Source organism: Halorubellus salinus (assembly GCF_020567525.1).
In the GTDB taxonomy this organism is placed as follows: domain Archaea; phylum Halobacteriota; class Halobacteria; order Halobacteriales; family Natrialbaceae; genus Halorubellus; species Halorubellus salinus.
Genome location: NZ_JAJCVI010000006.1, coordinates 285,097 through 335,483 on the forward strand (window position 1 = coordinate 285,097; position 50,387 = coordinate 335,483).

43 protein-coding genes, 1 tRNA gene and 1 pseudogene (1 of these 45 running past the window's edge) are annotated in these 50,387 nt (G+C 69.1%); 27 read left to right on the forward strand and 18 right to left on the reverse strand.

The features are described from left to right. The 3 genes from LI336_RS17845 to LI336_RS17855 form a co-directional block, all read right to left on the reverse strand. Positions 1-1,057, reverse strand: partial view of an oligosaccharide flippase family protein gene (locus LI336_RS17845; RefSeq protein ID WP_227134516.1) — the 5' portion only. Its footprint begins 404 nt before the window's first position; only the first 1,057 of its 1,461 coding nucleotides appear in the window; the start codon lies at positions 1,055-1,057; the stop codon falls past the left edge of the window. Further along, positions 1,054-2,595: an alkaline phosphatase family protein gene (locus LI336_RS17850; RefSeq protein WP_227134517.1), complete on the reverse strand. Its 1,542-nt coding sequence runs from the start codon at positions 2,593-2,595 to the stop codon at positions 1,054-1,056. Before LI336_RS17850 ends, LI336_RS17845 begins: the two co-directional genes overlap by 4 nt. A 393-nt stretch (positions 2,596-2,988) precedes the next feature. After that, positions 2,989-4,590, reverse strand: coding sequence for an alkaline phosphatase family protein (locus tag LI336_RS17855; protein WP_227134518.1), 1,602 nt, complete (start codon positions 4,588-4,590; stop codon positions 2,989-2,991). A 149-nt stretch (positions 4,591-4,739) separates the two neighbouring features. Here LI336_RS17855 and LI336_RS17860 point away from each other — a divergent pair, with 149 nt between their 5' ends. From LI336_RS17860 to LI336_RS17870, 3 genes are all read left to right on the forward strand, one after another. After that, on the forward strand, positions 4,740-5,774 hold the full coding sequence (locus LI336_RS17860) for a glycosyltransferase family 4 protein (RefSeq protein ID WP_227134519.1): 1,035 nt from the start codon (positions 4,740-4,742) through the stop codon (positions 5,772-5,774). Positions 5,775-5,877: 103 nt separating this feature from the next. Further along, positions 5,878-7,440 carry an alkaline phosphatase family protein gene (locus LI336_RS17865; RefSeq protein ID WP_227134520.1) on the forward strand — a complete coding sequence of 521 codons (1,563 nt, stop codon included), beginning with the start codon at positions 5,878-5,880 and terminating at the stop codon, positions 7,438-7,440. A 98-nt stretch (positions 7,441-7,538) separates the two neighbouring features. Continuing rightward, complete coding sequence (locus tag LI336_RS17870) at positions 7,539-8,789, forward strand: sulfatase (RefSeq protein WP_227134521.1); 1,251 nt, start codon at positions 7,539-7,541, stop codon at positions 8,787-8,789. Positions 8,790-8,833: 44 nt separating this feature from the next. On the opposite strand, the gene LI336_RS17875 is transcribed toward LI336_RS17870, so the two are convergent. The 4 genes from LI336_RS17875 to LI336_RS17890 all read right to left on the reverse strand — a co-directional run bounded on the left by LI336_RS17875 (position 8,834) and on the right by LI336_RS17890 (position 14,025). After that, complete coding sequence (locus LI336_RS17875) at positions 8,834-10,207, reverse strand: sulfatase-like hydrolase/transferase (protein ID WP_227134522.1); 1,374 nt, start codon at positions 10,205-10,207, stop codon at positions 8,834-8,836. Positions 10,208-10,328: 121 nt separating this feature from the next. Next, positions 10,329-11,483 carry a glycosyltransferase gene (locus LI336_RS20255; protein WP_264475529.1) on the reverse strand — a complete coding sequence of 385 codons (1,155 nt, stop codon included), beginning with the start codon at positions 11,481-11,483 and terminating at the stop codon, positions 10,329-10,331. After that, the gene (locus LI336_RS17885) at positions 11,480-12,616 is read right to left on the reverse strand and encodes a sulfatase-like hydrolase/transferase (RefSeq protein WP_227134523.1); all 1,137 of its coding nucleotides are present in this window, start codon (positions 12,614-12,616) and stop codon (positions 11,480-11,482) included. Before LI336_RS17885 ends, LI336_RS20255 begins: the two co-directional genes overlap by 4 nt. A 140-nt stretch (positions 12,617-12,756) precedes the next feature. Further along, positions 12,757-14,025, reverse strand: a complete 1,269-nt coding sequence (locus LI336_RS17890) for an ABC transporter substrate-binding protein (protein ID WP_227134524.1) — start codon at positions 14,023-14,025, stop codon at positions 12,757-12,759. 120 nt (positions 14,026-14,145) lie between these two features. On the opposite strand from LI336_RS17890, the gene LI336_RS17895 reads away from it, so the two are divergent. From LI336_RS17895 to LI336_RS17905, 3 genes are all read left to right on the forward strand, one after another. Then, positions 14,146-14,943, forward strand: coding sequence for an enoyl-CoA hydratase/isomerase family protein (locus LI336_RS17895; RefSeq protein WP_227134525.1), 798 nt, complete (start codon positions 14,146-14,148; stop codon positions 14,941-14,943). A 2-nt stretch (positions 14,944-14,945) separates the two neighbouring features. Further along, positions 14,946-15,923: a D-2-hydroxyacid dehydrogenase gene (locus LI336_RS17900; protein ID WP_227134526.1), complete on the forward strand. Its 978-nt coding sequence runs from the start codon at positions 14,946-14,948 to the stop codon at positions 15,921-15,923. A 66-nt stretch (positions 15,924-15,989) separates the two neighbouring features. Further along, positions 15,990-16,781, forward strand: coding sequence for a DUF502 domain-containing protein (locus LI336_RS17905; RefSeq protein ID WP_227134527.1), 792 nt, complete (start codon positions 15,990-15,992; stop codon positions 16,779-16,781). Here the strand turns inward: LI336_RS17905 and LI336_RS17910 are convergent, their stop codons facing one another. Both LI336_RS17910 and asd read right to left on the reverse strand, forming a co-directional pair. Then, entirely contained in the window at positions 16,782-17,195 is a 414-nt protein-coding gene (locus tag LI336_RS17910; protein WP_227134528.1) for a hypothetical protein, read from the reverse strand. It abuts the gene before it with no gap. 102 nt (positions 17,196-17,297) lie between these two features. Beyond that, complete coding sequence (asd, locus tag LI336_RS17915; protein ID WP_227134529.1) at positions 17,298-18,332, reverse strand: aspartate-semialdehyde dehydrogenase; 1,035 nt, start codon at positions 18,330-18,332, stop codon at positions 17,298-17,300. Between the two features lie 116 nt (positions 18,333-18,448). Here asd and LI336_RS17920 point away from each other — a divergent pair, with 116 nt between their 5' ends. The 4 genes from LI336_RS17920 (at position 18,449) to LI336_RS17935 (ending at position 23,868) form a co-directional block, all read left to right on the forward strand. Next, positions 18,449-19,354, forward strand: a complete 906-nt coding sequence (locus LI336_RS17920) for an HFX_2341 family transcriptional regulator (protein ID WP_227134530.1) — start codon at positions 18,449-18,451, stop codon at positions 19,352-19,354. 66 nt (positions 19,355-19,420) lie between these two features. After that, a complete protein-coding gene (locus tag LI336_RS17925; RefSeq protein ID WP_227134531.1) occupies positions 19,421-19,888 on the forward strand; it encodes a hypothetical protein in 468 nt (155 codons plus the stop codon). Positions 19,889-20,628: 740 nt separating this feature from the next. Further along, on the forward strand, positions 20,629-23,289 hold the full coding sequence (locus LI336_RS17930; protein WP_227134532.1) for a valine--tRNA ligase: 2,661 nt from the start codon (positions 20,629-20,631) through the stop codon (positions 23,287-23,289). Between the two features lie 153 nt (positions 23,290-23,442). After that, positions 23,443-23,868 (forward strand): hypothetical protein, encoded by a 426-nt coding sequence (locus LI336_RS17935; RefSeq protein WP_227134533.1) that lies wholly within the window; start codon positions 23,443-23,445, stop codon positions 23,866-23,868. A gap of 37 nt (positions 23,869-23,905) precedes the next feature. Here LI336_RS17935 and LI336_RS17940 read toward each other — a convergent pair whose 3' ends face one another. Then, positions 23,906-24,652 (reverse strand): DUF1405 domain-containing protein, encoded by a 747-nt coding sequence (locus tag LI336_RS17940; protein ID WP_227134534.1) that lies wholly within the window; start codon positions 24,650-24,652, stop codon positions 23,906-23,908. 154 nt (positions 24,653-24,806) lie between these two features. Between LI336_RS17940 and pdxS the strand changes: the two genes are divergently transcribed. Further along, positions 24,807-25,715 carry a pyridoxal 5'-phosphate synthase lyase subunit PdxS gene (gene pdxS / locus LI336_RS17945; RefSeq protein ID WP_227134535.1) on the forward strand — a complete coding sequence of 303 codons (909 nt, stop codon included), beginning with the start codon at positions 24,807-24,809 and terminating at the stop codon, positions 25,713-25,715. 48 nt (positions 25,716-25,763) lie between these two features. Here pdxS and LI336_RS17950 read toward each other — a convergent pair whose 3' ends face one another. Beyond that, positions 25,764-26,444, reverse strand: coding sequence for a DUF6517 family protein (locus tag LI336_RS17950; protein WP_227134536.1), 681 nt, complete (start codon positions 26,442-26,444; stop codon positions 25,764-25,766). A 286-nt stretch (positions 26,445-26,730) separates the two neighbouring features. Between LI336_RS17950 and LI336_RS17955 the strand changes: the two genes are divergently transcribed. Both LI336_RS17955 and dnaG read left to right on the forward strand, forming a co-directional pair. Further along, entirely contained in the window at positions 26,731-27,609 is an 879-nt protein-coding gene (locus LI336_RS17955; protein ID WP_227134537.1) for an ArsR/SmtB family transcription factor, read from the forward strand. Positions 27,610-27,946: 337 nt separating this feature from the next. Continuing rightward, positions 27,947-29,410 carry a DNA primase DnaG gene (gene dnaG, locus LI336_RS17960; RefSeq protein ID WP_227134538.1) on the forward strand — a complete coding sequence of 488 codons (1,464 nt, stop codon included), beginning with the start codon at positions 27,947-27,949 and terminating at the stop codon, positions 29,408-29,410. 34 nt (positions 29,411-29,444) lie between these two features. On the opposite strand, the gene LI336_RS17965 is transcribed toward dnaG, so the two are convergent. The 3 genes from LI336_RS17965 to LI336_RS17975 form a co-directional block, all read right to left on the reverse strand. Next, entirely contained in the window at positions 29,445-29,729 is a 285-nt protein-coding gene (locus LI336_RS17965) for a HalOD1 output domain-containing protein (RefSeq protein WP_227134539.1), read from the reverse strand. Positions 29,730-29,829: 100 nt separating this feature from the next. Continuing rightward, the gene (locus LI336_RS17970; RefSeq protein ID WP_227134540.1) at positions 29,830-30,276 is read right to left on the reverse strand and encodes a GNAT family N-acetyltransferase; all 447 of its coding nucleotides are present in this window, start codon (positions 30,274-30,276) and stop codon (positions 29,830-29,832) included. A 1-nt stretch (position 30,277) separates the two neighbouring features. After that, positions 30,278-31,615 (reverse strand): DUF92 domain-containing protein, encoded by a 1,338-nt coding sequence (locus tag LI336_RS17975; RefSeq protein WP_227134541.1) that lies wholly within the window; start codon positions 31,613-31,615, stop codon positions 30,278-30,280. A gap of 139 nt (positions 31,616-31,754) precedes the next feature. Between LI336_RS17975 and gcvT the strand changes: the two genes are divergently transcribed. Then, entirely contained in the window at positions 31,755-32,876 is a 1,122-nt protein-coding gene (gcvT, locus tag LI336_RS17980) for a glycine cleavage system aminomethyltransferase GcvT (RefSeq protein ID WP_227134542.1), read from the forward strand. After that, positions 32,873-33,256 carry a glycine cleavage system protein GcvH gene (gene gcvH, locus LI336_RS17985; protein WP_227134543.1) on the forward strand — a complete coding sequence of 128 codons (384 nt, stop codon included), beginning with the start codon at positions 32,873-32,875 and terminating at the stop codon, positions 33,254-33,256. Before gcvT ends, gcvH begins: the two co-directional genes overlap by 4 nt. 37 nt (positions 33,257-33,293) lie before the next feature. Here gcvH and LI336_RS17990 read toward each other — a convergent pair whose 3' ends face one another. Beyond that, complete coding sequence (locus tag LI336_RS17990) at positions 33,294-34,250, reverse strand: nucleoside hydrolase (RefSeq protein WP_227134544.1); 957 nt, start codon at positions 34,248-34,250, stop codon at positions 33,294-33,296. Between the two features lie 123 nt (positions 34,251-34,373). On the opposite strand from LI336_RS17990, the gene LI336_RS17995 reads away from it, so the two are divergent. Beyond that, positions 34,374-35,345 carry a PfkB family carbohydrate kinase gene (locus tag LI336_RS17995; RefSeq protein WP_227134545.1) on the forward strand — a complete coding sequence of 324 codons (972 nt, stop codon included), beginning with the start codon at positions 34,374-34,376 and terminating at the stop codon, positions 35,343-35,345. 72 nt (positions 35,346-35,417) lie between these two features. On the opposite strand, the gene LI336_RS18000 is transcribed toward LI336_RS17995, so the two are convergent. Beyond that, positions 35,418-37,250 carry a hypothetical protein gene (locus tag LI336_RS18000; RefSeq protein ID WP_227134546.1) on the reverse strand — a complete coding sequence of 611 codons (1,833 nt, stop codon included), beginning with the start codon at positions 37,248-37,250 and terminating at the stop codon, positions 35,418-35,420. A 348-nt stretch (positions 37,251-37,598) separates the two neighbouring features. Between LI336_RS18000 and gcvPA the strand changes: the two genes are divergently transcribed. Both gcvPA and gcvPB read left to right on the forward strand, forming a co-directional pair. Beyond that, entirely contained in the window at positions 37,599-38,936 is a 1,338-nt protein-coding gene (gene gcvPA / locus LI336_RS18005) for an aminomethyl-transferring glycine dehydrogenase subunit GcvPA (RefSeq protein ID WP_227134547.1), read from the forward strand. Continuing rightward, complete coding sequence (gcvPB, locus tag LI336_RS18010) at positions 38,933-40,411, forward strand: aminomethyl-transferring glycine dehydrogenase subunit GcvPB (RefSeq protein WP_227134548.1); 1,479 nt, start codon at positions 38,933-38,935, stop codon at positions 40,409-40,411. Before gcvPA ends, gcvPB begins: the two co-directional genes overlap by 4 nt. A gap of 180 nt (positions 40,412-40,591) precedes the next feature. On the opposite strand, the gene LI336_RS18015 is transcribed toward gcvPB, so the two are convergent. Then, complete coding sequence (locus LI336_RS18015) at positions 40,592-40,759, reverse strand: DUF7838 family putative zinc beta-ribbon protein (RefSeq protein ID WP_227134549.1); 168 nt, start codon at positions 40,757-40,759, stop codon at positions 40,592-40,594. 503 nt (positions 40,760-41,262) lie between these two features. Between LI336_RS18015 and LI336_RS18020 the strand changes: the two genes are divergently transcribed. From LI336_RS18020 to LI336_RS18030, 3 genes are all read left to right on the forward strand, one after another. After that, positions 41,263-41,502: a hypothetical protein gene (locus tag LI336_RS18020; RefSeq protein ID WP_227134550.1), complete on the forward strand. Its 240-nt coding sequence runs from the start codon at positions 41,263-41,265 to the stop codon at positions 41,500-41,502. Positions 41,503-41,947: 445 nt separating this feature from the next. Next, positions 41,948-42,226 carry a hypothetical protein gene (locus LI336_RS18025; RefSeq protein WP_227134551.1) on the forward strand — a complete coding sequence of 93 codons (279 nt, stop codon included), beginning with the start codon at positions 41,948-41,950 and terminating at the stop codon, positions 42,224-42,226. Between the two features lie 117 nt (positions 42,227-42,343). Further along, positions 42,344-42,877 (forward strand): cob(I)yrinic acid a,c-diamide adenosyltransferase, encoded by a 534-nt coding sequence (locus LI336_RS18030; protein ID WP_227134552.1) that lies wholly within the window; start codon positions 42,344-42,346, stop codon positions 42,875-42,877. Positions 42,878-42,908: 31 nt separating this feature from the next. On the opposite strand, the gene LI336_RS18035 is transcribed toward LI336_RS18030, so the two are convergent. Continuing rightward, positions 42,909-43,856, reverse strand: a complete 948-nt coding sequence (locus LI336_RS18035) for an MBL fold metallo-hydrolase (RefSeq protein ID WP_227134553.1) — start codon at positions 43,854-43,856, stop codon at positions 42,909-42,911. Between the two features lie 279 nt (positions 43,857-44,135). Here LI336_RS18035 and LI336_RS18040 point away from each other — a divergent pair, with 279 nt between their 5' ends. From LI336_RS18040 to LI336_RS18065, 6 genes and pseudogenes are all read left to right on the forward strand, one after another. Further along, positions 44,136-44,405, forward strand: coding sequence for a DUF7553 family protein (locus LI336_RS18040; RefSeq protein WP_227134554.1), 270 nt, complete (start codon positions 44,136-44,138; stop codon positions 44,403-44,405). A 45-nt stretch (positions 44,406-44,450) separates the two neighbouring features. Next, positions 44,451-44,525 (forward strand) — tRNA-Val (locus LI336_RS18045). A gap of 692 nt (positions 44,526-45,217) precedes the next feature. After that, on the forward strand, positions 45,218-46,354 hold the full coding sequence (locus LI336_RS18050) for a substrate-binding domain-containing protein (protein ID WP_227134555.1): 1,137 nt from the start codon (positions 45,218-45,220) through the stop codon (positions 46,352-46,354). A 78-nt stretch (positions 46,355-46,432) separates the two neighbouring features. Further along, a complete protein-coding gene (gene pstC, locus LI336_RS18055) occupies positions 46,433-47,539 on the forward strand; it encodes a phosphate ABC transporter permease subunit PstC (protein ID WP_227134556.1) in 1,107 nt (368 codons plus the stop codon). Further along, positions 47,536-50,196 (forward strand): phosphate ABC transporter permease PstA, encoded by a 2,661-nt coding sequence (pstA, locus tag LI336_RS18060; RefSeq protein WP_227134557.1) that lies wholly within the window; start codon positions 47,536-47,538, stop codon positions 50,194-50,196. The genes pstC and pstA overlap by 4 nt, the downstream gene beginning before the upstream one ends. After that, a pseudogene (locus LI336_RS18065) lies at positions 50,189-50,387 on the forward strand (phosphate ABC transporter ATP-binding protein); the annotation flags it as partial. The gene pstA and the pseudogene LI336_RS18065, both read left to right, overlap by 8 nt.

Below are 50,387 nucleotides of genomic sequence, written 5' to 3' on the forward strand. Positions count from 1 at the left end.
GGTCCATGCCGTCGACGACGTTGTCGAACGGCATCCGGTACGTGTTGAACAGCTGGAAGACGGCGAGGAGGACGAGCGCGGTCGCGCCCGCGGCGTAGTCCGGGCCGAACACGATACCCATGAGGGCTTCCGGCATCGCGAGCGCCCCGAAGAGGATGGGGATGGCGAACAGCGCGGTGTACGACAGCGAGTTCATGAGGTCGTCGCCGACGTCCTCGTCGATGGACGTCAGCCCACTGGCTTTCACCGTCAGCGAGTCGCTGATGCTGATGGCGATGAACCCCGCGGGGACGGTGAGGCGGAGCGCGGGCTCGTAGAGGCCGACCGCGGACTTCCCGACGACGACGCCGAGGATGAGGACGTCCAGTCGCATGTAGAGGTTCTGCGTGAGCGAGTTCGGGACGCTCCAGCGCGCGAACTCCCAGACGCTCGCCGCGGTCTCTCGCGTGGGAAGCCGGGGGCGGACGTTCGCAGCGACGACCACGCCAGCGGCGGTGACGAGCGTCGCGAGTACCAGCCCGTACATGAGCCCCAGCACCCGCATCCCCATCAGGAGGAACGCGACCTGGAACGCGAGCGTGAACACGCTCCGCACCGAGTCCGCCCAGAACGACGCCCCGGGATTCCCGATACCCGCGTAGAGCCGGTTCGACAGCGAGAACAAACCCAGGGAGCCGACGATACCGACCGCGCCGAGCGCGAACGCGAACGGCCCGATCTGGTCGCGGAGGAACGGATGCCCGACCACCGCCGCGCCGAGGAGGACGACGGTGTAGACCGCGACCGTGAGGACGCCGAACCCGAAGTACTCGCCGGGGTCGACGTCCACCTCGCTCACGCGCTTCTTGATGGCGTTACTGAACCCACCGGGCACCTGCACGGTGAGCTTCGCGATGGCGAGCAGGAAGTAGTACTTCCCGACGCCGTCGACGCCGAGGACGCGCGCGAACAGGACGACGCCCGCGAACCCGACGAGCGCGAGCAGGAACTTCGCGCCCATCGCGAACGCGGTCTCCCGGCCGAGACTCAGGGAGGTGGTGTCCTTCTCGCCTTTCATTCGAGGTACCCGAGGTCCTCGAGGCGGTCTTGGACCGCGTCGTCCCGGGCCGCCTGGTCGTCGTCGCTCGCCCCGCGGACTCGCGGCGTTGGCACGGCGTCCGCGTCCATCGTCGACACCGACGGCGGGTCAGCGAACGCGTCCTCGAGGACGCGCCCGTCGAACTCCGGGGACAGCGGTTCGCCGAGCGCCGCCAGCAGCGTCGGCAGGACGTCCACGATGCTCGCGTCCTCGACGTCCGCTCCGTCCTCGAACAGCGGCCCGGTCGCGGCGAAGATACCGCGATAGCGGTGGTTGTAGTTGTTCGTCGGACTCGCGTACCCGCCGGTCGGGGACTCCAACCGGGTCGGATAGCACCCGGGTGCGGGCCGTGCGATGACGTCCGGTGCGTCCGCCCCCGGGTCCGCGTACGCTTCCTCCGGCAGGAGGACGTCCCGGAACAGGGCGTCCCCGTCCTCGTCCGTGAGCGCCGCGAGCTCGTCCCGGAGCGTCCGACGGAGCGCGTCCGGGTCGTCGACCGTCGGATGGTCGAAGCGCTCGTCGTTCACGAACACGCACCCGTACCGGAGCTGCCACGCCGTCGAGTTCTCGTAGTCGATGTCCAGCCGTGCCGCGTCCTGGAGACTCTGCCCGACGTCCGTCGCGATGATGTAGTTGTACACCTGCCGTATCTTCTCGTAGAGGAAGTCCGAGTGCTTCCCGACGAACTTCGCGACCTCCACCGCCGTCCCGGTCGCGGAGAGGTCCCCGTCGTCGGCGTCCGCGAGGTACCCTTCGTCGTGGAGGTAGTCGTTGATGTGGACGTTCGTGTGCTTGCGCTCGAACCCGTGGTCGCTCATCAGGACGACGTTGTCCGCCAGCTCGGCGAGGTCAGCCGTGCACTCGTCGACGACCGACAGCAACTGGTCGTAGTAGCGGCCGCGGACGTCGTCGTCCGAGAAGTTCGAGAGGAGGTGGCCCGCCCAGTCCGGCGTCGAGAACAACACGAACCCGAACCGCGGGTCGTACGTCTCGAACGCCTCCCGAGCGAACGCTCGCCGAGCGCGCGTTATCTCGCAGACGTGATCGAAGTACGCGTCCGGGTCCTTCTTCAGCGCCTTGTCGTGATCGAGGATGTAATCCTGGAACGCCTCCAACTCCTGGAGTTCGGCGGGCACCGCGTCCGCCTCGTCCTCCGCGAGCATCGCGGACACGAGATGCGTACCCGCCGCAGTCGGCGTCCGCCCCACCGACGCCGGGAGGTTCACGAACATCCCGTCCTCGACGAAGTCGTACGCCGCCGCGTCCGTCTCGTTCGTCGTCAACGGACTCGACTCGTAGTTCGAGTGCTGCTGGATCATGTTCGTCAACCCGTGGGACCCAGGGTCCTTCCCCGTCGCGAACGACGTCCACGCCGGCAGCGTCGTCGGCGTATCCACACTCATCAGATCGCCCGAAGCACCGTCACGAAGCACGCTCTCGATGTATTCCGGCTCGATCCCGAACCGGTCTATCATGTTCGTCGAGAGGCCATCGAGACCGATGACGAGCAACTCCATCTTGCCTAAGCCTCCTCGAAAACGAGTATCAACCTGTCGATATCCACGGTCCCCGAGTCGAAGCACGAACCCGAACCCCAGACCGAACCACCGCGCGACCCGTACGCGGCAGCCTCCCGGACGCCGTACGCTCGTGCGACCAGTTCCACCCCGAAACGGCGCCCTCCCGGACGCCGTACGCTCGTGCGACCAGTTCCACCCCGAAACGGCGCCCTCCCGGACGCCGTACGCTCGTGCGACCAGTTCCACCCCGAAACGGCGCCCTCCCGGACGCCGTACGCTCGTGCGACCAGTTCCACCCCGAAACGGCGCCCTCCCGGACGCCGTACGCTCGTGCGACCAGTTCCACCCCGAAACGGCGCCCTCCCGGACGCCGTACGCTCGTGCGACCAGTTACTCCAGATATCCGAGGTCGCTGAGTCGCTGTGCGACCTCGGCGTCCTCGGTGGTGGCATGCTCGCTGGCGTCGTACTCGGGATAGCTCGTCGGTTCGGGCGCGTCGACGGCGGCGAGCGCGTCGCCGTCCATCACCTCGGCCGGCGCGAGATCGAGCGTCGCGAGGACGGTCGGCGCGACGTCGAAGAGGTGCGCGCCAGTGAGGTCGGCCGCCGCGTCGACGCCGTCGCCCGCGACTGCAATCGTCCCCTGGAGCTTGTGGTTCCACGGTTCCGGGTCGTCGAAACGCTCGCCGAGCAGCGCCGATAGCGAGTGCTCGAAGTCCGCGGGCACGCAGAGGACGTCCACCGCCTCCTCGGCGTACGGCCCGTGGATGTACGCCTCGCGCGGCACGACCTCCTCGAACACCGGGTCGCCGTCCGGCGTCTCCGCGCTCGCAAGGAGCTCGATGACGTCGTCACGGACGCTCTCGTACTCGCTCTCCGGGACGACGCCGTCCGGGTCGCGGCCCGCGACGTTGAGGCGGACGCCGAGCTCGGACGGCGACCGCAGATACGCCGTCGACTCCGCGAAGTCCACGGCCTCCGACGCGGCGAACACCGCACCAATCGGAACGTGCTTCCCCACGAACTCTGCGAGCCCGAAACGATCCAGGATGGCCTTCCCGCGCTGGTGCGTAAGTCCAACCTTCGCTGCACCCGCGGCGAGTTGCTCCAAGAACGGGTGGTCGTCGGGCGCGTCGCCGTCGCCGGTCAGTTCCTCGTCCTTGATCTGGAACCACGACGGCACGCCCGCACCGTCCCGCGTCGCCTCCACCACGTCGTGCTCGCGGAGGAACTGGTTCGCGCGGAACTCGTACCCGTCGTACTCGCCCATCCCGTGGTCGCTCGCCACCACGACAGTGTCGGGGTCGCACGTCTCGAGGATGGCACCGACCTGCTCGTCGACTGCACGGTACACCTCGCGGACCTTCTCGAACTCGCCGGGATAGTCGTGGAAGACCGTGTCCGTCTTCTGGAACTGCACGAACCCGAACTCCGGATCGAAGCGCTCGCTCAGGTACCTGAACGCCTCACCGCGCATCCGGCACAGTTCGAGGTAATCCTGGAAGCGCTCCCCGGTCGTGTCCTCGCCGGTCTCGCGCTCGGCGTACACGCGGTAGTCCCCGAGTTCCTCGCGGACCTCCTCGAGCACGCCCTCCGGGTGACACGGCGGCGATTCCGCCGCGAGGTACCCGGGGATGACCGCACCGTCGACATCGGGCGGTGGACTCGTCACGGGTGCGTTCACGACGACGCTCGTCAACCCGGCGTCGTCCGCGTACTCCCAGAGCGTCCGCTGGCGGACGTCGGTGGCGTTCACGATGTCCCAGTCGTAGCCGTCGAACCGCAGGAAGTCGAACGCGCCGTGCTTCCCGGGGTTCGCGCCCGTGTACAGCGACGGCCACGCACTCGCCGTCCACGGCGGCACCTGGCTCTCGAGGTCGCCGCTCGCGCCCTCCTCGAAGAGCGACTCGAGGTTCGGCACGTCCCCGTTGACGAACAACGGCTCGAGCACGGGCGCGCACGCCGCGTCCAGCCCCACCAGCAGCGTCTGCATGGTTCGCCCCAGTCGGCCGTGGGGTAAAGTCCCTTCTCTCTTCGCGAGTCCATCGTCCGCAGTCACCGCTGTCGGCCGTGAACTGATCAACCGGCGACCGCGAGGCGGAGACGGCGCCATTTAAGCGTCCGTGGCGTCCGCGTGAGGGTATGAATCTGGAGTCCGTCGACGTCGCGATGCTCCACCAGGACCCCCACCCTGCACATCGCGGGTTCGCGGAGGCGGTCGGTGCCGACCTCGTGGACTATCACGCGAGGCCGGTCGGGCCGCTCTCGGAGAGCGTCGTCGCTGACGTCGTGAACGGCCTCACGTACCCGGACTACGACGTCTACATCGTGGAGGGGTCGCGGCCGCTGTACGCCGCGCTCGTGCGCCGGTTCACGCGTGGTGGCACGGTCGTGTACCTGTGCGCGGACCACGGCCTGTACGCGCTCGGCGAGGGGGACTTCGAGGGCGACTCGCTCCTGAAGTCCCTCATCGGTCGGTTCGGGACGCCGGTCGTGCGCGCGATGGGGCGTCGCGGCATCGACGGCGTGATCGCGGTGAGCGAGTTCGCCGCCGAGTTCACGCGCCCCGTCGTCGGCCCGGAGACGCCCATCGAGATAGCGCATCCGTTCGTGCAACCCGACGCGTACGACGCGCTCGGCGACGTCGACCCGGACCTCGCGTCGAACGTCGCGGTGACGGTCGCACGACCGTGGCACTACAAGGGCGTCGATTTGCTCGTCGACGCGTGGCCGCGTGTCCGCGAGGCGATTCCGGACGCCGAACTGCACGTCGTCGGCGGCGGCCACCCCGAGGAGTACGGCGACACTCCGGGGGTGACCGTCCGTGGGTACGTCGAGGACCTCGCGGACGCCTTCCGGCCGGCGTCGTTGTTCGTCCAGCCGTCGCGGATGGACACGTTCCCCGTGAGCACGCTCGAAGCGATGCGAGCGGGCGTGCCACCGCTCGTCACGACGGGTGCCGGGACGCGCTCCGAAGCCCGCGAGATAGACGACTCGCTGGTCGTGGACCCGACGCCGGACGCGCTCGCGGCGGGCGTCGTCGACTACTTCGAGCGCGACGTCGCGGACCGCGAGCGCCTCGCCGCCGTCGCTCGCGACCGCGGCGCGCGCTTCGACGCGGACTCGCGGACGGCGGCGTTCCGCGACGCGTTCGAACGCGTGCTCGCCGACCTGTAGCCCGGCCTGCACCGCCCTCGACCCCCAGGGGTCGTCCGGGGCGTCGGCTCACGCGTCGAATCTCTCGAAGCGTTTTAACCCGTCCCCGGCGAAAGCCGGGGCAATGACCGTCTACGTCGTCGGCCTCGACGGAGCCGACTGGTCGCTGCTGCGTCCGTGGGCGAACGCGGGCGACCTCCCTGCGTTCGCGCGCATCCTCGACGAGGGCGTCGATGGCGACCTCCAGAGCACGCTCCCGCCCGTGACGTTCCCCGCGTGGAAGTGCTACTCGACCGGGAAGACGCCCGGGAAGCTCGGGGTCTACGAGTGGTACGCGTACGACCGCGACGAGGGGTCGCTGTCGGCGAACGACGCGAGCGACTTCACGAGCCGCGAGTACTGGGAGGTGCTCGCGGACCACGGTATCGACGCGGGCGTGGTGAACATGCCGACGACGCATCCGGCGAACGCCCGCGAGATGGACGGCGTCGACGTCGTCGCCGGCAGTCCCGCGAACGAACGCAAGACGCTCACGAACCCCGAGTCGCTCAAGCCCGAGTTACTCGACGCTGTCCCCGACTACCGCGTGAAGCCCGACCTCGTCCTGAACGAGGCGACGCCGGAGGAGCTCGTCGCCGAAGGCAAGACGCTGTTCGACCAGCGGTTCGACGCCGCAGAGTTCCTCGCCGACGAGCGCGACCGCGACCTCGTCCACACGACGTTGTTCTTCACGGACACCCTCCAGCATCGCCTCTGGGACCGCCCCGAGCACCTCAAAGAGGCCTACCAGCGAATCGACGAGCGCCTCGGCGAGCTCCTGGAGCGCGACGACGCCGACGCCGTCTTCCTGATGAGCGACCACGGGTTCACGGCGATCGACGAGATATTCCTCCCGAACCAGTGGCTCGCCGAGCGCGGCGACCTGGCGTTCGCGGACGACGGGACGCGCACGCTCCTGTCGACGATGGGGTTCACCGAGGAGCGCCTGAAGCGCGTCGTCGACCGACTCGGGCTCGTCAGTCTCGCCCAGCGCCTCGTCCCGAAGTCCGTGCAGGGGTTGTTCCCGAGCGAGAGCGGGCGCGTCGCCATCCAGGACGCCGCCATCGACTGGACGGCGACCAAAGCCATCTCGCTCGGCCGCGGGCCAGTGTACGTGAATCACGCGGCGTTCGCGGACGCCGACGACCCCGCGGCGGCCGCCGAGCGCTACCGGGAGGCCCTCGCCGACGACATCCGCGACCTGGAGACGCCCGAGGGAATCCCGGTGGCGAGCGCGGTCCACGACCCCGCGGACGTCTACACGGGCGCTCGCGAACGCGGCCCCGACCTCGTCGTCGAGTACACGGTCGGCGTCGACGCACCCGAATCCATCGGCGGTGCGGTGTTCGGCGAGCAGACCGAGTGGCTCGCCACGCACCGTCGGAGCGGTATCTTCGCGGGCGTCGGCGACGACGTCGCCGCGGGCACCGCCGACCTCGACCTGTACGACCTCGCGCCCACGATCCTGCACTACCTCGACGTTCCCGTCCCCGAGGACGTCGACGGCGACGTCCGCCGGGACGTCCTCGCGGGCGACGCCACCGACCGCGACGTCGAGACGGGGCCGCCGTCGGCCATCGGCGCCAGCGACCGCGGCGCCGGCGAGGAGGTCGAGGAGACGCTCAGGGAACTGGGGTACCTGGAATGAACCCGTTCCGGTGGTTCCCACGACTGAACAGCAAGTGGGTCGACTTCAAGCATCGAGTGAACCACTGGAGGCAACGCCAGACCAGGTCGTTCGATCGCGTGGTGAACGTCGACCGCCCGCGGAACGTGCTCGTCGTCGTCGTGGACTCGCTTCGCGCGGACCACGTCTCCGGGTTCGGGTACGACCGCGAGACGACGCCGACGCTCGACGCGTTCGCCGACGAAGCGCGGGCGTTCTCGAACGCGAAGGCGCCCGCCTCGTGGACGTTCCCGTCGATCGCCTCCTTGCACTCGGGGCGTTATCCGCACGAGCACGGTGGGCGCATGATCGAGGACCCCCGGAACCTCTCCGCCGAGCAGTTCCCCACGAAACCCCTCGTCGACGTCCCGATGCTCCCCGACCTCCTCGAAGCCGCGGGCTACGACACGGCGATGTTCACCGCGATTCCGATGGCGGAGAAGGCGGTCGGCGACCGGTTCCAGACGATCTCTGCGACGTACACGGACGCCCAAGAGCGCGTCGCCGCCACTCGCGACTGGATCTCGGACCGCGATCGCTGGTTCTGTCATCTCCAACTCGGCGACCCGCACGCTCCGCTCGACGTCCCGGACGAGCACCGCGAGACGTTCGACGTCCCGGACCTCGACGACCTCGAGGATTGGCGGTTCCGCGAAACGACCGACGGTGCCGGGTTCGAAGCGTATCGAGACGGTCGCGTTCGTGCATACGACGCCGCCGTCAGGGGCGTCGATGACGCGCTCGCTCCGCTCCTGGAGGGGCTCGACGACGACACCGTCGTCGTGGTCTGCGGGGACCACGGTGAGGCGTTCTGGGAGCACGTCGACCTAGAGCGTACACTGAACGACGACCCGCGGGGGTACTACGGGACCGACCACGGCCACAGCGTCCTCGAGGACGTTGCGCGTGTCCCGCTCTGGGTCCGTGCGCCGGACCTCGACGTGGGACGCGACGACGCGCCACTCTCACTGACCGCCGTCGTTCCGCTCCTCCTCGACGCACTCGACGCATCGGTCGGTGACGGAGCGATCGCACCGGCGTCCCTCGATGCGGTCCGCGCGGACCACGTGCCCCTGTGCGAGGAGACCGCGTACGGCTACAACCAGCGCGCGGTGTGGCTCGACGACCACAAGCTCGTCGCGGTGCCCGCGACCGGGACGCGCCTCGCGTTCGACGTCGCCGACGGCAGCGAGGGCGAGCCGGTCGACGACCTCCCCGACGACCTCGTCGACGCGCTCGAGGGATACGGCGACGGCGTCGAGGGCGAGGCCGCCATCGACGTCGACGACGAGACCCGCGACCGGCTCGAGGAACTCGGGTATCTGGAATAGTCAGGCCTGGGCCCCATGGCGCGCAGGATCGATGGCTCCTGGCGTTACTCCAGATAGCCGAGGTCCTCGAGGTGCTCGGTGACCATCTCGTCGTCCTCGCTCACGCCACTTCGTTCGCCAGCACGCATGCGCTGCATCCGCGCCTGGTGGTCGTCGAGCGCCGCGGCGAGTTCGTCGTACTCGGGGGCGTCCGTCCGGTCGTCCTCGGGGCGTTCGGCGGGCGTCGCGGTGACGTCGAAGCAGAACTCGCCGTCGTCGGCGTGCCGCAACAGCTTCCAGCCGTCGGCGCGGCGCGCACAGCAGCGGCCGTAGTCGACGTCGCGGCCGACGTCGCCGAACGCCCACTCGCGAGCGTCGACGTCGCCCCGGTGGAGGTCGAGCGCGCTCGCGCCCTCCCAGTCGTCGGGGGCGTCGAGGTCGACGGCGTCCGCGATCGTCGGCGCGGTGTCGACGAGGCGGATCTGGCCGTCGACGGTCGCCGCGTCCAGGTCGGGGTGGTGGACGACGAAGGGGACGCGGACGACGCCCTCCCAGAACTCGGGCGGGTGCCCAGCGTGGTCGTGCTCGCCGACGAGTTCGCCGTGGTCCGCGGTGAACACGACGATGGTGTCGCCGAGGACGCCGCGGTCTGCGAGCGCGTCGAGGAACCCGCGGAACTGGTCGTCGACGTACTTGCACTCGGCGTCGTAGAGCCCGCGGATGACGTCCCACTCGTCGTCGGTGACCTCCTCGGGGTGATGCGTGCCCTTCCGAGAGAGGGCACGACACTCGGCGACGCTCCGGGGTTCGTCGAGGAACTCGCGCTGGTAGTCGGCGGGCGCCTCGTAGGGGTGGTGGGCGTCCATGTAGTGCAGCCACGTGAACCAGTCGTCGTCCGCGTCCTGCGCGTCGACGAACTCGAGCGCGCGCTCGTTCAGCGAGTCCGCGCGTTCGTGCTCGAAGTCTCGACCGCCCGTGGTCGCGAACAGCGCGTCGACGCGGTTGTAGACGCGTTCGATGGTCCGGAAGACGACGCCGTCCTTGTCGAGGTTCGACTGCACGAACTGCTTGAACTCGTTGACGTTCGCGCCGTCACTGCTCGCGTCGTGCATCGCGTCGAACCCGCGGTCGTAGTGGTACGCGCCGCTCGCGAACTGGTTGTCGGTGTAGCCCGCGGTCGCGTACCCGGCGTCCGAGAGGACCTCCGCGAGCGTCCGGATGGGACCGCCGGCGTCGGCGGGCGGGATGCCGAGGCCGTCGACGCTCGCGAAGTACCGGCTCGCGTGGATGGCGGGGAACGACGCGGGCGTGGACGGCCCGTTCGCGACGCACTCCGTGAACTCGACGGCGTCGTCCGCGAACGCGCGTGTCTCCGGCATCACCCTCGGCGCGATGCGGTCGACGCGCAGCGAGTCGACGGTGACGAGGGCGACGTTCATACCGGGGAGATGCCGGGCATCGCTTAAAAAATGACGCTTCCCGCGGGGTGCCCTCGGTGCGGGCGAGCGCCGCCGCTTGCGTTCGCTGGCAGGTCAGATCCCGTACGCCCTCGCTGGCAGGTCAGGCTTCGTCCGCGGCGACGATGCGCGCGACGGCCTCGCGGGCGTGCTCGCGGAAGGCGTCGTGAGACCAGTCCGCGGCCGTCTGCTGGATGCGGTCGGGGTCCCACTCGGCGTCGAGGATTCGCTCGACGCCCTGGCGGACGCCGTCCTCGCTGACGGGGACGACGACGCCGTCCTCGCCGTCGGTGACGTGATTGTCGAGGTTCGGTTCGTCGGGGACGACGACGGGTTTGCCGGCGCTCTGGAACTCCTTCGGGGTCATCCCGCAGTGCTCCTCGCGAGCGAACGCGATACCGCCCGTCGATTCGGCGACGAGGTCGGCGAGCGCGTCGTCGGAGAGGCGTTCGTGGACCTCGACGTTCCGCCGGCGCGCGACCTGCTTGCGGAGGGGCCCGTCGCCGACGAGCACGAGTCGCGCGTCGAGGTCGCGGAAGGCGCGAGCGACGACGTCGGTGCGCTTCATGTCGTTCAGTCGGCCGATCATCACGAAGTACGGGTCGTCGGCGTCGGCTGGCGCGTGCTCGAACCGGTCCACGTCGATTGGCGGGTTCACTACGGGGACCTCGCTGCGGTCCCGGAGGTAGTGCTTGTGGACGCGCTCGCGGGTGAACGCGCTGTTCGCGAGCATTCCCGTGCAGTAGTCCGCGAAGTGCCGGTCGAGGACGGTGACGAGCGTCGTCGTCGCCCAGTCGACGACGCCGTCGGTCGGGCGCGCGTAGAACCGCGGTGGCGGGACGTGACAGTAGTGGACGTGATGCTGGTCGTGGGCCGGCACCCACCACTTCGCGGCGGTCCCGCTGGAGATGACGACGTCCTCCTCGAAGTCGAGGCCGCGGAACCCGGCGGCGCGCAGGAGTTCCGACGCCGGTCGCACGGTGTCGTTGAGGAATACCTTCGAGGAGAGGCCGTCGTGGAAGCGTTCCTGGAACGGGAACGCGACGTCGTACTCGCTCCAGAACTCGCGGTCGGGCGTGTGCCCGACGGTGAGCGGGGCGTCGAACGCGTCCGCGAGCGCCTTCGCGACGCGTGCCGCGCCGCCGGGATGGATCCACGAGCCCTCGTGGACGATTCGCACGGAGCGGTCGGCGAGGACCTCGTCGACGTCAACGTCGGCGTCGGGGAGCGCGGGCGCCTCGGTGTCGCGGTCGGTCATTCCAGGTAGCCGAGTTCGGCGAGGGTCTCCTCGTCCGCGTCGTACCGCGTGATGCCGCCGTCGACGTCGAACGCCTCCAGGGCGTCCTTGAGGTCGTCGTCCATCGGGGCGTCGTTCCCCTGGAGGTCCCGCGCCGAGTAGGAGTCGGCGTCGTCGGGGTCGTAGTTCACGATGCCGTCGCGGTTCATCGCCGCGCGCCGGTCGCCGTAGAGCGCGAACGCGACGTCGCGGTCCTCGCGGCCGAGGCCGTGTTCCTCGCCGACGAGCATGCTCGGGACGTCGATGAGGCTCGCGACGTCACCGAACGACCAGTCGACGTTCTTCGTCGCGAGCGGGACGTGATGCAGGAGCGGATGCAGGAGGCCGGGGTGACCCCAGACGCCGTCCTCGCCGAGGAGTTCGCCGTGGTCCGAGAGGAAGACGACCTCCGTGTCCTCCGGAATCCCCTCCCAGAGGCGCCGGAGTTCGACGTCGAGTTCCTCGCACTCGCGCCGGTAGAGTTCGCGGACGAGGTCGGCCTCCTCGTCGTTCACGCGATGCGAGATCGCCTTCCGGCTCACGCGGTTCGCGTAGTCCCGAGAGACGGGCGCGCTGTGGGGGTCGTAGGGGTGGTGTGGCTCCATGAAGTGCAGCCACCCGAACCAGTCGTCGTGACCGTCGGTCTGCTCGAAGAACGTCTCGATGACGTCGTCCGCGCGCCGGAAGGACTTCCCGAGCTTCACGACCTTCGACCGTGCGCGCTCTATCTGGTTCCACGCCGCCGCCGCGACCTTGTACGGCGTCGACCCGAGCTCGAGCTTGTCCGAGACGAACCCCGCGATGCCCTCCTCGCTCGCCGACGGGCTCTCGAAGTGGTCGAACGCGTCGTCGTACCCGTACTTCGGCGAGAGCAGGTGGTTCGTCGTGATACCGACCTTGCGGCCGTCGACGCGGCGCGCGACGCTCGTCCCGTCCTTCAGCCCGCGCTGGAGCGCGTACTCGCCGCCGACGATGGCGGGGAACGACCCGAAGGTCTCCGGGAACGTCGAGAACGCACGGTCGTGCTCGAACTCGAGGTACTCGCGGGTCGCGGGGAAGTGCCTGAAGTGGTCGTAGCGGAGCGAGTCGACCGTGACGAGGAGTTTTCGCGTCATGGATGAGGGGAGCGGTGGGGCGCCCGGGCGGGGGTCGCGGTTCGCGTCCCGGGACGTCGTCGTTACGGCGGCGAACGCGGCGCGCGCGAAAAAACGCTTCGGTCACGCCGCTCGCGGTCGTTCTGCTGTCTGGCGACCGGTCAGCGTTCGCCGGTGATGACGTCCGCGACGCGCTCCCGGTCGAACAACTGCTCGTCGTCAGGTATCTCGGGGTACGGCTGGCCGTCCTCGTAGGTCGGCCACGCGCCGAAGCGCTCGGGGTAGAGCTGTTTCGCGCCCATCTCGAGCTGGAAGAGGTTCATGATGGGGCCCTGGTAGCGCATGCCGGCGGGGTAGACGCGGTCGTTCTGGACGGCGGCGAGTTCGCTCCCGACGGGGTGGTCGCGTAGCGCTCGCTTCGTGTCCGTCATCGAGTAGTTCGGGGTGAGTCCCCAGAGGTGGAGGAAGACGTCGGGGTCGGCTTCGGCCATCGTCTCGTAGTCGACGGTCCCCCAGAGGCTCCCCCAGTCCTCGTCGGCGAACGCGTCGGTCGCGCCGAGCGGGCGGGTGTCGGCGAGCCAGTACCCGGGTTCGTTGAGGTGGTACGTGTAGAACTGCTCGCCGTCGGCGCTCAGCGTGGCGCGGACCGCGGTCGGGCGCTCGGATGCCGGTGGCAGGTCCGCCTGGATGGTGGCGACGAGGTCCTCGTGGACGGCGGCGAGCGCCTCGTAGCGCTCGCGCTCGCGGAACACCGCCGCGACCTTCTCGAAGAGCCCCCAGAGCCCGTAGAACTGGTAGTCCTCGACGCCGTCGGGGACGCCGTTGTTCGTGCCGCTGTAGAAGTTCCCGAACCACGGACCGACCGTGGTCGCGACCTCGTCGACGTCGCCGTCGTCCCAGTTCTGCTGGCTGGCCGCCCAGACTGGGTCCGCGAGGTGGACGTCGCTGTCGAGTTCGTACAGCTTCTCCTTCGGGAGGCCGTCGACGAGCGGGTCGAGGAGCCCCTCGTACTCGAAGGAGACGCCGTCGAGCCGGCTGTAGTAGTGGTTCATCGTCGTGCCGGACATCTCGGGGACGTAGAGGGCGTTGACGGCGTCACCGCGACCGAGCGCGACGGCCATGTCGGCGTACGTCGAGAACACCGTGAAGACGTCCTCGGGCGGCTGTTCGAACGCGACGTCGCCCATCGGCGACATCGACACCGAGTACGGGCCAGGCTCCGACTGGGTCGTCTCGTTCGCGTCGCCGTCGTCGCCGGTCGTGGGGTCGGTGTCGTCGGTGCGGTTCGTCCTCGTGGAGTCGGTGTTGCTCGCACAGCCGGCGAGCAGTCCGGCGGCGACGGTGGCGCTGCCGGTCAGGATGCGTCGGCGCGTCGAGTCTGCCGCGTTGTTCGGGCCGTCGGGTTCGTCGTCGTTCAGGTCGTCGACCATGAATTTAGGCAGGCCTAAAACACTGATAACGGCTTCGGTTCTCGGGCGAACAGCGCGCGGTCCCGGCGACGGCGGCCGCGACCGCCGGGGTTTTTCTCGGCGCCGCTCGCAGGCGAGAGTATGCAACTCGACGAAGGCTTCGAGCACGTGGACGTCGACCTCGCGGACGGGGTCGCGCACGTCACGCTCGCTCGACCGGACGCGCACAACGCGCTGGACGTGGACACCGCGATCGACCTGAAGGACGCGCTGGCCGCGGCGACGGCCGCGAGCGACGTCCGGTGCGTCGTCCTCGAGGGCGACGGCGGGACGTTCTGTTCGGGCGCGGACCTCGCCGCGTTCGAGGGCGACGAGACCGATCAGCGGCGCCTGGACCGCGTCGCGACGCGACTGCACGCCGCCGTCAGGACGCTCGCGACGAGCGACGTCCCCACCATCTCCGCGGTGAACGGCGTCGCGGCCGGTGGCGGGTTCGGGCTCGCGCTCGCGAGCGACCTCGTGCTCGCGCACCAGACCGCGCGCTTCGAGTACTCGTATCCCCGCGTCGGGCTCTCCGGGGACGCCGGCGCGACGTGGTTCCTCCCGCGGCTCGTCGGGATGCGCCGCGCCCGCGAGTTCCTCCTCCTCGACGAACCCGTCTCGGCCACCGAAGCCGTCGAGATGGGGCTCGCGACCGAGGTCGTCGACGCCGACGACTGGGACGACCGCGTCGACGAGGTCGCGACCGACCTCGCGAGCGGCCCGACGAAGGCGTACGCGGCCGCGAAGGCGCTCCTGAACCGCTCGTACGAACGCACGCTCAACACCCAGCTCACCGCGGAGAAGGACGCGATCGCGCGACTCGCCAGGACCGACGACTACGCCGCCGGCTACGAGGCGTTCTTCTCGAAGACCGAGCCGGCGTTCCGAGGTGAGTGACGATGAGTGACGACTCCCTCACGGTCGCGGTGCTGCGCGAGACCGTCCACGGCATCCCCATCGACGACTACGTCGCGGCGCTGCGCGACCGCCTCCCCGAGCACGAGGTCGTGCTCGCGCGCACGCCCAGCGAGGAACGCGAGGTCGTCCAGGACGCCGACGTCGTCGCCGGCATGAACATCAGCGACGCCGTCCTCGAGGCGTTCGGCGACGACGTCGAGTTGTTCGCGTGCGCGTTCGCCGGCACCGGCCACCTCCCGATGGACGCGCTCCGCGACCGCGGCGTCGCGGTGACGAACGCCTCGGGGGTCCACGGGCCGAACATGGGCGAGCACGCGCTGGCGTGCATCCTCTCGTTCGCCCGACGGTTCCACGTCGCGCGCCGACAGGGCGACGACGACGTCTGGCGGTCGTACCCGACCCACGAGCTCGCCGGCTCCACGGTCACGGTCGTCGGGATGGGCGCCATCGGGACCGCGGTCGCCGAACGCCTCGACGCGTTCGACGTCGAGACCGTCGGCGTCCGCCACTCGCCGGAGAAGGGCGGCCCCGTCGACCGCGTCGTCGGGTACGACGACGCGGCGGGCGTCGAGGCCGCGTTCGCGGACTCCTCGTACGTCGTGCTCGCGTGCCCGCTCACCGACACCACGGCGGGGCTCGTCGACCACGAGGCGTTCGTGACGATGCCCAGCGACGCCGTCCTCGTGAACATGGCCCGCGGCCCCGTCGTCGACACCGACGACCTCGTCTCCGCGATCCGCCGCCACGAGATCCGCGGCGCCGCACTCGACGTCACCGACCCCGAACCGCTCCCCTCGGGCCACCCGCTCTGGGACTTCGACAACGTCCTCGTCACGCCGCACAACGCCGGGCACACGCCGAACTACTACGAGCGCCTCGCGGACATCCTCGCCGAGAACGTCGAGCGCCTCGCGGACGGTCGCGTCGACGACGAGGGCTTCGAGAACCAGGTCGCCTGAACGCCCGTTCGTTCGCGGCCGCGGCTACCACCCACGCTTTTGCTGGCGGCGACGCCTCGTGGACGCATGAGCGAGTCGAACGACTGGCCGTCGTTCGCGCGTCGCGCCGCACTCACCGGGATCGCCACCATGCTCCCCGTGTTCGTCACGATCGCCGCGCTCCTGTTCGCGTGGAGCGTCCTCTCGGGTTTCCTGCGCCCCATCGCGGACGTCGTCCTGTTCTTCTTCTTCGGCGAGACCTTCCCCGTGACCGTCCTCGAGGTCGCGGTCGGCGTGACGCTGCTCGCGCTGACCGTGCTCGTCGGCGCGGTCGCGGAAGCCCGCGGCGAGGAGTCGACGCTCGCGGGAAAGCTCGAGAGCGGCGTCGCCGCCGTCCCCGTCGTCGGGACCATCTACGAGACCGCCGGTCGCCTGAGCGAGATGTTCTTCGAGAACGACACCGGGAGCTTCCAGGAGGTCGTGCTCGTCGAACTCCCCGACGAGGGCCTGCACACGCTCGGGTTCGTCACCGCGGCGCCGCCCGAGAGCGTCCAGGACGCCGTCGACGCCGACCTCACCGTGTTCGTCCCGCTCGCCCCGAACCCCGTGATGGCGGGGTTCCTCGCGAACGTCTCGCGCGACCAGGTGACCGACGTCGACATGAGCGTCGAGGAAGGCGTCCAGTCCGTGATGACCACGGGCGTTGCCACCGGCCAGGGGTTCGACGGCGACCCGCTTGGCGGTGACTGCGACGACAGCAGCGACGACGGCGGCGGGGAGCACGCGGGCGACGGCGGTGACGAGGCAGCGAGCATCGCGGGACTCGACGCGGAACCGGTCACCGCCGACGAGATAGACGGCTGGCCCCGGGACGGCTAGTCAGCGCCTGGTCGTCACCGCGTCCCGGTATCCGGCGCGTGCCTCGACGGCGAGGTACGAGAGCGCGGCGACCGCGACGAACGCCACGCCGACCGCGCGGACGCCGACGCCGAGTGCATCGTGGAGCGTGCCACCGAACGCGATGGCTGCGAGCGCGGCGACGGCCGCGACCGCGAGGAACGCGAGGAACCGCCAGCGCGATTCGACGGTGACGGTCCCGTCCTCGCCGCGTGCGGCGAGGTAGAGGTGCGCGCCGCCGAACACGAGGACGTTGAACACGACCGCTCCCGCCGTCGCGACGGCGGTGCTGAGCGAGTACGCGCGGACGAGCCACGACACCGCAGCGAGCGTGGCGAACGCGGCGAGGACCGCAACGGCGTGGACGAGCGTCTCGGTGCGTCGAACGGAGGACATCGCGCACAACGACGGCTCGTCGTCTCGTAAGTTTTCTGTCTATATCCGGTCCAGCGTCACCGGATCGTCGGCTTCGAGACCGCCGGCAGGTTCGGCAGCTATCTACAGCCAGCCGTCGCGCGCGAGCAGTTCGCCGTTGAGGACGCTCGCACCTGCGGCACCGCGGATGGTGTTGTGCGCGAGACAGTTGTACTGGACGCCCGCGGGCGTCTCCTGGACGCCACCGGCCGCGACCATCATCCCGCCGCCGAGCATGCGGTCCATGCGGGGCTGCGGGCGGTCCGGCTCCTCGAACACCTTCACGAGCGGCTCCGGGGACGACGGCAGGTCCGCGCTCGGCGCCGCCGCGAGCGCGTCCTCGACGTCCGCGACCGAGGGGTCGTCCGCGAGCTCGGCCCACACGTTCTCCAGGTGCCCGTCGATCGTCGGCACGCGGTTACACGACGCCGACACCTCGGCGTCGTGCAGCGACAGTTCCGCGCCGTCGAACGCACCGAGGAGCTTCCGGGACTCGGACTCCATCTTCGCCTCCTCGCCGCCGATGTGCGGGACGACGTTGTCGATGATCTCCATCGAACTCACGCCCGAGTAGCCCGCGCCACTCACGGCCTGCAAGGTCGAGACGTGCACGCGTTCGAGCCCGAAGGAATCGAGCGCCGCGAGCGTCGGCACCATCGTGATCGTCGAACAGTTCGGGTTCTTCACGAGCGCGCCGTCCCACCCGCGTTCGTCGCGCTGCACCTCGATGAGCTGCATGTGGTCGGCGTTCACCTCGGGGATGACGAGCGGGACGTCGTCGTCCATCCGCGCGTTCGAGGAATTCGACGAGACGACGTAGCCCGCTTCGGCGAACGCCGGCTCCACCTGCTCGCCGACGCTCGATGGAAGCGACGAGAAGATGAGGTCCACGTCGTCGGGGACCGCACTCGGGTCGGTCTCGACGACGGTCGTCGCCGCGACGTCCTCCGGGATCGGCGCGTCCACGCGCCACTTCGCGACCTCCCGATAGTCGTGGCCCGCGGACTCGTCGCTCGCCGTGAGTGCCGCGATCTCGAAGTCCGGATGTGGGTCGAGAAGCTGGATGAGTCGCTGCCCTACTGCTCCCGTGGCGCCAAGGACGCCGACGCGTACGCTCATGCTTACCACCACCGTCGGCTTCGGGCACGCAAAGACCTTCGGATGCCGTCACCGCTTGACGGGAGTCGCGGCTCGAGGAGCGGAAGTATATAACCGGGCCGCCGCTGGTAGCAGGTATGCAGACGCACATCGTCCCGGTCGGGTTCGATTACGACCGGCTCATCGCGCCCCTCGTCCGCGACCAGTTCGACGTGGAGCGCGTCATCCTCCTCGAGGGCGCGGTCGGGTCGGAGGCGAACGTCGAGTACAGTCAGAACCTCTCGGAGAAGCTCGAGAAGGACTTCCAGAACCTCCTGGGGGCGGACACGGAGCGCGTGATGGTCGTCGACGTCTACGACTACGACGCGGCGTTCGAGCAAGCGTACGACCTCATCACGGCGGAGCTCGACCTCGGGAACGAGGTGTGGGTGAACATCGCGGCGATGCCGCGAACGGTGTCGTTCGCGTTCGCGACCGCCGCGCACTCGTTGATGGTGGAGCGCGAGGACGAGCGCGAGCGAATCCACACGTACTACACGGCGCCCGAGAAGTACCTGGAGACCGAGCTCGCGGAGGAGCTCCGCCGCCAGCAGGACCTGCTCGCGGATCTGGAGGACGCGGGCGTCGAAGACGACCTGCGCGAGCGGGTCGCGGACCGGCTCGCGTCGTCGCGGGATCTCCTGGAGGAGTTCGACGAGCGCGGGACGACCATCGGCGCGAAGACGTTCGACGACGGGCACGTCGTCGAGCTGCCGGTGGCGTCGTTCTCGAACGTGAAGCCGTTCGAGGAGGTCATCCTGTTCAAGCTCGGCGAGCACGGCGAGTTCGAGAGCGTGAGCGAACTCGCCGAATCCCTGGCCGCGGAGTTGAACGAGGAGTACACCGACAGCTTCCGGTCGAAGGTCATCTACAACGTCGACCGGCTCGGACCAGGTGGGAAGGGGTACATCGAGCAGGAGTCGGCGGGGAAGTCGTATCGGACCAGGTTGTCGCGCATCGGCGAGCTCTGGGTGCGCGCGCACTCCGACCAGGGCGAGGAGTGAGGTCCCGGAACCGAGACTCGAGCGAGTCGCGGAAAGCACTTACCGTCGGTCGCCGACGAACCGCCCGTGAAGCGTCGAACCCTCCTCGCTGGCGCGGTCGGGAGCGTCCTCGCTGGCACGGTCGTCTTCTTCGGCGAGATCGTCGACTTCGCTCGCGCCGACGCACGCGACGCGGTGTCGCTCGACGTCGACCCGAGCGTCCTCACGCCGGCGTCGCCCGAGGCGACCGCGACGGTTCGGAACAACGCGCTCGTGCCGGTTCGCACGAACCTCGCCGCGTGGAAGGTGTATCACGACGGCGACGTCGTCGTCCCCGACGGCTGGGTCCAGCCGCTGCACGAACTCGCACCCGGCGAGTCCCACGCGTACACCGTCCGGCTGGGTGGCGAACCGACGGAGATCGCGTCCAGCGACTCGACCGTCTACCTCGGCGACGTCGACCCCGGCGAGTACGCGTTCCGGCTCGACGTCGGCGTCGGCGACGACCGGTCGCGGACGCTCGAAGCGCGGTTCCGCGTCGAACCGGGCGAGTGAACGGACGACCGAGCGAGCGGACGAACGTCCACGTGATAGCTCGGGGTCGCGTCGCCTCCAGGACGGCTTCGACGACCGCGCTGACCGCTCCCGTTCACTCCCAGTCCGAACCGGACCGCACCAGACCGCAACCGCATCACAACGAACCTCGTCCTCCCCAGCCGACTCCGCGCCGCGGCTCCCTGCGGTCGCCGCGGTGCTCGTCCCTCACACGGTATCGACGCAGTCGCGCTCACTGTCGTTCGCGCGACCGCGTCACCGCGCGCCGGGACGTAGTGTCGGGGTTACTGCGCGCCGGGACGTGGTGTCGGGTCGCCGCCAGTCGAGACGTGGTGGCTGGTCGCTGTGCGTGAGTGGATGTCGTGGGACCGCGCGTGAGTGGGTGTCGTGGGACCGCGCGTGAGTGGGTGTCGTGGGACCGCTATCCTTTTGCGTGCGGCGGGTCCAAGCGCTGGTATGGAGTCGTTCGCTGTCGCCGTAGTACGTCCCGTGGCCTGACAGCGGTGCCTTCGTTCTCGCGTCGCCACCAGTGACCGAGCAGTCGCTGGTGTCGGCGTCGCGTCGTGGGAGCGCGTCGCGTTCGCGAGCGAGAGCCACGGCACCGTCGACCGCATCGAGCGACACACCGACCAGCGAGCGAGCGTCCCGTGGTGCGCGCTCGCCGCGACCGCGCCGTCGACGACGGCGGCGCATCGAGAGTCTTAACCGAAGTATGCACGACACACCGAGTAAGAGTACACATGCCAGCAGGTGACTACGAGCCGGAGCGAATCGAGGAGGAGTGGCAGGAGACGTGGGTCGACGAGGACGTCTACGCGTACGACGAGGACGCCGCCGTCGACTCGAACACCGTCTACAGCATCGACACGCCGCCGCCGACCGTGAGCGGGAGCCTCCACATGGGGCACCTCTACGGGCACACGCTCCAGGACTTCGCCGCGCGCTACCATCGGATGGCCGGCGACGAGGTCCTGTTCCCGTTCGGGTACGACGACAACGGCATCGCGAGCGAGCGCCTCACCGAGGAGGAACTCGGTATCCGCCACGGCGACTTCTCGCGCCGCGAGTTCCAGGAGAAGTGCCGGGAGGTCTGCAAGGGCTACGAGGCCGAGTTCACGGAGAAGATGCAGGAACTCGGCACGAGCATCGACTGGAATCGCACGTACAAGACCATCGAGCCGCGCGTCCAGGAGATATCGCAGCTATCCTTCCTCGACCTCTACGAGCAGGGCCGCGAGTACCGGAAGAAGGCGCCCGCGATCTGGTGTCCCGAGTGCGAGACCGCGATCTCGCAGGTCGAGATGGAGGACGCCGACCGGCACACGCACTTCAACGACGTCCGGTTCGACCTCACCGAGCCGACGAGCGAGGGCCGCGACAGCTTCGTCATCGGGACGACCCGGCCCGAGTTGCTCCCGGCCTGTGTCAGCGTCTTCGTGCACCCGGACGACGACGAGAACGCCGACCTCGTCGGTGAGACCGCCGAAGTGCCGATCTTCGGGCACGAGGTCCCCATCATCGAGGACGACCGCGTCGACCTGGAGAAGGGCACGGGCGTCGTGATGTGCTGTACGTTCGGCGACCAGAAGGACATCGAGTGGTATCAGGCGCACGACCTCCCGCTGCGCGTCGCCATCGACGAGAGCGGGACGATGACGGACATAGCGGAGGCCTACGAGGGCCTGTCGACGCACGACGCGCGCGAGGAGATCGTCGAGGACCTCGAGGACGCCGGGCATCTCGTCGACCGCGAGCCCCACGAGCACACGGTGCAGGTCCACGAGCGCTGCGAGGTCGACGTCGAGTTCCGCGTCAGCCGCCAGTGGTACATCGACATCCTCGGCCACAAGGAGGAGTACCTGGAGGCCGGCCGGGAGATGGACTGGTATCCCGAGAAGATGTTCACGCGGTACGAGCACTGGATCGAGGGCCTGGAGTGGGACTGGCTCATCTCGCGTCAGCGCGACTCCGGCATCCCGTTCCCGGTGTGGTACTGCGAGGAGTGCGACCACGAGGTGCTCGCCGACCGCGAGCAGCTCCCCGCGGACCCGCTCGCTGACGACCCGCCCGTCGACGCGTGCCCGGAGTGCGGCCACGAGTCGTTCCGGCCGGAGGAGGACGTCCTCGACACGTGGGCGACGTCGAGCCTGACGCCGCTCATCAACGCGGACTGGGACCCGGAGACGCTCGGCGACGGCGAGCTCGCCGACGGCGACCTCGCGAACCCCGAGCTGTATCCGTTCGACGTCCGCCCGCAGGGCCACGACATCATCAGCTTCTGGCTGTTCCACACGGTCGTCAAGTGCTACGAGCACACCGGCGAGGTCCCCTTCGACTCGGTGCTCATCAACGGGTTCGTCCTCGACGAGAACCGCGAGAAGATGAGCAAGTCCAAGGGGAACGTCGTCGCGCCCAGCGAGGTCATCAGCGAGTACCCGATGGACGCCGTCCGCTACTGGGCCGCGAGCTCGGGCGTCGGCGACGACTTCCCGTACCGCGACACGGACATCGTCGCGGGCGAGAAGCTCATCCGGAAGCTCTGGAACGCCTCGAAGCTCGTCGACACCCTGACTGCCGACGACGCGACGCCGCCGAGCGAGCGCGACGGCCCCGCCGAGCTCGACACGCTCGACGAGTGGCTGCTCGCGGAGCTCGACGACCTCGTCGCTGACCTGACCGCGCACTTCGAGGTCCACGAGTACGCGAAGGCCCGGAACCGCCTGCGGACGTTCTTCTGGAACACGTTCTGCGACGACTACCTCGAGATCGCGAAGGAACGGGACAGCGAGTCGACGCGGTACGCGCTCGCGCTCGCCCACGAGACGTTCCTGAAGCTGTGGGCGCCCGTGATGCCTCACGTCACGGAGGAGCTCTGGCACGAGTTCTACGTCGCGGGCGACGTCGCGGACGTCGACGCGGCGGCGACGAGCATCCACGTCGCGGACTGGCCCGAACCGCGCGGGTTCGACGCGGACCTCGCGGCGGGCGAGACCGCGATGGAGGTCATCTCAGCGCTCCGGAAGTACAAGACCGACGAACAGCTCGCGTTGAACGCGGACCTCGCGCACGTCGAGGTGTTCGGCGACATCACGGGCTTCGAGGACGCCATCACGGGCGTGATGCACGTCGACGAGCTCACCGTCCACGAGTCCTCGCCGGAGATCACGACCGAGGTCGCGGACGTCGACCTGGACTACTCGACGCTCGGCCCGAAGTACGGCGGGCAGGTCAACGAGTTCGATAGCGCCATCGCGGACGGCGACTACGAGATCGCGGACGGCGAACTCCACGTCGCCGGCGAAGTGCTGGCCGCGGACGAGTTCGAGGTGCGCGAGGAGCGCACGTACGCCGGCAGCGGCGAGATGGTCGAGACCGAGAACGCGGTCGTCGTCGTCCACTAGCGACGACGCGTCGAGCCGCGGTCGGGCTCGAAGGCGAGTATTTTTCGCGGGTTATCGAGCTCGATGCGTGGTTACGGGCTCGTGCGCGACCACCTCACAGCCGAGAGCGGTTCAATACGGTTGCACGTCCACTGTGGAGCGAGGTAGTTACGAATGGTAACCTTGCTCGGCGGATTGGTCGGTGGTCTCGTGGCGACGATAGCGATGACGATGGCGATGATGGCCCTCGGCGACGGGTCGCCGCCGCCGACGGCGGCGCTCTGGGCGAAGTTCGTCGGCGACGAACCGCCCGAGGCGTACGTGCCCCAGGGGATGGCGTTGCACGTGCTGTACGGCGTGGGGGCGGGCGGTGCGTTCGCGCTCGCGCTCCCCGCGCTGGGGTTCGGGAGCGCTGGCGTCGTGACCGTGCTCGGACTCGCGATCGCGTACGCGCTCGCCCTGACCCTCGTCGGCGCGGCGTTCTGGATGAATGTCGTCCTCGCGACGGACCCCGAACCGCAGCAGGCGGCGATGTTCGGCGTCTTCCACGTCGTCTACGGCGTCGTCCTCGCCGCGGTCGTCGCGTACGCACCGCTCTGAGTTGCGTAATCGCACCCGCCTGGACAGCGCCGGCAACTCACCGCAGGTCGTCGAGTGCAGCGATGCCGGCTTCGAGCTTCTCGACGCGCGTCGCCAGTGCGAGGAACGTCGCGAGCACGGTGAGTGCGACCGCGCCGGCGGCCGCGATACGGTGCGGGCCGGGCGTGTGCACGACGCCGGAGGCGGTTATCTCCTCGGCGGGAATCAGGGTGTGGTGTGGGGACCCGATTATCGGGACGAAGTAGTCGACGACGTCGTTCAGCAGGTACCAGCCGGCGGCGACGGCGACGGCCTTCACGGGGAAGTCGCCGATGCGGTGGAGGACGAACCCCTGGAGGACCATCGCGAGGTGACTCCAGAACAGGAAGTTGTACATGAGGACGCCCGTGTACGAGAACTCGGTCTGGAACGCGAGGAGGACGAACGGCGTCCACGCGCCGAGTTTCAGGCACCCGAAGAACGCGAGCGCGGTCAGGTACTCGTTGGAGCGACCGAGCGCCCACGCGCCGAACGCGAGCGCGATGAACAGCGTCGCCACCGGCGAATCCGGTACCAGGGGCCACATCGCGAGCGGTTCGAGCGCGAACTGGCTGCCCTCCCAGACGAACCCGTCGGCGAAGGGGCTGAGGCCGTAGTAGTAGAACCCGAACAGCGTCCCGAGGACGTTCGTCGCGACGACGAGCCACACGAGTCGGAGTCCGAGGTCCTCGACGAACTCGGGGACGGGTGCGACGTACCACGGGAGGTCCTCGCGCGCCGGCAGGTCGTCTCGTAGCAACTCCATCACGCCCACCGTGCGCGTGGGTCGCACAAATCACTCCCGGTCCGGCGTGGCCCCGACGACGAGAACCGCCACGAGAGCCACGTTGACGCACCGCATACCGGATGGTGCCGCGCGGTGCGGTCGGTATAAGTGCGACCGGATGCAAGCCGTTGGTATGACCGAGGAGACAGACCTTGAGAGCCTCAAGCGCGGGACGGAACTGGTCAAGCGCGGGTTCGCTCGCATGCAGAAGGGCGGCGTCATCATGGACGTCGTCAACGAGGAGCAGGCGAAGATCGCCGAGGAAGCCGGTGCGGTCGCCGTCATGGCGCTCGAAGCGGTGCCGGCGGACATCCGCAAGCGCGGTGGCGTCGCGCGGATGGCCGACCCCGCGGACGTCGCGGACATCGTCGACAGCGTCTCGATTCCGGTGATGGGCAAGTCCCGCATCGGCCACCGGAAGGAGGCGGAGATCCTGCAGGCGGTCGGCGTGGACATGATCGACGAGAGCGAGGTGCTGACGCCCGCGGACGACGCGTACCACATCGACAAGCGCGAGTTCACCGCGCCGTTCGTGTGTGGCGCGCGGAACCTCGGCGAGGCGCTCCGACGCATCGACGAGGGCGCGGCGATGATCCGGACGAAGGGCGAGGCCGGCACGGGCGACGTGAACCAGGCCGTCCACCACCAGCGCACCATCAAGGGCTCCATCCGGAAGCTCATCGGGATGAACTGGGAGGAGCGAGAGAAGTGGGCGCGCGAGCACGAAGCACCCGCGGACCTCGTGCACGAGACCGCCGAGATGGGGCGGCTCCCGGTCGTGAACTTCGCCGCTGGCGGCATCGCGACGCCCGCGGACGCGGCGCTCATGATGTACCACGAGTGCGACGGCATCTTCGTCGGCTCCGGGATCTTCGGCGCGGAGGACCCCGAAGCGATGGGCGAAGCCATCGTGCAGGCCGTCAACAACCACGACGACCCGGAGACGCTCGCGGAGATCGCGTCGAACCTCGGGAAGTCGATGAAGGGCGACGCGAACGTCGACCTCCCCGAGGAGGAGAAGATGCAGGGCCGCGGCGTCTGAACGACAGGAGGATACCAGGGCTGCAGCGTCTACGCTCGACTCGGGAACTCAGTCCACTGTTTCTGCGCGTTTCAGGGCGTCGAGCAGTCGCTCGCGGTCGCGGTCGACGTCGACGTCGAGGTCGGCGTCCGTGGCGAGCGTCGCCGCGGGTGCCTGTCGCGCGATGGCCACCGCGAGCGTCTCGGTCGGGAACATCCCGCCGGCCATCGCGTACGCGCGGTCGGTCGGCCAGATGCTCGCCCAGAGTTCGCCGCGCACCGTGAACTGGCCGCTCGTGACGTCCTCGGCGATGACGTCGTCGACGAGCGGATACTCGACGTCGTACCCGAACGCGCGCGCCGGTGCGTCGGGGTCGCTGCCGGGGGCTCGCCGCTCGATGTCGCGGTCCGCGAACCGCTTGACGTTCACGAGGCCGTCCTCGCGGACGCTGTCCGCGAACTCCTCTTTGGCGTGGTCGCACGCGATGCCGAAGACGCTCGCGGGCGAGAACCCGAACTCCATCAGTGGCGTGGAGAACTCGAGCGCGCTCGTGAACGCGGACCGGCCGGAGACGTCGACGTCGGGGTCGCCGACGGCGGCGAACGCCGCGCTGGAGGGCGCGTGCTCGTAGATGCTGTTGTACGCGGTTATCGTGAACAAGGGGAGCGAGAGCGCGGTCTCGGTGTGGTCGCGGACGTGCCGCCAGTCGTACTCGGCGAGGACCGCGTCGGGGAAGCGGGGAGCGCTCATCGCTCGCGGCTAGGTGACGGGGGAAGTTGGGCGTGCCGGTCACGGACCCCGAGCGCGGACGTGCGCCGAGGTAACCCCACGTGAACGCGGTCGTCGTCGGTGAAAGAACGCTCGAACCTAGCTCGCGGTCGGTGCGAGACGCGTTTCACTCACGGGTCGTGTCCGAGGGCTGTCACGGGGATGGCGTGACGGATATCGCAAGAGGGAAGCGGTTCGGTCTAGCTCAAAACGGGTTTTCATCTTGCGAAACGTGCTTTAGGGTACGGGACGTCTGTGGGGACGAGCAATGTCGCGGCTCCTCCCGTTCCAGTCAGACACCGAGGTGCCAGAGGACCGTGCGCCACGCGTCGTCGACCTCGAGGGCGAGGACGCAGAGAAGGTGTTCGGTGCGTTGTCCTCGGAGACGGCGCGCGCGATCTTCACCGCGCTCCACGAGGAGCCGATGACCGCGAGCGACGTCGCGGACGCGGTCGATTCGTCCATCCAGAACGTCCGCTATCACCTCGAGAACCTCGGCGACGCCGGCCTCGTCGAGGTCGTGGACACGTGGTACTCCTCGCGCGGGAACGAGATGAAGGTGTACGCGCCGAAGGACGGGCCGCTCATCGTCTCGACCGACGAGTCGCGAGCGAGCCGCATCCGGACGGCGTTGAGTCGCCTCGTCGGCGGTGTCGGCGTGCTCGCGGCGTCGAGCCTCCTCGTCCAGTACGGCTGGGACGAGTTCTTCGGCGCGACGAGCGGGTCCGGGTTCGACGCGCAGGGTGGTGCGCCCGCGCCGACCGAACGCGAGGGAACCGCGGTCAGTAGCGGCGATACCGCAGGTGGTGGTGGCGGGGCGGACGGCGGCGCGAACGCGTCGGCGTCGACCACGAGCGGAGACGGCGGCGACATCGGCATCAACAACGTCGAGTCGACGACGGACGCTGGAACCGAGACCGCTGCCGCGACCGGCCAGCCGACGGCGGAACCGACGGCGGCTGAGACCGCCGCGGAGAGCCTCGACTACGCCGCCCAGACCTCGACCGAGGTCGCGACGACGGCCGCGCAGGGCGGTGGCGGCGACCTGTTCGCGGGTGGCCTGCCGCCGGGCGCGATGTTCTTCCTCGGCGGGTTCGTCGTCCTCGTCGCCCTCCTCGTCTACCAGTACCGCACCACCCCGTACTGACCGAGGACGAGCACCGCGGTGCTCGTCCTGCCCGACGACGAGCCCGTGGACCGCTCGCGAGCAGGGTCGCGGCGTCGAGCGGATTCCTGGCCTGCTGGTCCCTGCAACAGGTATACACCACTCGGGGACGTACTTCGACCGAATTCGTGCGTCACGCACGGGTTCGTTGACACGATTCACAGCGCGCCACCGGTCGCGGTGGCCTCACATCATCACGCAGCGCGGTCCCACGATGGGACGACGCGGAGAGACGGTCGGTCGACAGCCCCCGTCGAGGGGCGAACACCAGCAGGGCCCGGGAGGGCCACCACGACGACCCCGTCGGGGTCGATAGAACATGGAAGACACGGCAAAGTACCTGATCCACGCGACGTTCACGGCGGACGGCGTGGTCGAGCGCAGCGACGTCGTCGGCGCCATCTTCGGGCAGACCGAAGGGTTGCTCGGCGAGGAGCTCGACCTCCGGGAGTTACAGCAATCGTCGAAGGTCGGTCGCATCGACGTCGAGGTCGACGTCACGCGCGGCCAGGCCGAGGGGACGATAACCATCGCGAGCGGCCTGGACAGGGTCGCGACCGCGACGCTCGCGGCGAGCCTGGAGACGCTTTCCCGCATCGGGCCATGCCAGGCGCGCTGCGAGGTGAGCGACATCGAGGACGTGCGCGCGGCCAAACGCCGGCGGGTCGTCGAGCGCGCGAAGGAACTCCTGAACACGGCGTTCGACGATTCGGTGATGTCGAGCGACGAGATCCTCCAGGAGGTCCGCGAGCACGTCCGCGTCGAGGACGTCACCGAATACGAGGGCCTACCGGCGGGCCCCAGGGTCGCGGACAGCGACGCGATCATCGTCGTCGAGGGGCGCTCGGACGTCCTCCAGCTCCTCAAGTACGGCATCAAGAACGCGGTCGCGGTGGAGGGGACGAACGTCCCCGACGTCGTCGCGGAGTTGACCGCGGAGCGGACGGTGACGGCGTTCCTCGACGGCGACCGCGGCGGGGACCTCATCCTCCGCGAGCTCGCGAGCGTCGGCGACGTCGATTACGTCGCGCTCGCGCCCGAGGACAAGTCCGTGGAGGACCTCGCGCACCACGAGGTGTTCGAGGCGCTCCGCGAGAAGGTGCCGTACGCGACGGTCGCGGGCGCGAGCGACCCGCGTGCTGCGGCGGTCGCGGCGACCGACGGGAGTGCGACGCCGGCACCGGAGTCCGCGAACGCTGACGCGACGCCCGGTGATGGGCGAGGTGACGCGAGCACGGAGACGGCGGCCACGCCGGGCGTGGAGTCGACCGTCGAGTCGAACGGCGGCGCGGCCGACGGCGGCGGGTCGGGCGCGAACGCCGCCAGCGGTCGCGTGACGTCGTCAGCAGGCGGCGACGCGGTATCGGAGGACGCCGACGACGAACGGGTGGCCGTGGACGCCGACGCGAGCGATCCCCGGGCTGCCGACGACGCCGACGCGAGCGATCCCCGGGCTGCTGACGACGCCGACGAGGGCGACGAGTCGCCGACGTCCCTCCGCGAGCACGTGAGCGCGGTCGTCGGCGAGAGCACGGGCACCGTTCGGTTGCTCGACGACGAGTACGCGGTGCAGGCGGACGCGAGCGCCGCTGACGCCTTCGAGTTGCTCCGCGATGCGGCGGTGGACCCGCACGCGGTCGTCCTCGACGGTGAACTCGACCAGAAGGTCCTGGACGTCGCCGCACAGCGCGGCGTCGACCACGTCGTCGCTGCCGACCTCGGCGACTTCGTGAAACGACCGACGAGCGTCCGCGTCCGGACCGCGACGGACCTCGCCGTCTGAGGACGACTCCTCTCACGGCCACGGGCCTGCCGCGCTACCTGCTATCCGCGTTCACGGGCACGAACTTCGCGTGGCCGTTCTGTTCGATCGTGATACGGTAGCCTTCGTACGTGACCGTCACCTGCACGTGCGCGTCCGCTGACGGAGGGTCCTCGAAGATCGTGTCGATGACGTGCCCGAACGTATCCCAGGTGCTCTCGAGGGATTCGACCTCGCACTCGGAGAGGGACGCGACGTGCTCGGCGATCTGCGTCGCCGGTTCCCGCCCGTCGACGTCGAGTTCGCGGTGAACGATCCGGTCAGCGGATGACGATGCCATATCCACCACGTCACTTTCAACAGCTATCCAATAAGTTCTTGGCTCGTTCCCGGCAAGCACGGTCGTTGAATCAATCGCATTCCTGTCTGGCTCGTGCCACTCAGTCGGTGAGATCGACCGTCATCCGGAGGCCCTCGCCGCTCGCGTAGCGGTCCGGGCGGCGTTCCGCGACCGCGAACCCGAGGGACTCGTAGAGCGACCGCGCTCGCTCGTTGTCGGCCGCGACCTCGAGTTCCGCGCGCTCGACGCCACGCGCGCGCAGTTCCGCGAGACAGCGCGAGAGGAGGTCGCGACCGTGGCCGCGGCCGCGGTGTTCGGGTGCGACCGCGAGCTCCGAGACGTACCCGGTGTCGTACGCGTGCACGTACCCGACCGGGTGGCCGTCTCCCGGGTCGCCCGGCGGCGTCCACGCGCCCGCGGGAACGGCGACGAACGTGAGACCAGCGGGGAGCCCGTCCGCGAACAGGTCCTCGACTGGTTCGGGAAGCAGCGACTGGAGGGCGCGCACGAGCGGGACGTCCGTCGGCGTCGCCTCGCGAACGGGCATGTCAGGAGAGCGCGAGCGCGACGTCGAGGGCGAGGACGGCGAGTCCGCCGCCGACGAGCGCGCCGACGAGCGTCGCGAGGAAGTTCACGCCCTGGTTCCCGACGAAGTCGTCCTCGACGGTCGCGCCGAGGACGCTGTCCGCGGTCATCCCGGCGACGCCCGCGACGAACACCACACCGGCACCGGCGCCGTCGACCGCCGGGAAGAGCGCGTACGCGACGCCTGCGACGAGCGCCGCGCCGACGAACCCCGCGAGCTCGCCCTGCCACGTGATGGCGCCGTCGGTCCCCGGGTCGACGCGCGCGCCCGTCGTCACCAGTCGCGGGTTGTCGTAGACGGCACCGATCTCGCTGGAGAGCGTGTCGCTCATCGCGGTCGCGAGACTCCCGACGAACGCGAACAGGTACACCTCCGCCGCGAGCGGCACGTACCCGGGTTCGACCGCGGCGTACCCGACGACGGCGGCGAGCGCGACCGCGGAGTTCCCGAGGACGTTCCCGCTCCCGCGCGCGCCCTCGTTGTCCTCGGCGACGCCGCGCTCGGCCTTCTCCTCGTACTTGAACTTCGTCGACAGTCCACCGATGCCGTAGAACGCGATGAGGACCGCGAACCACTCCAGGCCACCGAGCACGATGGTCAACAGTCCGAGGAGGACGCCCGTGAGCATCCCGGGGACGCTCGCGGTCTCCAGGTAGTACGAGACGTACCCGAACGCGACCGTGACGCCGACGGCGAGCGCGACCTCGCCCGGCACGGGCTCGCGGACGAGGTCGCCGAGGAACCAGAGCGTGAGCGCGACCGACCAGAGCACGAGCGGGTCGTCGCGCTCGAACAGCGCGGCGCGAACGAGCGCGCCCATGACGGCGCCGGCGACCGCCAGGAACGCGAGCTCGGGGAGCTGTACGCCGATGGAAAGCGACGCTTCGCGACTGACCGCGAACGCGGCGCCGGCGACGAACGCGACCGACCCGCCCGCGGCGAACCCGGCGCTCGCCGCGAACGGGTCCGGGTACCGCTGCTTGACCGTCTCGCTCGTGAGGTTCCCCCACGCGACCAGGAGGACCGTCCCGACGAACACCGGGAGCGGGAGTGCGGCGATCACCCAGAGGATGCCCAGGCCGGTCGCGGCGAGCGTGAAGCCGATGAGGCCGTAGAGGCGGTCTTCCTCGCGGTCACCGGGGCGTGCGAACAGCTCGAACAGCGGTCCCTCGTCGACGGCGGCAGTGAACGCGAGCACGACCGCCGGGATGGCGACCGCGAGCCGGCCGACGACGGGGACGGCGAGCACGAGCGACCCGACGAGCGCGAACGCGCCCGCTCGCCGAACGGTCCGATTCACGCGCCGTCGTTTTCCCGGACGTTACTTACCTGTTCCGAACGCGCCGGCGCCCGCGAACCCCGGGGACCGGACGACCGGAGCGGGCCAGTGCGACGCCGGGATACGAAAGCATTACTTGCCGGCGGGCGACGAGTCGCGTATGGCCCTGGAGACGCCGCCGTTGCGCGACCGTCACGCCGAGGCCGGCGCGAAGTTCACCGAGTTCGGCGGGTGGGACATGCCCGTCGAGTTCGATGGCATCCGCGTCGAGCACGAGGCCGTCCGGTCGAGCGCGGGCATCTTCGACGTCTCGCACATGAGCGAGATCGAGGTGTCCGGGCCGGACGCCGAACGGCTCATGCAGCGTTTGACCTCGAACGACGTCACCGCGCTCGATGCGGGCGACGCGCAGTACTCGACGATCACGGACGCCGAGGGCGACATCATCGACGACACCGTCGTCTACCGGCTCCCCGAGACCGACGACGGGGCTGGCGATAGCGAGTCGTCGTTCCTGTTCGTCCCGAACGCCGGGCACGCCGAGCAGATGCACGACCGGTGGACCGAGCACCGCGACGACTGGGACCTGGACGCGACCGTGTACGACGCGACGTACGACTACGGGATGTTCGCCGTGCAGGGCCCGGATGCGGTCGGGCACGTCGACGACGCGGCGGACGTGGACGTCGACGGCATCTCGCGGTTCAGTGCGACGTGGGCGTCGGTCGCGGGCGTCGAGTGCCTCGTCGCTCGCACCGGGTACACGGGCGAGGACGGCGTGGAGCTCGTCGTCCCGTGGAATCGCGCGCCCGAGGTGTGGGCGGCGTTCGCGGAGGAGCGCGACGTGCAGCGGTGCGGGCTCGGCGCGCGCGACACGCTCCGGCTCGAAGCCGGGTTGCTGCTCTCCGGGCAGGACTTCGACCACGAATCCAACCCGCGGAACCCCTACGAGGCCGGTATCGGGTTCACCGTGAAGCTCGACACCGAGTTCGTCGGCCGGGACGCCCTCGAAGCCGCGAAGGCGGAGGGCGTCGACGAGAAGCTCGTCGGCTTCAAGCTCGTCGACCGCGGCATCCCCCGGCACGGCTACGACGTCACGGACACCGACGGCCTCGTCGTCGGCGAGGTGACGAGCGGGACGATGAGTCCGACGCTCGACGACCCCATCGGCCTCGCGTACGTCTCGACCGAGTACACGGACCCGGGCACCACGCTACGCGTCGTGGTGCGCGGCGACTCGAAGAAAGCACGCGTCGAATCACTCCCCTTCTACGAACGATGAGCTTCAACATCCCCGACGACCGGCAGTACATGGAATCGCACGAGTACGCGGCCCGCGACGGCGACACGGTCCGCGTCGGCATCAGCGACTTCGCGCAGGACGAACTCGGCGACGTCGTCTTCGTCGAACTCCCCGACGTCGGCGACGAGGTGACTCACGACGAGGCGTTCGGCGTCGTCGAATCCATCAAAGCAGTCAGCGACCTCTACGCGCCCGTCTCGGGCGAGGTCACCGCCGTGAACGAGAACCTGTTCGATGCACCCGAACTCGTGAACGACGACCCCTACGGCGACGGCTGGATGCTCGAGATCAGTCTCAGCGACGAGAGCGAACTCGACGAGTTGCTGTCCGCCGACGAGTACGACGCGCAGGTCGCCTGACGCGACCGAACGTTCTTGCGCTGTTCAGCGTGACCCGTTAGCGCGAGCGCTCGGGGTCGCCGTGCAGGAGCATATCGCCGAACATCGTCTCGAAGGCGTCCGCGTCGATCTCCTCGACGACTGTCGTTCGCGCTTGTCCGTCGGTGATTCCGAGTTCGTCGACCATACTGTAGCCCCGGGTGAGGCCTTCGCGTTCGTCGACGTCGACGTGGTACGTGTTCGATTGCGTGACGAGGTCGGGTTCGAGCATGCACGCGACCGTCACGGAGTCGGGTTGGGTGGTGGCGTCGACGCCGAGGCGTTCCTTCGAGAACTCGCGAGGGTGCTCGGTGATGGTCGTGAAGAACTCGGCGTACTCGCTGTCTGCTTCCTCGAAGACCGTGAGTTCGTCGCCTTCGAGCATCGCCTGCCGGACGGTGAGGCCCCAGTCGACGAGCGTGACGTCCAGTTCCGTGAGGACGACCTTCGCGGCGTCGGGGTCCACCCAGAAGTTGTACTCCGCGCTCGGGGTGTCGTTCCCGAGCGTGTTCACCGCGCCACCCATCACCCAGACGTCGTCCAGGAGGTCGCCGAGTTCGGGCTCGCGGCGGAGCGCGAGCGCGACGTTCGTGAGCGGCCCGATGCAGACGAGCGTCACCTCGCCGGGGTGCTCGCGGGCGGCGTCGACGATGGCGTCCGGGCCGTAGCCGTCGGCGCTCGGGATGCCGGTGTCGGGGTAGATCTCGCCGCCGAGCCCGCCGTCGCCGTGGATGTGGTCGACGTGCTCGTGGTCCTTGACGAGCGGCGTTCGCGCGCCCTCGTAGACCGGGACCTCGTCGCCTTTCCCGGCGAGCTGGAGGGTGTACTTGGCGTTCGCGACCTGGTGGTCGAACTCGACGTTCCCCGCGACGATAGTGAGCGCTTCGACGTCGACGCTGTCCGCGAGCGCGGCCATCAGGATGGCCATCGTGTCGTCGCCCGCGGTGTCCGTGTCGAGGAGTACGCGACGTGTCATGGTCGGGTCGTGGTAGAGGGGGAGCATAACGGCATCGTCACGAGGCGCGCGCGGACCGACGTCGGGGCGGGTTCGCTCGACGGGTCGGGAACGCTCTTTGTCTCGGGGAACGTCGAGGGGGGTATGGGTAGCGTCGCGAGTTTCGGGAGCGTGAACGTCGACCACGTCCGGTACTGCGATAGCGAGTGGCTCGAGGACGCGGCCGCTGCGTACGCGTGGTTCCCGGAACCGGGGGAGACGGTGGCCGTCGAGTCCGTGCCGGCGTCGTTCGCCGAGGCGTTCCACGAGACGTTCCTCGGCGGGAAGGGCGCGAACCAGGCGGTCGCGGCGGCGAGCGCGGGCGCGGACGCGTCGTTCCTCGGTGCGGTCGGCGTGGACGCCGGCGAGCACGCGGTCCGCGAACAGCTCGCGTCCCGCGGCGTCGACGTCTCCGGCGTCGAGGAAGCTCCGGGACCGACGGGCGCGGCGTACGTCGCGGTGGCGGAAGGGACTGGCGAGAACCACATCGCGATCGTCGCGGGCGCGAACGGCTGGATGGACCGTGCTGCGGCGCGCCGGCACGCCGAGAGCCTCCGGTCCGCGGACTGCGTCGTCGTCCAGAACGAACTGCCAGCGGACGCGCTCCTCGGCGCGCTCGACGTCGTCGCGCGACAGCACGAGGAGACCGGGACGCGACCGGTCGTCGTGTACGACCCGTCGCCCGCCGACGAGCACGCGGCGCGCGTGCTCGCTCACGAGTGCGTGGACGTCGTCACGCCCAACGACGGCGAGTACGCTCGCCTCCGGGGCGCTATCGAGGCTTTCGACGGCGTCGTGGTGCGCACGCGAGGTGCGGACGGCGTCACCGTCACCCCGGGAACCCGCGGGCTCTGGACGAGCGAGGCGTTCGAGCGCCGGCCACCGGCGGTCGAGCCCGTGGATACCACGGGCGCGGGCGACGTCTTCGCCGGGTTCCTCGTCGCCGAACTCGCTCGCGGCGGGGCGATGCCTCACGCCGTCGAGCTCGCGACCGTCGCAGGGGCGCTCTCGACGACGACCGAAGGCGTGCAGACCGCGGTCCCGGACCGCGACCGGGTCCGCGACCACCTGGCCTGACGACGCGCTCGCGGTCCGGGGACGGTGGACGCGGCGGCCCGTGACCGGGACGCCGGGCACCGCGAGGGTCGCTCAGTTGACTGCCTTCGACAGTTCCGCGCCCGCCTTGAACTTCACGTCGTTCGACGCGCTGGCAGCGCCGGTGAGGTGGAGGACCGGTGCGTCGAGCGCCACGTAGTTCCCGCCCCACCCGTGGTCGGTGCCCTCGCCGTTGCTAGGACAGACGCCGGTCTCGTGCTTGGCGAGGCCCTCCCGGGACTGGACGGCCCAGTACGAGCGCTCCCCGTCGTCCCTGCACACCGGGTGTGCACCCGCCGGGAGGAACTCGTCGGTCGGGTCGTAGCTCTTCTTGAGCGTGATGTTCCCGTACTTCGCTCGCCCGGGCCGCTTCCGCCGCCCGGAGAGCGACTCGACGTCGACGCCGCCGTCCTCGACCTCCGAGGGCGTCATCGGCCAGATAACCGGTGGTCCCTCGGCGACGAGGAGCGTCGCGGCGTCCTCGTAGAGTGCACCGTCGTCGACGTGCCAGCCGCCGACGAAGAGGAGCTGGTCGTCGTGCCGGATCCGCTGCACGTAGAACAGCGCGGGCATCGGGCACGGGCAGTCTGGCGGCGTCGCCGCGACGGGAACGACGACCGTCCCGCTCACGTCGGCTTCGCCGGAGCCGGTCTCCTCGCCCCAGGACTCGAGGACGTCACAGCAGAGGGTTGGCGACGTGCAGCCGGCGAGCGACGCGAGCGCCATCGGCTCCACGTCCTCGACCGCCGGCGAAGCGCCGGTGACGACGACACCGCCCGAGGTCGAGAAGGCAGCGACCCCGCGGCGGACGTCCTTCTTGTCGATGTCACGGAGGTCGCCGAGACCGACGCCGGTCTCGAGTTCGAGCGTCGACGTGAGGAGGTCTCGGCAGGCGAGGTCCCGGTGGATGGCGACGGTTCGGTCGGACTCGCCACACGTCTCGGTGCCCCGTTCGCCGACGAAGTACTCGAGGACGCGTCTGGGCGTGAGTTCGTCGGCGAGCGCGGGGCCGTCGCCGCGCAGGCGAGCGTCCGGGAGGCTGACGGCGAAGTGCTCGCCGACGGTCGCTTCACCGTCGAGGTAGTCGTAGAGAGCATCGAGCCGACCGGGGATCCCGTCCCCGTCGTCGTCGCTATCGAGGTCGTCCGAGATGGCCTCGATGTCGCCCTGCACGATGCGACGAGCCTCCTGCATGGAGCGGCTTGCGGCCTCCCACTCGCCCGCCGTCACGGCGTCGCGAGCGCGTCGAGCGAGTTGCTCCCGGTTGTCGGCGTGCGCGGCGACGGAGACGCAGGTCTCCGACGAGCACCTGTCCAGTGCGGCCCGGACCGCGGTCGTCCCGTCGACGAACGCGTCCAGTGCGGCGGTCGCGTCCGCGCTCGATCGCCCGTCGACGGCGTCGAGTGCACCGTCGGCGTACACGAGCAACGCTCGCTCCATGTCGAGGACGGTCAGGAGCGTGAGGATGCCGTCGTTGTCGTCGTCCTCGTCGACCGGGTCCGGTACCCAGACGCCCTGGGTGCGGTTCGAGCGCGAGGAGTTGTGGTTCTGGGCGCGCGTCGTCGTGGTCGTACTCCAGCCGTCGAGATCGATGGCCTGTCCCTCGGCCTGCAGCGTCGGGGGGACGAACCGCACGTCGACCGGACCGCTCCTGTAGACCGTCCGGTCGTCGACGTCGCCACCGGTGTAGAAGGCGGCGGGCGACGCCGACCTGTTCGCGACGGCCTCCTGGCTGGCGCGACCCACGACGTCGTCGAGTGCGGTACAGCCGGCCAGGCCGCCCAGCGCGAGCGTTCCGCCCGCCGCGAGGAGTGCCCGTCTGGTCGTTCCGAACTCGCCGGTCCTCGCTCCGGGCTGGCCTCTCGCGTCGCTCGCCTTGCCATTCATGGATAACACGTAAACGCTTTATAAGTACTTAACAACAGTTATAAACAACTGGCGACCAGTTCGGTACCGAGTGAGGCAGCCGGGAAGCGACGTGTTCTCCACGATCGAGTCTGGCAACGTTCGCCAAGAGTGTGCAGGAAAGACCCCATCAGTCACCAGTCACCTCGGAGTTGTATCCAAGACCGTGCATACTCCCGGGGCCGGAACCGTACCGCTCATGTGGCAGCGGTTCGAACCGCCGGCAGAGAACCGAGACCAGCGCACCGGCCGCCGGCCCGGGGCGTCACGCCGACCACAGCCACGACCACGCATGACACGCACCCACCACGGACGACGGAGGACGAACGGATGAACGGACGAGAGACCACCGGGACGCCGTACGCGCCCCACGGGGACGCCGAGACCCGCGAGATGCTCGACGCCGTCGGCGTCGACACCGAGGAGGACCTGTTCGACATCCCCGAGAGCGTCCGGTTCGACGGCGACCTCGGCATCGACGCGCGCACCGAACGCGAGATCCGCGCCGAGATGGCCGACGAACTCGCGAAGAACCGCGACCTCACCGAACTGCTCGGCCGCGGGCACTACGACTACTACGTCCCGAGTGCCGTCGAGCACCTCGCGGACCGCTCGGAGTTCCTGACGAGCTACACGCAGTACCAGCCCGAGGTCACGCAGGGGTTCCTGCAGGCGCTGTTCGAGTACCAGAGCCTCCTCGTCGAACTCACCGGCCTCGGTATCGCGAACTGCTCGATGTACGACGCCGCGACCGCGCTCGGCGAAGCGGCGACGCTCGCCGAACGCCTCCGCGTCACCTCCGGGAGCCGCGTCCTCGTCCCCGAGCACCTCGAGTCCGGACGTCGAGCGGTGCTCGCGAACTACGTCGCCGGCACCGACCTCGTCGTCGAGTCCTACGCCATGGACGACGGGAACGCCGACGTGGACGCGCTCACGGACCGCGTCGACGACGAGACCGTGATGGTGTACGCGGAGACGCCGACGGTCCGCGGTTGCATCGAGGAGCACCTCGACGCGCTCGGTGACCTCGCCGACGACAACGACGCGCTGTTCGTCCTCGGGAGCGACCCCGTCTCGCTCGCGCTCCTCGAGGAGCCCGCGAGCGTCGGCGCGGACGTCGTCGTCGGGTCCGCGAGCGCGCTCGGCCTCCCGCAGAGCTACGGGATGGACCTCGGCCTGTTCGCGTGCCGCGAGGACTTCGTCCGCCAGGTCCCGGGTCGGCTCGTCGGCGCGAGCACCGACGCCGACGGGACGCGCACGTACACGCTCACCTTGCAGACGCGCGAGCAGCACATCCGCCGGGAGCGCGCGACGTCGAACATCTGCACGAACCAGGCGTGGGTCGCGCTCCGCGCGGCGATGCACGCCACCGGTCTCGGCGCGGACGGCCTCGCGGACCTCGCGAAGCGCGACGTCGCGGACGCCCGCGACCTCGCCGCCCGCGTCGACGACGTCAAGGGCGTGCAGGCACCCCACCACGACCGCCATCACCTCCGCGAGTTCGTCGCGCACACCGACCAGCCCGCGCCCGCCATCGGCGACGACCTCGTCGACGAAGGGTACGCCGTACACGTCCTCGACGAACACCACGTCCAGCTGTGCACGGTCGGCACCACCGAAGCCGAACGCGACGACTTCGTCGCCGCGCTCACGGAGGTGGCACGATGAACGGCGACGCGCCCGACGGCGACGACGGCGGGGACGCGAGCGCCGATGGCTTCCACTTCGACCAGGCGCGGTGGAGCGACGGCGACCGGCACGAACCGCTGAGTTCGGAGAAGCGAACGACCGAAGCCGAGTACGACGACAGCCCGCTCCCCGACGACCTGACGCGTGACGAACTCGAGTTGCCGAAACTCGAGGAGCCGGACCTCGTCCGGCACTACACGCGACTCTCCGAGATGAACTACGGCATCGACAGCGGTCCCTACCCGCTCGGGTCGTGTACGATGAAGTACAATCCGGCGTTCACGGAGGACGTCGCCGCGGACCCGAACGGCCTCGTCCACCCGGACCGGCCCGTCGCGGGCGTGCAGGGCACGCTCTCGGTGCTGTACTCGCTCCAGGATTACCTCGCGCGCATCGGTGGCATGGACGCCGTCACGCTCCAACCGCCTGCGGGTGCCGCGGGCGAGTTCACGGGCGTCCTCGTCGCGGACGCGTACCACGAGCACAACGGCGGGGACCGTTCGGAAATCATCGTCCCCGAGAGCGCCCACGGGACGAACTTCGCGAGCGCCGCACTCGCCGGGTTCGACGTCGTCTCGCTGCCCGGTGGCGAGGACGGCCGCGTCGACCTCGAAGCGCTCGAGGAAGCGCTCTCCGAGGACACCGCGCTCCTGATGCTCACGAACCCGAACACGCTCGGACTCTTCGAGCGCGACATCGAGCAGATCGCGGACATGGTGCACGACGCCGGCGGCCTGCTGTACTACGACGGCGCGAACCTGAACGCGCTCCTCGGTCGCGGCCGCCCCGGCGACATGGGGTTCGACGTCATGCACTACAACGTCCACAAGACGTTCGCCACCCCCCACGGCGGCGGCGGCCCCGGAGCCGGCCCCGTCGGCGTCGTCGACGAACTCGCCGAGTTCCTCCCGGACCCGCAGGTCGTCGAAGCACCCGACGCGAGCCCCCTCAAGTACGAGTTCGAGACCCCAGAGCGGTCCATCGGGAAGGTCCACGGGAAGTACGGGAACTGGCTCGTGCTCGCGAAGGCGTACGCGTACATCGCGCGCCTCGGCAACGACGGCCTCAACGACGCGAGCGCGAAGGCCGTCCTGAACGCGAACTACCTCGCGAGCCAGGTCGAGTACGACGTCCCCTACGGCCCGTTCCACCACGAGTTCGTCGCCAGCGCCGGCGACCAGGACGCCGCCGACGTCGCGAAACGCATGCTCGACTACGGCGTGCACCCGCCGACGACGAAGTGGCCCGAGATCGTGAGCGAGGCGCTCATGACCGAACCCACGGAGATAGAGGGCAAGCGCACGCTCGACCAGCTCGCTCGCGCGTTCAACGCGGTCGCGAGCGAGGACGACGAGACGCTCGCCGCCGCGCCCGAGCGCACGACCGCGGCGCGCATCGACCAGACCGAGGCCGCCCGCGACCTCCGGCTCAGCTGGCGCGCACTCGACGACTAGACGGTGCCCAACGCTGCAGACCGGGCAACTCGGCACGTTCACACCGCGGGACGTACGGCACCGAGGTCCGAGTGCTCCCCGACCGCGCCCGAGTGAGATCGCGTTCTCGATCCGCAGGTGCCTGCTCGCGTCGCTCGCGAAGCGGTTTTTGGAGAGAGCGAGACCGCAGAAGGCGTCGGTTCAGGCTTCGGACGTGTCGACTTCGCCGTTGACCTGCACGAAGCCGTAGTCGCAGTCCGGGCAGTGCCACTTGACCTTCTCGCCGAGGTGGAGCGTGGTGCTGGCGGCCCGGTAGAAGACGCGGTCGTCGTCGCAATCGGGACAGTAGTGCTCGAGTTCCAGGGTCATATCCCCGGATTTCAGGTGCGTACTGTTGAACGTACCGATTCCGACGCACCCCGGGCGCTCCGATTCCGCACAGAACGCGTCCGTCCGCCCTCCCCCCAGGTCGGTGGGTGGCGGCGTATTCTCCGTTCTGTAACCCCTGAGCGTGGCACGTGCGGGGCGATTCCGGGGGATGATCGCGGTCCAAACGACGTCGCGTAAACCGCATACCGCGATAGTAAATCAGGGTTGCGTCGCGTGGATCGGGCGAGGACCCCACCGAGGCGGACGCTTTCTTGTGCGCGGGTTCGACACGCGGTCCGGTCGACGGTTCCGTACAACGCCAGCACGCGTCGAGGCGTGGACGCCAGGTCAGTCACGTCGACCGTGCGGTGTGCGACCGCGCTGGCGAGGCGTGTTCACCTGTTGGCGGAGCTTCCTGCCGAGGTGGTAGCTCGCTGAAACTGATTTTTCACCCAGGTGGCGGGAATAAGTACCCGGACCCCGATGGAGGAATCGTGTCCTCCATGCAGTCTGCCACAGCCCCGGTAACCCCTGCACGCATCGCTTGCGTGACAGCAGCGCTCCTCGGCCTCGGCCTCGCCAGCTACGGCGGGTACACCCAGTACACGATCGCCACCCAGCTCGCCGCTGGTGCGTGCGACGGCTGCGCGCCCTGGCATCCGCTGTTCGTGGTCGCCCCGCTCGTCGTCGGCCTCGTCCTCCTCGCCAGCGGGTCGTACGCGCTCGCGAAGACCAACTGCTGAGTCCGAACAAAACCGAGTTTGAGCAGTACCGTCCGTGCCACAGCCACCGATCACTGCGGTTAGCGTTCGGTTACGGCAGTGGCTCGCGTACCCGCGGAGTCACACAGCCTGAGCGTCATCGAGGGACGCGTGCTCGCCGGGCGGACCGACGGACGGTCTCCAGGCCCCCGCGTTCTCGCCGTCCGAGGTGATGTCCATCGGCGATGAGCCACCGGTTCATCGTCATCACGTCGGACGATGCCGTCATGAGCGAACTGACTGCCGTGTTCGACGCGAGTGACCGGCCGACTCGACGACAGGTGGTCGCGGTCGGTGGGAGCGCTGTGATCGCAGCACTCGCAGGTGCCCCTCCTCCTCGGAGACGCCGACAGCGCGCCCGGAAGGGGCGACGGTCACGATTCGCATCCGCAACAGCGACGACCTGGCACGGGCATACGAGGTCACGGTGAACCAGGGCGAGAGCCTGACCGACTCGTTCTCCTGGGGATTACCGGCAGACGAAAGCCAGCCCGTGGAGGTGGTGGCGACCGTCCGAGCGACGGACGAGCAACACGGTTTCACGATCGCGACAGCGACTGGCCAGCAGGGACGGACGTGGGAGCCGACCGGGTTCGGCTCACTCGTGACCGCGAGAGAGGTGCACGTATTCAGGGCAGACCGGTACTGTGCTCGACTCGACGCAGAACGGAGAGCGATTGCTGAGCCGTTCAGGAACGTGGAGTGACCGACTGACCGAGTCGAACCTGCCCAACCCGAACGAACCCGATTCTGTATCGCGTATAGTGGTTTATCGTACTCGTTCCGGGCGATAGTTAAGTGCAAGCGGACCGGACGCTCTCGCATGAAGATATACACCGGTCGTGGCGACGACGGGATGACCGACCTGCGGGACATGAGTCGGGTGTCGAAGACGAGTCCGCGCATCGAGGCGTACGGGACCGTCGACGAACTGAACGCGCTCATCGGCACGGTTCGGCCGACGGGCCACGACGACGTCGACGAGATACTGGAGGGCGTCCAGAATCACCTGCACGTCGTGCAGGCGGACTTCGCGAACCCCGACCCCGACGAGGACGACCCGCGCGTGCGCGAGGCGCACGTGGACGAGGTCGAGGACTGGATCGACGATTTCGAGGACGAGCTCGACCCACTACAGTCGTTCATCCTCCCGACCGGGTCCGAGAAGGGGTCGCGGTTGCATCACGCGCGGACGGTGTGTCGGCGCGCGGAACGCCGCGCCGTGGAGTTCGCCGCGGGCGACCCCGTGAACGCGGAGGCCATCCAGTACCTGAACAGGCTGTCGGACGGCCTGTTCACGTGGGCGCGCGTGGTGAACAAGCGAGACGGCGTCCCCGAGGAGAACCCGACGTACTGACCGCGAGCGGACTCGGCGGCGAGCGGCGTTCTCAGGCGCGTTCGTAGACGACCATGCCGCCGTTCTCGCGGCGGGTTACCTCGCCGCGAGCTTCGAGCACGTCGAGGTGCCCGACAGCTTCGCTCATCCCGCTGAACTGCTCGGTCGCGGGCAGGTCCTCGAAGAGTCCGTTCATGACGTCGACCGCGGTCGTCGGTCCGTCGAGGAGTTCGAGGACGGTCTCGGTGCGGTCCTCGTGCGCGGCGAGTATCTCGTCGATGCGTGCGGCGGGGTCGTCGATCACCTCGCGGTGGCCGGGGAGCATGCGGTCGTAGTCGGCGTCGCGGAGTCGAGCGAGCGCGTCGTTGAACGCGGGGAGGGTGCGTGGGCGTTCGTCGTGGTGGTCCATCGGCGGCTGGAGGAGTGGGTTCGGCGTGATGTCGGGGAGGACGTTGTCGCCGACGATGACGTGACGTTCGTCGTCGTGGTCGTACGCGAACGTGAGTTCGCCGGGGGCGTGCCCGGTCGTGGTGCCGACGTCGACCGTGGCTCCGTCGACGGTGACGGTGTCGCCGGCGTCGAGGACGCGGTCGGTGTCGACGTCGGGTGCGTACTCGACGAACGCTTCGGGCAGGTCGGTGACCGTCCTGGCAGTCGACTCCGCCATGCCGTGGCGCTGGAAGAACTCGCCGAAGAACTCCTGTTCGTACGCGAGTCGTTCTTCGAACCCGCCGATGATGTGTGCGGCGGGGGCGCTGGCGTGGACTCGTGCACCGCGGTCCCGGAAGCGTTTGGCGAGCCCGAAGTGGTCGGGGTGGGGGTGCGTGACGAGGACCTGTTCGAAGTGGTCGGGGTCGAGGTCGTGCGCGTCGAGTTCGGTGAGGAGCGTCGACCAGGCCTCCTCGCTGGCGGGGCCGGGGTCGACGATGGTCCGCCCGGCGACGTAGGCGTTGACCGGGCCGACCTGGAAGGGGGTCGGGATGGAGAGTCGTTCGAACACGAGAGTGGCGTACGCGACGGTGCTGGTAAACGGTTTGGGCTGAAGCAGGAGTGAGCCGTGCCGCGGCGAGGCCGCGTGATGCCCACGGCTCTATCGTGGGTCGTCGGTCACGAGGCGACGACCCGGTGGTTGGGACAGACGGTTCGCGTGGCGGGGTTCGCCCGCCGCCACGGGTTTAGGTATGCCTAAATCATTGGTAAAGCTGCCGATTTCGGGTTGCCTAAAACGGGTGTGATGGCGGGCGACAGATTCTTGTCCTATCCAATCCAACAGTATTGTATGAACAAGCACTTCGAAGACGCTCGATACTACCTGAAGCGAGCCAGCGAGCACGCCTCCGCCGGCATCAAGGAGGAACTCAAGCCCGTGGTCGAGCGCGTGAACGAGCTGCGCGGCGTCGAACCGGAGCCCGAGCCCTCGCGCGTCGAGAAGCTCCAGTCGGACCTGAAGGAGATCGAGCAGCGCGCGGAGGGCGAGGCGCGCGAGCGCATCGTCGAAGCCCGGGAGAAGGTCGCCGCGTACCGCGACCGCACCGAGCAATCCGCCTGAGGAACGGAACCCTTTAGTTCACCAACCGGGTACCCACGAGTGCCTGGGTTGGTGGTCTAGCCAGGTTATGACGGCTCCTTCACACGGAGCAGGCCGGCGGTTCGAATCCGCCCCAACCCACTTTTGCGTCCATAACACGACGAGCGCAGCGAGGAGTCTGTGGACGCAAAAGTGTTGAGTGTGGATTCGAACCCTGCCAGTCGCGCGCAGCGAACGAACGTGAGCGAGCACGTCTGGCTTCGGTTCGAATCCGCTCCCACTCATTTCTTCCGCCGCAATAGCGAGGAGTGATAGCGACGAGTGCGCGGTGGGAGAAGTGGTGAGTGTGGTTCGACGCTTGGTGTGGTTCGACGCTTGGTGTGGTTCGACGCTTGGGGTTGGGTGCATGGGCAGGTGGTTGGGCTTTGGTGTGGGTTTTGGTGGTGTGTTCGTGGGGTGGTTCTGGGTGTGTCGGGTGGGGGTGGGGTTGGTTGGGGGTGTGGGTGTCGGGTATATAGATTGTCGAGTGTGGTGTGCTGGCATGGGTGTTGGTTGTGGTTGGTTGACTGGTTGGGGTGGGTGGCGGGGGTCGGTTGGGTGTGGTTCGGGTGACCTGTCGCTCGCTGGAGCGGATGGTTCGCGGTCGGTTCGGTGGTCGGTTTCGTGCGGTCTACGCCGTTTTCGTCGTGGTTTCTGGGGATGTTGGTGGGTTGGTCGTCGACCACCCCGGGAGAACGTAGGACTATATAGCGATATGTTCAGTATGGAAGTTCCGTAGGTGCCTATAGGGATATTAGCAACCGCTTTAGTACGAATCCGTCTTGGTATCCGTAATGGCGGAAGATCCGGAGCGGTATCCCGGTAGGGCATCGCGGCGTGAATTCATCGCCACGGCCGGCGTCGTCGGGGTGGCGGCGACGGCGGGTTGCATGGGCGATTCGCTGCGTGGTGCGCGGCGCGCGGACGACGCGTCGACGTCGACCGCGACCGAGACGGCCAGCGACGGGGAGTCCGGTGGTGCGTCGAGTGCGCCCAAGACGCTGACCTCGGGTGGGTCGTCGACGGTGTACCCGATCATGAACTCGGGCGGGTCGTACTGGAACGCGAACCGACCGGCGAGCGACACCGAGTACTGGCCCCACGCCGAGTACGGTATCGAGACCGACAAGAACCTCGCCGATTACTGGGCGGGCCTCTACGGGTTCGAGCCGAGCGACGGCGGGAAGCCCCCGTTCCGGTTCACGGTCGCGCTCAGTCACTCCGGGACGGGCGTCGAGAAGGTGATGAGCGAGCAGATAGACATCGGGAACTCCTCGGGGAACGTCGAGGACGAGCTCCCCGACCGGGAGTCCTACGAGAAGTTCACGGACCACGTCGTCGGCGTCGACGGCCAACCGCTGGTCGTCTCCGAGGAGATCGCCGACGCTGGCGTCACCGAAATAACGGGTCAGGAGCTCAAGGACCTCTACAAGGGCCGTATCTCGAACTGGAGCGAACTCGGTGGCCCCGACAGGGACATCCAGGTGCTCGGGCGCGTCAAGGGCTCCGGGACCCGGACCAGCTTCGTCGCGAACGTCTTCGGGAACCCCGAGGAGGACACGAGCGTCGCGAACCGCTTCGGGCAGAACCAGCGCCTCGCGGAGGCTATCGCGCAGGCGGACAACGCCATCAGTTACCTGGCGTTGACGTTCATCGACACCGACGGCGTCGCGCCCATCGCGCTGAACTGGGAGGGGACGACGTACAGCTATCAGGACGACCAGAACGGCCTCGACTCGAAGGCCTACCCGCTCTCGCGTGACCTGCACGCGTACACGTGGGACGGCACGAGCAAGCAGGAGGCGGCGTTCCTGCGGATGCTCCTGAGTGACTTCGGCCAGGACACGTTCGTGAAGCCGAACAACTACTTCGCGCTCGGGAAACGCCGGCAGGAGACCCAACTCGGGAAGCTCCCCGAGCCGACGAACTGACCGGGCGGCGGTCGACGACGGGACCGAGAGACGAACGACGCGACAGACCCCACAAGATACGAAATGTCCAGCAACTTCATGTCGAACGCTCGCACAACACTCCTCGGCCAGGACGCGTCGGAGGGCGCGTTACTCACGGTCGGTTCGGCGGCGCTCCTGCTCGTCGCGACCGTGGGCGTGTTCCTCGTCGCGCCGGCGCTCGCGCTCCCGACGTTCGTGCTGTTCGGGCTCGCGACCGTGGTGTCGTGGGTGAGGCATCAGGCGGAGACCGCGCGGTTGTTGACGCTCGTCGCGACCGTGTCGACCGTGTTGACAGTGACGTTCATCACGGTGTACCTGTTCGCGAGCGCGTTCCCGGCGGTCGGCGAACACGGGGTCGGGCTGTTCCTGATCCCGGTGGTCGATGGGAACGTCCGATGGTTCTTCTGGCTGGACGCGGTCTTCCCGTCGGGCGAGACGTACTGGAATCCGCTCTCGGGCGCGTACTCGCTGATCCCGACCATCTGGGCGACGGTCGTCGTGACGACGATATCGGCGTTCGTCGCCGGCCCGCTCGGGCTGTTCGGTGCGCTGTTCATCAGCGAGGTCGCGAGCGACGGCGTGCGCGAGGTCGTCAAGCCCGCGGTCGAGGTGCTGGCGGGGATTCCCTCCATCGTGTACGGGTTCATCGGGTTCCAGGTGCTGAACGGGTTCATCCAGACGTCGTTCCTCGACGACGGCGCGTCGTTCCTCATCGCGGGACTCGTCGTCGGCCTGATGGCGCTCCCGACGGTGGTGTCGGTCGCGGAGGACGCGCTGTCGAGCGTCCCGCGGTCGATGAAGGACGGCTCGGTCGCGATGGGCGCGACGCAGTGGCAGACGATGAAGTCCATCTCGATTCCCGCGGCGTTCTCGGGTATCTCGGCGGGCCTCATCCTCGGCCTCGGGCGTGCGATCGGTGAGACGATGGCGGTCGCCGCGATCATGGCGGCTGGCGTCGGGTTGTCGAACCCGCTGTTCGACGTGTTCGACGCGGGTGCGACGTTGACGAGCCTCATCGCGACGAACTACGGGAGCGCCTCCGAGAGCACGATCGACGTGCTGTTCGTCGCTGGTGTCATCCTGTTCGTCATCGTCGCCGGGATGAGCGTGCTCTCGCAGTTCATCGAGCGTCGCATGAAGGAGAAGCTGCGGGGGCAAGCATGAGTGACGCGTACGCTCGCGACACGACGCTCGTCGGCGCGGACTCGCGGCTGTACGACCGCGCGCTCGACGGCGTCATCTCGCTGACGGTCGTCGGGTTCGCGCTCGCGCTGCTGTCGCTCGTGCAGGTCGTGGGGCTCGCGGCGAGCGGGCCCGTGCTCGGCGAGTTCATGCTCGCGTTGACCGCGGTCACGGCCGGTGGCGTCGGCGTCGTCGCCGCGTTCTCGTGGGCGAACGTCGTCCCCATCACGTCCGAGCGCTTGCGTGGCGTCGCCGGTGGCTTGCTCGTGGCGACGGTCCTGTTGACCGGTGTCGCGTACGCGTCCGACGTGACGCTCGCCGCCCTCCTCGGGTGGCTGCTCGTCGTCGAGGCGGTCGTCGTGGTCGCTGCGGGCGCGGCGAGCCGGTTCGGGGTCGTGGAGACGACGCCGGACGCGAGCGCGGGCCTGCTCGCCGGCGGCGCGTTCGGGGCCATCGGCCTGGGCGTCGGCGCGGGCGTCGGCGGGTCGCTCGTCGGCTTCGGCTCGGCGGCGTGGGTCGCCGTCGCACTCGTCGTCGGCGTCGCACTCCTCGTGGTGACGGTCGTCGCTCGCGAGGACGTCGGGTCGACGGTCCCCGCTGGCCTCGTCGTGGCCGTTCTCGGCGCGACCATCGCGTCGGCCGCGATCGGCGTCGGCTGGGAGTGGAATCCCGAGGTCGTCTCCGGCGGGTTCACGGGCGGCGTCGTCGTCCCGATATTCGTCCTGACGGGGTCGCTCCTGTCGGCGTGGTCCGCGGCGAAGGCTCGCGAAGGCTTCGGCGCGCAAGGCCGCCAGTACGGGACCTTCCTCGTCATCAACCTGAACGCGCTGCTGATGCTCGTCGTGATGGCCGCGATCGTCGTGTTCGTGACGCTGAAGGGCGTCGGGTACGCGTTCCACGGGTTCGAGGTCGGGGCGGCGTCGGCGTTCCTCGCGACGCTCCCGTTCCTGGCGCTGGCCGCACAGCGTGCGAGCCAGCCGGCCGGGACCGAGGAGTGGCGTGGTGGCGCCCGCCAACTGCTGCGCGTGCTCCCGGTCTCCGCGGTCGGTGCGCTCTCGGCGTTGTTCGCGTACGTGGTCGTGACCGGGCGCAGCCTCGCGTACGACTTCACGTACACGGTGCAGGTGAACCGCCAGCCAGAGGTCCTGGACACGAGCGTCTCGGTGACGCGCTCGCTCGTCGTCGGGTCCCCGCTCGTGCTCGTCGCAAGCGTCGCGCTCCTCGCGTACTTCTTCCGACGGTACGGGAGCCTCGAGAACGTCGGCGACGACCTCCCGCTCGTCGGTCAGGTCCGCCGGGCGCTCCCGCTGGTCGTCGGCGCGCTCGTGATGATAGCGGGCGCGTTCGGTATCCTCGGCGCGAACCCGTTCGGGGTGACGGCGCTCGGTGGGACGGTCGCGTACTGGATCGTGGTCGTCGCCGCGGTCGGCGCGATGGCGCTCGCGCTCGCCCCGCTCGCCGGCGTGCTCGCGGGCGGTGACCCGCGGGCCGTCGGCGAGCGCGCGGTCAGCGTCGCGCCGCTATTCGTCGTCGGCGCGTTCGGCGGCCTGTCGGTCCTGCTGGCGACCGCGTTCCTGGAGTCGACCGCGCGAACGGCCCCGAACGTCGCCGGCGTCCCGGTGGTGGCGTTCGCGGCGTTCGTCGCCGCCGCGGGCTTCCTCGCGGTCGCCGTCCTCCTCGCACTCGGGAGGGGGAACGTCGAGGAGACCATCACCAGCCGATTGGTCGACGAGGAGGTGACGCTCTCCCTGGCCGCGGCTGCCGGGTTCGTCGCGGTGCTCGGCGTGCACGTCGCGGGCACGGGCGTCCCGTTCCGCGTCGGACCGTTCGCGGTCGCCACGCAGGGGTCGCTCTCGTGGCCGATGGCGATGCAGGCGTACATCCCGCTGGGTGCCGAACCCGGCGGCATCCTCCCGGCTATCGTCGGGACGGTCTGGCTCGTCGTCGGCGCGACCGCGTTCGCGGTCCCGCTCGGTCTCGGCGCCGCCGTGTTCCTCACGGAGTACGCCGAGCAGGGGAACTTCACGAACCTCGTGGAGATCGCGACGAACGCCCTCTGGAGCACGCCCAGCATCGTGTTCGGGCTGTTCGGGGCGGCGTTCCTCATCCCGCGGTTGGGCGGCGACGAGTCGCTGCTCGCGGGGATGCTCGTCCTCGGGTTCATGCTCCTCCCGCTCGTCCTCATCACGAGTCGCGAGGCCATCAAGGCGGTCCCGGACGAGTACCGGGACGCGAGCGCGGCGCTTGGCGTGGACCAGTGGACGACCATCCGGAGCGTCGTCGTCCCGGCGGCGATGCCGGGCGTCATCACGGGCGTCATCCTCGGCGTCGGCCGCATCGCTGGCGAGACCGCGCCGCTCATCCTCGTCCTCGGGTCGACGCTGAACTCGACGGAGGCCGTGGACGTCATCGGCGGGTTCCGGTTCGTCGCACAGCCGCCGTTCGTGGTGAACGACGCGCTCACCGCGGCGTCGGCGAGCCTGCCGACGCAGGTGTGGGCGGTCATCGCGGCGGGCGTGAGCGGGTCGCCGTCCATGGGGTGGGCGAGCGCGTTCATCCTCCTGATGGTCGTGCTCTCGTTCTACGCGGTCGGTATCACGGCACGGACGATCTTCCGGCGGAAACTCGACTATGAGTAAGCAAGAATCAGACTTCGACGACGACAGCACAGGCATCGAGAGCGCGAGCGCGGACTCGACGGCGTCGACGACGGTCGCGGGCGAGACGGCCGAGGAGACCCGCGAGGAGTGGACGGCGTTCGAGTTCGAGGGCGACGCGAAGTTGAGCGTCGAGGACCTGAACGTGTGGTACGGCGACGACCACGCCTTGA

Coding starts and splice junctions, on each gene's coding strand:
- LI336_RS17850 (WP_227134517.1), bottom strand. CDS start 2,595: ATGGAGTTGCTCGTCATCGGTCTCGATGGCCTCTCGACGAACATGATA.
- LI336_RS17855 (WP_227134518.1), bottom strand. CDS start 4,590: ATGCAGACGCTGCTGGTGGGGCTGGACGCGGCGTGCGCGCCCGTGCTC.
- LI336_RS17860 (WP_227134519.1), top strand. CDS start 4,740: ATGAATCTGGAGTCCGTCGACGTCGCGATGCTCCACCAGGACCCCCAC.
- LI336_RS17865 (WP_227134520.1), top strand. CDS start 5,878: ATGACCGTCTACGTCGTCGGCCTCGACGGAGCCGACTGGTCGCTGCTG.
- LI336_RS17875 (WP_227134522.1), bottom strand. CDS start 10,207: ATGAACGTCGCCCTCGTCACCGTCGACTCGCTGCGCGTCGACCGCATC.
- LI336_RS20255 (WP_264475529.1), bottom strand. CDS start 11,483: ATGACCGACCGCGACACCGAGGCGCCCGCGCTCCCCGACGCCGACGTT.
- LI336_RS17885 (WP_227134523.1), bottom strand. CDS start 12,616: ATGACGCGAAAACTCCTCGTCACGGTCGACTCGCTCCGCTACGACCAC.
- LI336_RS17890 (WP_227134524.1), bottom strand. CDS start 14,025: ATGGTCGACGACCTGAACGACGACGAACCCGACGGCCCGAACAACGCG.
- LI336_RS17895 (WP_227134525.1), top strand. CDS start 14,146: ATGCAACTCGACGAAGGCTTCGAGCACGTGGACGTCGACCTCGCGGAC.
- LI336_RS17900 (WP_227134526.1), top strand. CDS start 14,946: ATGAGTGACGACTCCCTCACGGTCGCGGTGCTGCGCGAGACCGTCCAC.
- LI336_RS17905 (WP_227134527.1), top strand. CDS start 15,990: ATGAGCGAGTCGAACGACTGGCCGTCGTTCGCGCGTCGCGCCGCACTC.
- LI336_RS17910 (WP_227134528.1), bottom strand. CDS start 17,195: ATGTCCTCCGTTCGACGCACCGAGACGCTCGTCCACGCCGTTGCGGTC.
- asd (WP_227134529.1), bottom strand. CDS start 18,332: ATGAGCGTACGCGTCGGCGTCCTTGGCGCCACGGGAGCAGTAGGGCAG.
- LI336_RS17920 (WP_227134530.1), top strand. CDS start 18,449: ATGCAGACGCACATCGTCCCGGTCGGGTTCGATTACGACCGGCTCATC.
- LI336_RS17930 (WP_227134532.1), top strand. CDS start 20,629: ATGCCAGCAGGTGACTACGAGCCGGAGCGAATCGAGGAGGAGTGGCAG.
- LI336_RS17935 (WP_227134533.1), top strand. CDS start 23,443: ATGGTAACCTTGCTCGGCGGATTGGTCGGTGGTCTCGTGGCGACGATA.
- LI336_RS17940 (WP_227134534.1), bottom strand. CDS start 24,652: ATGGAGTTGCTACGAGACGACCTGCCGGCGCGCGAGGACCTCCCGTGG.
- pdxS (WP_227134535.1), top strand. CDS start 24,807: ATGACCGAGGAGACAGACCTTGAGAGCCTCAAGCGCGGGACGGAACTG.
- LI336_RS17950 (WP_227134536.1), bottom strand. CDS start 26,444: ATGAGCGCTCCCCGCTTCCCCGACGCGGTCCTCGCCGAGTACGACTGG.
- LI336_RS17955 (WP_227134537.1), top strand. CDS start 26,731: ATGTCGCGGCTCCTCCCGTTCCAGTCAGACACCGAGGTGCCAGAGGAC.
- dnaG (WP_227134538.1), top strand. CDS start 27,947: ATGGAAGACACGGCAAAGTACCTGATCCACGCGACGTTCACGGCGGAC.
- LI336_RS17965 (WP_227134539.1), bottom strand. CDS start 29,729: ATGGCATCGTCATCCGCTGACCGGATCGTTCACCGCGAACTCGACGTC.
- LI336_RS17970 (WP_227134540.1), bottom strand. CDS start 30,276: ATGCCCGTTCGCGAGGCGACGCCGACGGACGTCCCGCTCGTGCGCGCC.
- gcvT (WP_227134542.1), top strand. CDS start 31,755: ATGGCCCTGGAGACGCCGCCGTTGCGCGACCGTCACGCCGAGGCCGGC.
- gcvH (WP_227134543.1), top strand. CDS start 32,873: ATGAGCTTCAACATCCCCGACGACCGGCAGTACATGGAATCGCACGAG.
- LI336_RS17990 (WP_227134544.1), bottom strand. CDS start 34,250: ATGACACGTCGCGTACTCCTCGACACGGACACCGCGGGCGACGACACG.
- LI336_RS17995 (WP_227134545.1), top strand. CDS start 34,374: ATGGGTAGCGTCGCGAGTTTCGGGAGCGTGAACGTCGACCACGTCCGG.
- LI336_RS18000 (WP_227134546.1), bottom strand. CDS start 37,250: ATGAATGGCAAGGCGAGCGACGCGAGAGGCCAGCCCGGAGCGAGGACC.
- gcvPA (WP_227134547.1), top strand. CDS start 37,599: ATGAACGGACGAGAGACCACCGGGACGCCGTACGCGCCCCACGGGGAC.
- gcvPB (WP_227134548.1), top strand. CDS start 38,933: ATGAACGGCGACGCGCCCGACGGCGACGACGGCGGGGACGCGAGCGCC.
- LI336_RS18015 (WP_227134549.1), bottom strand. CDS start 40,759: ATGACCCTGGAACTCGAGCACTACTGTCCCGATTGCGACGACGACCGC.
- LI336_RS18020 (WP_227134550.1), top strand. CDS start 41,263: ATGCAGTCTGCCACAGCCCCGGTAACCCCTGCACGCATCGCTTGCGTG.
- LI336_RS18030 (WP_227134552.1), top strand. CDS start 42,344: ATGAAGATATACACCGGTCGTGGCGACGACGGGATGACCGACCTGCGG.
- LI336_RS18040 (WP_227134554.1), top strand. CDS start 44,136: ATGAACAAGCACTTCGAAGACGCTCGATACTACCTGAAGCGAGCCAGC.
- LI336_RS18050 (WP_227134555.1), top strand. CDS start 45,218: ATGGCGGAAGATCCGGAGCGGTATCCCGGTAGGGCATCGCGGCGTGAA.
- pstC (WP_227134556.1), top strand. CDS start 46,433: ATGTCGAACGCTCGCACAACACTCCTCGGCCAGGACGCGTCGGAGGGC.
- pstA (WP_227134557.1), top strand. CDS start 47,536: ATGAGTGACGCGTACGCTCGCGACACGACGCTCGTCGGCGCGGACTCG.